Here is a 53,805-nt window from a genome sequence, read left to right as displayed (position 1 = left end):
AGGCCGCGCTGGACCGCAAGTATTCAGCAAGCCCCTATGAAGGCTTCTTTACCGGTGGTGGCATGCACACCTTCAACAACTTCCGCAAGGAAGACAACGGCCGCATCCCGCCTATTCGTGATGCGCTGCGGGAATCCATCAACCTGCCCTTCGTGCGCTTGATGCGGGACATCGTCCGCTACAGCCTCTACAAGGAGGGCAATCGTGCCCAGTTGCTGAAAGATGACAGGGATCCGCGCCGTACCGAGTACCTGGCCAAGTTTGCCGACAAAGAGGGCCAGACCTATCTGCTGAGGTTCTGGCGTAAATATCGTGGCAAAAGTGCAGAAGAGCAGCTCGATACCTTCCTCGATGGTCTCAAACCCAGCGCGGTGCGTCTCGCCGCGGTGCATCGCTATCTGATGCCGGAAGCCTCCCAGGCCGACTTTGCCGCTTTCCTGGCCAAGCGCCTGCCGCGGGAGAAATTGACCGAGAAGCGCATAGAGCAGCTCTATACCAATTACGGCCCCGGCAAATATTCTCTGCCGGATCAAGGTTATATCGCACGGGTGCATCCACTCGAGCTGTGGTTGCTTGCCTATCTCAAGGAGTTTGACAAGGCCACCTTTACCGAGGCGGTAACCGCCAGCCGTGACGAGCGTCAGGAGGTCTACAGCTGGCTGTTCAAGACCCGTCATCGCAGTGCCCGGGATAGCCGGATCCGCACCATGCTGGAGGTTGAGGCCTTCCTCGACATCCATCAGCGCTGGGCTCGCCTGGGTTACCCCTTCGATCACCTGGTTCCGTCCCTGGCGACCGCACTGGGCAGCTCGGGCGATCGTCCTGCTGCATTGGCCGAGCTGATGGGGATCATCCAGAACGGCGGCATTCGTGCACCGACCCTGCGCATCGAGCACCTCTCCTTTGCCAAGGGGACCCCCTTCGCCACCGTCTTTGAGCCGGCGAACACCCAGGGGGAACGGGTGATGCCTGCCGAGGTGGCCAACGCCTTGCGCAATGCACTCTCCAAGGTGGTGGAAGGGGGGACGGCGCGGCGCATCGCCGGGGCCTTCGCCTTGCAGGATGGTACTGTCCTGGCCCTGGGGGGCAAGACGGGGACCGGGGACAACCGGATCGAGACGGTGGGTCGCTACGGCAATGTGACCAGTTCACTGGCTCGCAACCGGACTGCGACTTTCGTCTTCTACATCGGGGATGATCACTTCGGCACGCTGACGGCCTATGTACCCGGCAGCCAGTCCGACAAGTTCCGCTTCACGTCGGCGCTGCCTGTACAGGTGCTCAAGGGGATGGCCCCCCTGCTGGTCCCCTATCTGCAACCCGCTACTCACACCCAGTGCATGGCGGGCAGCTGAGCGGAAATCGCATGAAAAAACGGGGCCATTTCGGCCCCGTTTGATTGTGTACTGCATGCCGCCATGAGGTGGACGTGAGTCATCACTTACAACAGATCTTCAATTTCACCGCGCAGGTACTGGTACATCTCGCGATAGGCTACCGGCGGCTTGTTCAGCTCCCGTTCCTTGTTGGCGGTGCGGATCAGCTGACGTAGCTTCTGGCGATCCAGCTCGTGGAACTGGGACATCAGCTCGTTAAGGGCGCTGTCGCCTTCGGTGATCAGCCGCTCGCGCCACTGTTCGAGGCGGTGCAGGCGGGCGTTCACGGTGGAGTGACGCATCTTGATGATGGAGAGGGCCTCTTCGATGGGGGCCACATCGCGGCTACGCATCAGACGGCCGATGAACTGGAGATGGCGACGGAAGGACTCATCCTTCTTCGGCTTGAGCTTGCGACCCAGCTCGACCGCTTCGGCGAGCTCTTCATCCAGGGGGATCTTCTCCAGCTCGCTGTGACTCAGGGAGACGATCTCTTCCCCCATCTTCTGCAAGGCCTCGGCATCACGCTTGAGCTGGCTCTTGCTGGGGCCCCAGTCTTCCCACTCGTTGTCGTCTTGATATTGACTCATCGGTCTCTGTATTCCTGTCATTCACGTTTGGCGGATATGTTACCAGCTTCTCCCGCTGGGCGCAGGGGTCTGATATGCTTAGCCCCTTCCCTTCATACAGATGTGAGTTATGGACCAGCAAGATCAAATCCGCCAGGATCAATCCCATCTCGAGGCCGTGGTCGCCGAGGCCCTTGAGATAGCGAAAGGGCTGGGCGCGGGGCTTGCCGAAGTCTCCATCAGCAAACAGACAGGCCTTTCGGTGAACACACGGGGCTGCGAGCTGGAAAGCATCGAATTCAACAAGGATGGCGCACTCGGCATCGCCGTCTATCGCGACGGTTGCAAGGGTTCCTCCTCCACCACGGATCTGACCAAGCCAGCCATTCGCGCCGCTGTGGAAGCGGCCATGGAGATCGCCCGCCACACCTCTCCCGATGACTGCGCCGGTCTTGCGGATGCGGATCTGCTGGCCTGGGATGCCCCGGACCTGCAACTGTGCCACCAAATCGAGCTGGATCCCCAGCGTGGCATCGCGCTGGCCATCGAGTGCGAGCGGCTGGCCCTGGGGCGGGATGCCCGCATCAAGCACTCTGACGGAGCCAGTTTCTCCAGCCACCTGGGCGTCAAGGTTTATGGCAACAGCCACGGCTTCGTCAAAGGCTATGCTGCATCGCGCAACTCCCTGAGCTGCGTACTGATCGGCGAGCAGGATGGCGACATGCAGCGCGACTACGGCTACTCCTCCAGCCGCTCCCTGGACGGGCTGTGGAGCCCCCAGCGCATCGCTGACGAGGCGGTGGAGCGCACTGTTTCCCGCCTGGGGGCTCGCAAGATCAGCACCCGCCATGCCCCTGTGCTGTTCCACCCCGATACCGCTGCCGGTCTGTGGGGCCATCTGGTGATGGCCATCAGTGGGGGGAACCTCTATCGCAAGTCGAGCTTCCTGCTGGACAAACTGGGCAAGCAGATCCTGCCCGAGTGGCTCACCATCCAGGAGTTCCCCCACTTGCCGGGAGGACTTGCCAGCACCCCGTTCGACGGGGAAGGGGTTCGCACCCGCGACATGGACATCATCCGCAACGGCGAGCTGATGAGCTGGCTGCTCACCTCCTACTCCGCCCGCAAACTGGGCCTGACCACCACGGGCCATGCCGGGGGTATCCATAACTGGCAGGTTTCCAATACCGACCAGGACTTCCAGGGCATGCTCAAGGAGATGGGCACCGGGCTGCTGGTGACCGAGCTGATGGGGCAGGGGGTCAACATCGTCAATGGTGATTACTCCCGCGGCGCAGCCGGTTTCTGGGTTGAAAATGGCGAGATCCTCTATCCTGTGGAGGAGATCACCATTGCAGGCAATCTGGCCGACATGTTCAGCCATATCGTGGCGGTGGGCAGTGATGAGGATGAGCGTTCCAGCCTCAAGACCGGCTCCGTACTGGTCGAGCAGATGAAACTGGCGGGGCACTGATCCCCTCCGTCCGATCTGGTACACGGCCATGAAAAAGGCCCCCTCGCTTTGCGAGGGGGCCTTTTTATCGTCGGCTCATGGTGAAGCCAACTTATTCCTTGATGCGCTCGATGCGACCACCCAGGCCTTGCAGCTTGTGCTCGATGTCTTCGTAGCCACGGTCGATGTGATAGATGCGATCGACGATGGTGGCCCCTTCGGCCACGAAGCCGGCCAGCACCAGGCTGGCGGAGGCGCGCAGATCGGTCGCCATCACCTGGGCACCCTTGAGCTGCTGGGTGTCGCGGCAGATGGCCACATTGCCCTGCAGTTCGATGTCGGCACCCATCCGTACCAGCTCGGGCACGTGCATGAAGCGGTTCTCGAAGATGGTCTCGGTGACCATGCCGGTGCCCTGGGCGACCGCGTTCAGCACGGTGAACTGTGCCTGCATGTCGGTCGGGAACGCCGGGTAGGGGGCGGTCTTGATGGTGACAGGTTTCAGGGTGCGACCTGTCATGTCGAGGGTGATCCAGTCGTTACCCTTTTCAATCAGGGCGCCAGCCTCTTCCAGTTTGACCAGTACGGCTTCCAGCAGGCTGGGGTCGGTGTTGCGGCAGGTGATCTTGCCACCGGTCACGGCGGCGCCCACCAGGAAGGTGCCGGTCTCGATGCGATCGGGCTGCACGCTGTAGCTGCCACCGTGCAGACGTTCTACGCCGTCGATGGTCAGGGTATCGGTGCCGGCGCCCTGGATCTTGGCGCCCAGCGCGTTGAGGAAGTTGGCCAGATCGACCACCTCCGGCTCACGGGCGGCGTTTTCGATCACGGTGCGACCGTCAGCCAGGGTGGCGGCCATCATCAGGTTCTCGGTACCGGTCACGGAAACCATGTCCATCAGGATGTGGGCACCTTTCAGGCGGCCGTCGACGCGGGCTTTGATGTAGCCCTCTTCGATGACGATCTTCGCGCCCATCAGCTCCAGGCCGTGGACATGCAGGTTGACCGGGCGGGCACCGATGGCACAGCCGCCGGGCAGGGAGACGTCTGCTGCACCGAAGCGGGCTGCCAGCGGGCCCAGGGCCAGGATGGAGGCACGCATGGTCTTCACCAGCTCGTAGGGGGCGACATGATTGTTTACCGCACCGGTCAGCACGGTCACGTTGCCGTTGACCTTGGTGGTGGCGCCCAGCATCTCCAGCAGCTTGAGGGTGGTACCCACGTCTTTCAGGCGCGGTACGTTGGAGAGTTGAACCTCTTCGTCACACAGCAGGGTGGCAAACAGGATGGGCAGGGCGGCATTCTTGGCGCCGGAGATGGTCACTTCACCGGAGAGGGTGCAGGGGCCGGTGATCTTGAATTTGTCCATGGTTTACTTCTTTACCAAATCAGGAGGGCAGCTGGAATTTACGCTCGCGTTTCCACTCGGCGTCGGTATAGGCCTTGATGGAGAGAGCGTGGATCTCGTTGGTGGCGATCTTGTCCATCAGCGGGGCATAGATGGCCTGTTGTTTCTTGACCCGGCTCATGCCGTCAAACATGTCGCCGACGGCGATCACCTGGTAGTGACTGCCGTCCCCTTTGACATGGACTTCGGACAATGGCAAAGCCTCGAGGAGTATCGCTTCAATTTCAGAGACTTGCATTATGAGTCCTCAGTTGTGAGCGGGGTTGAATGAAAGAGGCTGGCCACCCCGTAGAGGTTGGCCAGCGTATGGAAATCGTTGGAGGCACCCACCAGTGTCGGAGTGGCACCCCGTGCCAGTGCCGCCTTGGCCCACTTGACCAGCAGGGCAAGGCCGGCGGAATCCAGGGTAGTGACGGCATCGAGTTCGAGCCGGTCGTCCTGCCACCAGTCGGCGCGGCGTTGCCACAGATCGTTGACCTGCGGGGCCTGCAAGTCACCGCTCAGGATCATGACTTGATCACCAGCGGCTTGGCGTTGTGTTCACGCAGCTGGGCGATCACCGCATCGATACCGTTCTGGCGGATGAGGCCACCCAGCTCGTTCTGCTTGGCAGAGAGCAGGCTGATCCCTTCGGCAACCATGTCGAAGGCTTTCCACTCGCCGGTCTTGTTGTTCTTGCGCAGCTTGAACTCGAGGAAGATGTCCGGCTTGCCGGCCTCTTTCACGCTGACGTTGACGGCGGTGATGTTGCTCTCGGCGGCTTTGCCAGGCTGGACCTTGACGGTCTGCTTGTCGAAGTGTGCCAGGGCGTCCGCGTAGGAGCTCACCATGTACTCGGTGAAGACGTCGACAAAGGCGTCACGCTGGGCAGGGGTCGTCTGTTTGATCTGGTTGCCGAGCACCTTGTAGGCGGCGAAGCGGTTGTCCACGTAGGGCAGCAGCTCCTCGCGGATGATGACGCGCAGGTGATCGGGGTTGCTCTTCACCTGGGCCTGATCGGCCTTCAGGCGGGCAAAGGTCTGCTGGGCGGCCTGATCCACGAGGGCATAGGGGTCCGAAGCATTGACATCCGCACGGGCGACGAGGGAGAACAGCATGCTGGTCATCAGACCCAGCATCAGGGCGATCTTCTTGAACATGGTTACTCCTTGGTTGCGGGTGTGTTGGCTGGGGAGGACTGGCTGTAGAGGAACTTGCCAATCAGATCTTCCAGCACGATGGCGGACTTGGTGTCTTCGATCATGTCGCCATCCTTGAGCATGCTGGTGCCCATCTCCTCATCGCTGAACCCCGGTGCCAGACCGATGTACTGCTCACCGAGCAGGCCAGAAGTCAGGATGGAGAGGGTGCTGGTCTCGGAAAACTCGCCGGCACTCTTCTGCATCTGCAGGGAAACGATGGGGACCTGGCTCTTGGGATCCAGGGTGATGTCGCTGACACGACCGACGACGACGCCGCCGACCTTGACCGGCGAGCGCACTTTCAGGCCGCCGATATTATCGAAATGGGCGCGCAGGGTATAGGTTTCTCCTTCCGGTTTGAAACTCAATCCCGCCACTTGCAGTGCCAATGCCAGAATGGCCGCGATGCCAGCCAGCATGAAGGCGCCAACCAGAAATTCTACTTTGCTGAACTTCATCTTTCCCTTATCCAAACATGACTGCGGTGAGTATAAAATCCAGACCGAGCACGGCCAGGGATGAGTGAACCACGGTACGGGTGGTCGCCTGACTGATCCCGGCCGAGGTCGGTTTGGCATCATAGCCGTTGAAGAGCGCTATCCAGGTCACCACCAGGGCGAAGATCAGGCTCTTGATGGCGCCCTGCATGATGTCGTCCTGCCAGTCGACGGAGGCCTGCATGGCGGACCAGAAACTGCCTTCGTCCACCCCCAGCCAGTCGACACCAACCAGCTTGCCGCCAAAGATGCCGATGAGGCTGAACATGAAGGCCAGCAGCGGCATGCTGATGACCCCGGCCCAGAAGCGGGGCGCCACGACCCGACGCAGCGGATCGACCGCCATCATCTCCAGGCTGGAGAGCTGCTCGGTGGCCTTCATCAGGCCGATCTCGGCGGTGAGGGCGGAGCCCGCACGACCGGCGAACAGCAGGGCTGTGACCACAGGGCCCAGCTCACGGAGCAGGGAGAGGGAAACCAGAGGCCCCAGGCTCTGCTCTGCGCCGAAATCCTTCAATACGTTGTAACCCTGCAGGGAGAGCACCATGCCGATGAAGAGGCCGGACACCAGTATGATGGCGACGGATTGCACTCCCACCACATACAGTTGCTGCACCAGCAGCGGGAAGTGCTTGCGTGGCTGCGGCCGTCCTGCCAGTGCATGAAACAGCATGATGGTTGCCCGGCCGACGGCGTTGATGAAACGCACACCGCTGCGGCCCAGCTTGCTTATCTGACTTGTCAACATCACAGATCCTGTAGCAGGTCGCCTGCCGGAAAATGAAACGGAACAGGACCGTCGGGCAATCCCTTGAGGAACTGCTCGACTTCGGGATTGTGCTCCTCGCGCAGCTGCTCCGGTGTGCCGTGTGCCACTACCTTGCGGTTGGCGATGATGTAGGCGTAGTCGGCGATGCTCAGCACTTCCTTCACGTCGTGGGTGACGATGACGGAGGTGATGCCGAGTGCATCGTTGAGCTCCTTGATGAGCTTCACCAGCACCGCCATGGTGATTGGGTCCTGCCCCACGAAGGGCTCGTCATACATGATGAGATCCGGATCCAGCGCGATGGATCTCGCCAGGGCCGCGCGACGCGCCATGCCACCGGAGAGCTCGGACGGCATCAGCTTGGCCGCCCCGCGCAGACCGACAGCCTGCAGTTTCATCATGACGATGGTGCGGATCAGCTCTTCCGGCAGGCCGGAGTGCTCCCGCAGCGGGAAGGCCACGTTGTCGAAGACGGTCATGCCGGTGAACAATGCGCCACTCTGGAACAGCATGCTCATCCGTTTACGCACTTCATACAAGCGTGAACGGGAGAGCGTGGGAACGTCTTCCCCGTCAAACAGGATGTGACCGGACTCAGGCTTGAGCTGGCCCCCGATCAGGCGCAGCAAGGTGGTCTTGCCGATCCCGCTCGGACCCATGACGGCGGTGACCTTGCCACGGGGAATGGTCAGGTTGATCCTGTCGTACAGCAGCCGATCCCCGTGACTGAAGGTCAGGTCGGAGATGGTGATCAGGTCATCGTTCAAACAATTGTCCATCCGGTATAAATGAAGAGCGAATTTTATGGGCTAGTCTAGGTCTAAGCAACAGCGAGGAACAACTATTGAGCGGGTTTCCCCCCCAAGTACGCGACAGTTTTATGTAACAACCTGCGTCAATGACCGCCCATTCCGCATCCGATTCGCTTATCTCGGCAGACTTTTTTATAATCCCGCAGCAAATTTCGGCCCGGAGCTGTGCCTTTATGTCTGTAAAGCCTGAAAAAGTGTCTGAATTGTTCGATTTCCGTCGCAGCGCCCGAGCGGTGCTGGACATAGAAAAACAAGCCATTGATGGACTCTACAAGTACCTTGACGAGGCGTTCGAGCGCGCCTGCGAGATGGTGCTGCGCTGCGCCGGCAAGATAGTGGTCACCGGCATGGGCAAGTCGGGTCATGTCGGCAACAAGATAGCCGCGACCCTGGCCAGCACCGGGACGCCGGCCTTCTTCCTGCACCCTGGCGAGGCGAGCCACGGGGATCTCGGCATGATCTCCGGCGGCGATCTCATCATCGCCATCTCCAACTCCGGCGAGAGTGACGAGATCCTGGCCCTGCTGCCGGTGCTCAAGCGCCGCGGGATTCCGCTCATCTGCATGACCGGCAATCCGGCTTCCACCATGGCGAAAGAGGCCAACGTGCACCTGTGCATCAAGGTGGAGAAAGAGGCCTGCCCCCTCGGTCTGGCCCCGACATCCAGCACTACCGCCACACTGGTGATGGGGGACGCGCTGGCCGTGGCCCTGCTGGAGGCCCGTGGCTTCACCGCCGATGACTTTGCGCTGTCGCATCCGGGCGGGTCCCTCGGCAAGCGGTTGCTGTTGCGAGTGGGCGATCTGATGCACAGCGGCGAGCTGTTGCCCAAGGTGGGGATAGATGCCACCATCAGCCAGGCGCTGCTGGAAGTGAGCCGCAAGGGGCTCGGCATGACGGCGGTGGTGGACGATCAAGGGCTGCTTGCCGGTCTGTTCACCGATGGTGACCTGCGCCGCATTCTGGACCTGCAGGTGGACATCCATCACACCCCCATCAGCCGCGTCATGACGGTGAACTGTGTTACCGTAGGGCCTGAGATGATGGCGGCAGAGGCCGTCAAGCTGATGGAAACCAGGAAAATCAACGGGTTGTTGGTCGTGGATGGGGAGAGACACCCGCTGGGTGCCTTCAACATGCATGACCTGCTGAAAGCCGGAGTAATTTGATGCAAGACGTACCGACCCTCTATGGTCCGGTGACGCGCAGCCAGTACGAGAAGGCGGCGCAGATCCGCCTGCTGGTGTGCGATGTGGATGGGGTGCTCTCCAACGGCTTCATCTATATGGGCAATAACGGCGAAGAGCTGAAGACTTTCTGCACCCGTGACGGTGCCGGCATGCGTGCCCTGCTCAATGCGGGCATCGAGATTGCCATCATCACGGGGCGAAACTCCCGCATCGTCAGCGATCGCATGAAGAGTCTGGGAGTCCAGCACCTGGTGCAGGGGGCAGACAAAAAGCTGCCCCACTTCGAGGCCTTGCTGACCAAGCTCGGGCTGGATGCATCGCAAGCCGCCTATATGGGAGATGACACCATCGATCTGCCGGTGATGCAGGCTTGCGGCCTGGGTATCGCCGTTGCCGATGCCCATCCGCTTGTGCTGGCGAAGGCGGATCTGGTGACGCGGCTTGGCGGTGGCGTCGGGGCCGTGCGCGAGGTGTGCGACCTTATCTTACAGGCCCAGGGATTGGCTGACTATCAACCCGAGGCGTCGCGATGAACAAACAGACTGTGCTGTTCGGCCTGCTGTTTCTGGCTGCGCTGGCGGCCTGGCAGCTGGGGGAGATCGAGCTGGTCCCCGAGCCGACCACCAAGACGGAAAATTTTCAACCGGACTTCACCGCCAGAGAGTTGGTGACGACCCGTTTCAACGAGCAGGGCAAGCGCACCGAGCGGCTGGAATCCGAATATGCGGAGTACTACCAGGTGCTCGAGCAGGCCACTTTCACCAAGCCGGTGGTCTACATGTTCGATGACAAGGGCGCGGCCGAATGGAAGCTGACGGCCGAAACCGGGGTGCTCAACACCGATGACAATGTGATCCTCCGTGACAAGGTGCATCTGGACGGTCTGCTGCCCGCTTCCTTCATCTCCACGCTGGATACCTCCTATCTGGAGCTGGATCTGGTGACGCAGGGGATGAGAAGCAACCAGCACATCAGCATTGTGGGCCAGGAGTTCCAGACCGAGGGCGTTGGCCTCAAGGGTCACCTGGAACGTAAATATTTCGAGTTACTGGATAAAGGCCATGCCACTTATTTCAATGAAAAACGTTAATCTGGCCCTCACGGCCCTGTTGCTGTGCGGTTCCCTGAATGCCAAAGAGTCCGACTTTGCCGAGAAGGTCTATGTGGATGCGGTCAAGCAGGTGGCCGAGATGCAGGACAACCGCATTACCTTCAGCGAGGATGTCATCATCACCCAGGGCACCATCAAGATTAAGGCCGACAAGGTGGTGGTGATCCGCTCCGGCGACAAGGGCGCCGAGGTCATGACCGCGTATGGCAACCCAGCCACCTTCTTCCAGGTGCTGGACAACGGCAAACCGGTCAATGCCCATGGCAACAGCATCCGCTACGAGCTTAAGAACCGGCTGGTGACCATCACCGGCAATGGCCAGCTCAAGCAGGAAGACAGCCAGGTGACCGGCGATCTCATTCGCTACGACATCGTCAAGCAGAAGATGATTGCCGAGAGCAAGGGACCCACCCAGCGCGTCAAGACGGTGTTCCTGCCGGATCAGGTGGAGAACTTTGACAAACCCGCCGATCAGAAGAAGTAGGAAACAACAGCCATGGCAGTGTTAAAAGCAACGGGTCTGCAAAAGAGCTACAAGCGCCGCATGGTGGTCAGCGATGTGAGCCTGGAGGTGGGAACGGGCCAGATCGTGGGCCTGCTCGGCCCGAACGGCGCGGGCAAGACGACCTCCTTCTACATGATCGTGGGCCTGGTGCAGCGGGATGCCGGCCTCATCACCATCGACGAGCAGGACATCAGCCTGCAGCCCATGCATATCCGTGCCCGCAATGGCATCGGCTATCTGCCTCAGGAGGCCTCCATCTTCCGGCGCCTGTCGGTGTTCGACAACTTGATGGGGGTCATGCAGACCCGCAAGGGGTTGAGCCGCGAAGAGCGGGAGGATAAGGTCGAACAGTTGCTGGAAGAGTTCAATATCACCCATATCCGCGACAGCCTGGGCCAGAGCCTCTCGGGTGGGGAGCGTCGCCGGGTGGAAATCGCCCGGGCGCTGGCGGCAGAGCCGAGATTCATTCTGCTCGATGAGCCTTTCGCAGGTGTTGATCCTATTTCTGTCATCGATATCAAAAAGATCATCCAGCATCTGAAAGAACGCGGGTTGGGTGTGCTGATAACGGACCACAACGTCAGAGAGACGCTGGATGTGTGCGAGAAGGCCTACATCGTCAGCCACGGCAAGATGATTGCCGAGGGCGCGCCGGCCGATATCCTCGCCGATGAGCAGGTCAAGCGCGTCTATTTGGGCGATCAATTCAGTCTATAGTAAGGGGGCACCCCTCATTTTTGTTAGGTGACTGCCTCGCTGAACATAAGGATATCCCGACGTAGATGAAGCCGACATTACAGTTGCGTCTCGGTCAGTCCCTGACCATGACGCCACAATTACAACAAGCGATTCGTCTGCTCCAGCTCTCCACCCTGGAACTCCAGCAGGAAATTCAGCAAGCGCTCGACAACAACCCCTTGCTGGAGCAAGAGGAGAACGAGGCGCAGGAAACCAGTCAGACAGAGACACAGGACGCCAGTCAACTCGACTCCAGCGATGCCATGGCCCAGGAGAGCATGCCGGATGAACTGCCGGTGGACACCACCTGGGACGAGGTCTACTCGGCCGGTACGGCCCAGAGTGCAGGCCCCATCCATGACGGGGAAGACAGCGTCTATCAGGGGGAGACCACCGAGAACCTGCAGGACTACCTGCTGTGGCAGATGCGGCTCACCCCGTTCAGTGATGTGGATGCTGCCATCGCGCTTGCCATCATCGATGCCATCGACGAATCCGGGTATCTGACTGCCACCCTCGAGGATATTCAGGCTGCAGTCAGCAGCGAGGAGGTAGAAGTCGAACTGGATGAGATCGAAGCCGTGCTCAAGCGGGTGCAGCATTTCGATCCGGTCGGCATCGCCGCCCGTTCGGTGCAAGAGTGTCTGCTGATCCAGCTCGGCCAGTATTCGCCGGACCTGCCCTGGCTCGACGAAGCCAGAGAGGTGATCCGCGAACACATGGACCTGCTCGGCAATCGCGACTACCGCACCCTGGCTCGCAAGACCCGGCTCAAGGAGAGCGATCTCAAGGAGGTGCTGGATCTCATCCAGCAACTGGAGCCCAGACCCGGCAACGGCATCATCCAGAGTGAATCCCAGTACGTGATCCCGGATGTGTCCGTGGTCAAGAAGGGCAGCAAGTGGGTGGTTGAACTCAATCCGGATTCTGCTCCGCGCATCCGTGTCAACGAGGCCTATGCTGCCATGGCGCGCAATGCCCGCAGCAGCACGGATACCCAGTTCATCCGTTCTCATTTGCAGGAGGCCAAGTGGTTCATCAAGAGCCTGGAGAGTCGTAACGACACCCTGCTCAAGGTGGCCAGCTGCATCGTCGAGCAGCAGCAGGGCTTTTTCGAGTACGGCGAAGAGGCCATGAAACCCATGGTACTCAACGACATCGCGGAAGCGGTGGAGATGCATGAGTCGACCATTTCACGGGTCACGACCCAGAAGTACATGCATACGCCCCGCGGCATTTTTGAACTGAAGTTTTTTTTCTCCAGTCACGTCAATACGGAGGGAGGAGGAGAGTGCTCATCGACCGCTATTCGCGCCCTGATCAAGAAGCTGGTGACGGCGGAAAACCCCGCCAAGCCGCTTAGTGATAGCAAGATCGCGGATTTGCTGGCCGAACAGGGTATTATGGTGGCGAGACGCACGATCGCAAAGTACCGTGAATCCTTGTTGATCCCGCCATCCAATCAGCGCAAACGCCTGGTTTAGGCAAACAAAAGGAAGACGTTATGCAAATTAACCTGACCGGACACCATGTCGAGATTACCGAAGCTCTGCGTGATTATGTGAACAACAAATTTGCCAAACTCGAGCGTCACTTTGACCATATCAACAACGTACACGTGGTGTTGAGCGTCGAAAAACTGAACCAGATCGCCGAAGCCAAGCTGCATGTCAGCGGGGGAGAGGTGTTCGCCAATTCGCAGCATGCCGACATGTATGCGGCGATTGATACCCTGCTGGATAAACTGGATCGGCAGATCATCAAGCACAAAGATAAGTTAAATCAAAAATAACTATGCAACTTGAACACATACTGAGTCGGGACTGCACCAAGAGTGCGGTCCCTTGTACCAGCAAGAAACGCGCGCTCGAGATCATCAGTGAACTGGCCGCAGAGCGCCTTGGCGCTTCCCGCCAGGTCCTGTTTGAAAGCCTGCTGGCGCGAGAAAAGATGGGTAGTACCGGGATCGGAGCCGGTATCGCCATCCCCCACGGCCGGATTGACGACGCCTTCGCGCCGACCGCCGTGTTGATGACCTTCTCCGAGCCCATCCCTTTCGATTCTATCGACAATCAACCGGTTGACCTGCTCTTTGCATTGCTGGTGCCGGAAAGCGAGTGCAAGCAGCACCTCAAGACTCTTTCCCTGATGGCATCCAAACTGGGTGACAAGGCCGTCTGCCGCCAGCTGCGCCAGGCGACCAGCGACGAAGAACTCTATCAGATCATGACGTCGGCCTGAGGCCGGGTCTGACACAGCCACGTTGGCGTGAGGGGACAAGATGCAGTTAATAGTAGTAAGCGGTCGTTCGGGCTCCGGCAAGACGGTGGCCCTGAGGGTGCTCGAGGATCTCGGGTACTACTGCGTGGACAACCTGCCGGTCAACCTGCTGCCCCAGTTGATCGTGTCGGTGGAGAGCCAGTATGACAAGCTGGCGGTCAGCATCGACGTGCGCAACCTGCCTGCCCAGGCAGACAGGCTGGAGAACCTGCTGAGCCAGGTGCGCAACGAGGGGCGAGTCAAGTTTTCGAGCTTCTTCTTCGATGCGGACAACGCGACCCTGCTCAAACGCTACGGTGAGAGCCGCCGTCTGCACCCTCTGTCCCGCAACAAGCTTTCGCTGGACGAGGCGATCCGGGAAGAGACCCACCTGCTGGCACCGCTCTCCTCGACCGCCGACCTGCGCATCGACACCACCAACCTCAGCATTCACGATCTCAGCGAGCTCATCAAAACCCGGGTGCTCGGCAAGAAAGAGAACGAGCTGGTGCTGGTGTTCGAGTCATTCGGTTTCAAGTACGGCATTCCCAAGGATGCGGACTTCGTGTTCGACGCCCGTTTCCTGCCCAACCCGCACTGGATCCCGGAGCTCAAGCCCTTCACCGGCAAGGATGAGCCCGTAGCCAACTACCTCTCCAGCCAGCCGGATGTCATGCTGTTCATCCAGCAGATCGAGAATATGCTGGGGACCTGGTTGCCCCACCTGGAGCGCAACAATCGCAGCTATGTGACCGTCGGGATCGGCTGTACCGGCGGACAACACCGCTCGGTGTTCATCGCCGAGCGGCTGGCCAGCGCATTCCGGTTGCTTGGCAAGAACGTGCAGATCCGCCATCGCACGTTGGACAAGCGTTCAAACCCCGCCTGACAGATCCACAGGATGCTCAGATGACCGTTTCCGCCTCGGTAGAAGTCAAAAACAAGTTAGGCATTCATGCGCGACCGGCCATGATGCTGTTCGAGCTGGTGCAGGGGTTCGATGCCCACGTGTTGCTGCGCAACGAAGAGGGAGTCGAGGCCGACGCGGACAGCGTGATCGGCCTGCTGATGCTGGACTCCGCCCAGGGCAAACAGGTGGAGGTGCAGGTGGAGGGCCCCGAAGAGGTGGAGGCCCTGGCCGCCGTGGTGGCGCTGTTCACCTCGGGCTTCAATGAGGAGTAATACGCCTCGGCGTGCTCAAGGTGCGCTGCGAGCCAGCGCCTTGAAAGCGGCAAAATCCCGACAAGCCAGCAGACTTCTGCTGGCTTTTTCGTTCATCAGTGCCAGAAACAGATCATAAAGTCCCATGGCTTCCTCATAATCCGCCTTGGCGATGGCCAGCACGAAGATGAGGGTAGCGCTCTCGCCGTTACCCCAATCGATCCCCTGGGGGGCCAGCACGTTATAGACCAGGGTGCGGCGCGCCAGCAGGCCGAGGGAGTGGGGCAGAGCGATGCCGTCCCCCAGCATGGTTGAGACGATCCGCTCCCGCTCCTGCAAGGATCCCCGGAATCCGCTCTGCACCAGATCCTCCGCCTCAAGCTGGCTGCAGATGCGATCAAACAGCGCCCCCTGGCTGATGGGTTCATCAAGCACCATGAAGTGGTCGGCATCGAAATACTTGTCGAGCAGATAGGGACGGGTGCGATCGACGAGCACCAGCTTGCCGAGCTGCTCCAGCTGGTATTGGGTCGGGAAGGGGGAGACCTGCACCACGGGAGCATTCTTCTCGCTCACCTTGAGGGTGCTGATGACGAAATCCTGCTCGACTCGTACCAGTCCCTCATAGTCCCGCACCGACTCCAGCGTGGTCAGCTGCAGTTGGGGGTATTCCCGCCGGATGCGTGCTTCCAGCACCCGGAAGGTGGCGTTGCCCGCATCGCACAACAGCAGCGCCTGGGGGCGCCGGGTGTAACCGATGTCGTAGTGGCGCTCCAGGCCGACCCCGATGTGGATCACCAGGTAGCCGATCTCGTGGTGGGTCAACCGGTAGGGGGTCTGCCTGATCCACTCAGAGATGGCCGCCAGGGTGATGTCGTAGGCGAGGGGGTAATACTGCTTGATGTGGTCCGCCAGGGGATTGTGGCTGCCAATCTGGTATTTGACCCGCAGCAGCATGGCGCCGATATGGGTCTGCAGGTCGGCTCGCAATTGCGGGTCGCCGCGCAGGTCATAGGGGTAGTGGTGGTGGATGTAACCCAGCAGGTGCGCAGTCAGCTGCTCGCTCTCGGCCGCCATGGCCGGGCTGAGCAGGGGCGTCTCTGCAGTGAGGCGAGCCTGGATCTGGATGGCGAGACAGGCGATCTCTTCCTGCCCCGGTGAAGTCAGGGTCGGCAGCTCGGCATAGATGTCGCGGGCCACCACTGCCAGGGGCGGGGTGATGTCGTCGCTGGCAAACTGGCGCAACTCATGGCCAGACGCCTGGCGAAGCAGGGCGACGGCACAGTAGACGGTGACTTGCTGCAGGCTCTCGTCGGCCAGGCGCAGCTGATGGCGACCGAGTTGCTCGTGAATGTGGTTGCCCACTACCTCCAGCGTCTTGCTGGGGCAGAGGGTGGGCAACAGGCTCTGGAGCGGATGCTGGTGCAGCAGCTCCTGGCAGAGCAGTTGGGTGAGGCAGGCGCGGATCGCCATCTCGCTTCCCGCAATGCGCATCCCCACTCTGGGTTTGCTGTCGATGGTGAGCCCGAAGTGGGCGAGCCGCTCCCGCACCTCCGTCATGTCCCCTTGCAAAGCCGCCCGGCTCAGATACCAGGTGTCCGCCAGCTCGTCGAGCTTGATCCCCTGTTCCGCCGTCAGCAGCAAGACCTGGAGGTGCAGCACCCGCTCGCGGCTGGTGCGAGGCAGAGGGCTCTCCTGCCCCTGCGCGGCCAGCAGCGCATCGAACAGTCCCTGATTGTAGATCTTGAGCTGGTAACCGCTGCCCCGCTGATGGATCAGGTGGGCGCCCCGGGTGGCAATGAGCTCGTTCAGGGTTGCCACGTCGGTACGCACCGTGCGGGTGGAAACATTGAGACGGCGGGCCAGCTCCTCCTGTGGCAGAGGCTCGGCGTGAAGCAGGGCGAGCAGTTGCTGGAGTCTGGGGTGGGGCAGCTTGGTCATGAGGGGGTGAGGACTCCTGTCGCGCATGGTGGGTCGATGTTAACAAGGGGGTCATTAACAAGCCAGGCACCGCCCAGTGATCGGACCGGTGCCTGTGGGATTGTTATGCCAGCAGTGCCTTCACCATGGCGAGGAGGGTACGCACATCCTCGGGGCGGGTCTGGCCACTGACACTGTCGATGATGGAGCTGTAGACATGGGGGATCACCTTCTCGACTCCTGCCTCCAGCGCGATCCGCACTATCTCCTCGAAGTTCTCAAGATCGATGCCGCCGGTGGGCTCCAGCCAGAAGCCGTGGCGGGCACAGGCCTCGGCCACTGCCTGATATTCGGCGCGGCAGGCGAGTCCCCCCATGGGGAAGAACTTGACCGAGCTGCCGCCCATGTCCTTGAGCAGGGCAATGGCGGTGTCGATGGGGACGATGCCGTCAGCCTGCTGTGCGCTGAGGGGGCCGGTGGAGATCTTCACCATGCCGGGGATGCCGGTGGGGGAGACAAGGCCATTGACGAGGGTGTCAGCTTGACCGAGCAGCGCCCGGCTGGCCCCGACCCCGGTGAACACCTGATTGACATGCTGGGGCTGCAACTGGCGGGCCAGCTCGGCCACCATGGCGGACTGGCGCGGATCACCTGCTCCCAGCCCGATGGAGAGGGCGTTGTCGATAAGCTTGGCGTAGGCCTGCATGTCGGCGACGGCAGAGGGAATGTCCGGGTAGTTCTTGGAGAGCACACCGACCAGGACGTGGCCCTCGGCAGCCTCATAAATGTCGACGGCATTCTCTTTGGAACCTGCCAGCACGTTGAGGCAGACCCGATCGCGGTAGTAATTGGGGGTAAGAGACATCAGTTGTTCTCCTGAGCGAGGTGGGCAATGGCGGAGTGGATCTGGTCGAGCTGGGGCAGGGTGACGCTGCGCACGTCTATCTCGATATGCCCCTCGTTGGCCTTGTAGCCGCGGCAGTAGATGGCGGGGGTACCCTGTTGCAGACGGGAGACCACTTCCACCGTGGTCATGCCGATCTGCTGGTGGTCGAAGGCGATGTCGGTGCGGGCGATGTCGCGCCCCGCGCTGTCCCACACCACCTTGGCGCTGACGCCGGGCAGCTGGTTGAGGCGCTCGATGAAGGGGGTCATCTTGGCGACCATGGCGGTGCCGCTCTCCTTCTCTTTGGCCAAGTAGCGCTCGATGGCGTGGGTCAGGCCGAGGATCCCCTCCTTGCCCACCTTCATGGCACGGCCGATGCCGTTGGCCTGCTGCTTGACCCACTCAACATACTGACGCCTGCCGAGCACCAGGCCGCTGGTGGGCCCTTCGATGGCCTTGGCGCCGCTGTAGATGACCAGATCTGCACCCTGGTTGTAGTAGAGACGCAGATCCTCTTCGGCCGCTGCATCGACGATGAGCGGGATCCCGTGGGCCTTGGCCACCTCGGCCGCCTCGGCCACCGACAGAATGCTCTTCTGCACGCAGTGGTGGGACTTGATGTAGAGGATGGCGGCGGTATTGGCATGGATGGCGGCGGCCAGCTGGGCGGGTGAGCACTCGTTGGCGTAGCCTGCCTCCACCACCCTGCCGCCCCCCAGGTTGACCATGGTGCCGACGGGGGCACCAAAGTTCACGTTGTGGCCCTTGGGCAGCACGATGTCGCTCGGCACGTCGTGGGCATGAGCATGCAACTGCTCGAGGCGATAGGGGTCGCCGCGCACGATCACGGCGGCCACCGACTGGGCGATGCCGGCGCTGGCGCAGGAGACCACTACCGCATCTTCAACGCCCAGCAGATCGGCCAGGTAGGCGCCGGTCTTGTTGACCAGATCCTTCACCTCGAAGTAGTGGCCGAGGCCGAAGTTGACCGCGTCGACCACCTCCTGCTCGGGAGTGGATACGCCGAGGATGGTCATGCGCCCGGAGGCGTTGATCACCGGTTTGAGCCGGTATTTCTCATACACAGAAGGCATGGTGTGATTTCCCGTAGTGAGTCAGAACCAGTTCGCCGCCCACCAGGGCGGCGAGAGGGAGCAGTTGCCGGTCACCGTTGCGGGAGCCGGCCTCGGTATCGGTAAAGAGAGTGGGGCCGCAGCTCACCTCGAACAGGGTGATGTCTGCATCGGCGCCCACCTCGAGTCGCCCCTTGCCGGGTAGGCGCAGGGCATCGGCGGCCTGGTGAGTGACGCAGGCGAGCACCTGCTCCAGGGTCATGCCGATGGCGAAGAACTTCGACATCACGTGGGCAAGGCTGTAGACGGGCCCCTTGATGCGGTTCTTGCAGTAGATGTCTGAACTGATGGTGTGGGGCAGGATGCCCTGGGCAATGGCCAGCTCCGCCACTTCGAAGCTGAAGCTGGCGCCGCCGTGGCCGATGTCGAGCAAGAGTCCCCGCCGCATCGCCTCGCGCACCGCCTGGCGCAGTTCACCCGCAGGGGTCAGGATGCGGTTGGGCTTGCCGTTAAAGCAGTGGGTCAGCAAATCGCCCTCCCCCAGCAGGGCGACGATCTCGTCCAGATCCGGCGGCGTGTTGCCCACGTGCACCATCAGTGGCAAGTTGCCATTGGCCTGCTGGATCTGCTTGGCCATGCGCAGGGGTTGCAGACCGCTTTCACCCACCACGCTGCCGCTCATGCGCGCCTTGATGCCGACGATGAAGCCGGGATGGCGCCGGATGGCCGCCTGGGCGAGGGCGGGATCGATGTCTGTCGGATCCGCCAGCTCGTTCTGGCGCAGCAGGCCGATGCGGGAGATGTTGAGCAGGGCGTGCACCCGGGTCTTGCAGGTGGCGGCTATGCGCTGGAAGTCGTCCACATCATCGGCTCCGGTGCTGCCGGCGTCGATGACGGTGGTGACACCGGACGCCACCCCCACCTTGTCCGGCTCATCGTGATAGAGGGGGGAGGCGGGGTAGCAGTGTGTGTGGCCGTCGATCCAGCCGGCGCTCACATGGACCTGCCCGCCCAGAGTGAGGGTTTGCTTCGCCTCCGTGCTCTCTGGCAGCGAACCCAGCGCCGCTATCTTGCCATGCTTGATGGCGACGTCGACAAGCTGCCCGTTTCCCAGGCGTCCCGCCCTGATGATCATGTCGTACATGCTGATATCCCTCTTGGAACCTGCTTGTGCTCTTACTGCGAGGGCGCTTCCAAGGCTCATGTGCTGCTCGCGTAGTTGTAACCAGGAGTTCTCACGTCTCCGGCCCCTGCACTGCTCTTCACCTTGCTGACGACCTTTCGCGACAGAGCGCAAACAGGTTCTTGAATGCCGCCGAAGAGACGGCCTTGGATTAAGCCAGGGCGATGGGGAAGAAGGTCCCGAACAGCATGGCCCCCAGAATGGCGCCACCCGTGATGGGCTTCTCCCAGATGTAAAACAGCAGGGCACCCAGCAGGGAGCCTATCCCGATGGGGATGGAGGCGCCCATGGCGGAGAGGATGATGAGGGGACCGAGGAAGCGGCCGGAGCTGTTGCCAGCCCCCATCATGACGTCCGCCCCGTAGGTGGAGTTGCTCTGGTTGATGGTGAACTTGCGCGCCAGGATAATCACGTAGCCGATGGCCATCCCAATCCCCATGCCGGTGATCAGGGAAGCGGTGAAGTTTTCCACCGGATAGATGATGCCGGCCCCCAGCAGCAGGGCGGGCACTCCGAGGCCGACTCCGGTCTGGATGGCGCCGCCGATGTCGAGGATGCCCACCAGGGAGCCCTCGATGATGCGGGCGAACAGGAAGCTGGCACCGAAGGCGGCGACTGCACCATAGGCCCCCGTGTCCATGCCGGCCTTGAGCATGGCAACGAAGGCCACCTCGTTGAATGCGCCGACCCCGTAGAGGTAGAACATGTGGGTACCGGCGAAGACGCCGGAAGAGAGCAGACCGACAAAGATGGGGAAGGACCAGTCGGCATACCAGAAGTTGTTTCTCAGTTTCTCATCCATGGTGTGCTTCCTTATTTGCCGCTCATGAGGTTGTGGACGTTTTCCAGCCACAGGGGAACGCCCATGTGGAAGGATTCAATGAGTTTCATGTCAAAGCCGCGGAAGAAGCCGCTCAGCACGAACAGCAGGACGATGGCACTCATCATCACCTTGGTGACGTGGTTCCAGCCGCTCTCTTCCACCCCCTTGCCGATCAGGATGCCAAGCACCAGGCCTGGTACCGCGTTGCCCATGATGAGCTGGGCCAGACCGCCGAAGATGGTGGCCCAGAAGCCGGACTTCTTGCCTGCCTCGATGGCGGCCAGCCAGAAGATCACCGGCATGACGGTGTTGACCAGCAGGTTGGCGGCGGGCACCAACACCTTGACCGCGGTCACCTGCAGGGCGGCAGGTACGGCGGCGGCGGTGCTGTTGAGGAAGGCGACCACGATGGCACCAATGATGCCGCAGGCGATGGCCATCTTTTTGGGATCATGGAGGGTGGTGGCGAGATCCCGGTTCTTGACCATCAGGGCCGCTGCACCCCAGTTCGGCAGGATGCGGTGATCCACGTCCTGAGTGAAGGCGCCGGCCGCGACCGTGGAGGCCCAGGCGTTGAAGAAGAAGCCCAGACCGAACGAGAAGTGGGATGCGGGGTCCCCTTCGCAGGAGTTGAGCTCGCCCAGGGTACGGAACGCGCCCATCCCCTGCACGGTCGGGGCGTGGAACATCCGCGCCGCGCCAGCCCCCACCCCGACGCCTACCAGGCCGCCGATGATGAGTGACTTCATCAAAATGATTAGAAACATCCAACTTGTCCTTTTGGTTGTGGGGTCAGGCCCGGGTGAAATCCACCTTGTCGACATCCAGGCTGGTGACCTTGACGGTGATTGCCAGCCGGACCCGGAACTCGTGGCGCTGGCGTGGCAGGAGGAAGAACAGGAACTTCTCCACCCGTACCGACTCCTCGGCCTCGAGCACCTCGACCTCGAGGGGGTCGATGCGCAGCATCACCTTGGGGCTCTCCTTGAGCAGGCTGGGTTGCACCTGGCTGAGGGCTGCTGCGAACGCCTGCTGGCGAGTCGCCCCCTTGCCGTTGACCGTGATCCGGGTGGTGAAGTGTTCTTTCATCAGGTGCGCCCGTGTTTCTTGGCGAAGGCTTCGATCAGCTTCTGGCCCAGCTCTTCCTTGTCCATGAAGCCGAAGCCCAGTACCACGCACCCCTCGTTGATGGCGGTGACACCCTCCTCGATGGATCGCATGCCGTAGCGGCACTTGTAGCCGTACTTGGTCTGGGCCGTGATGGCGCCCGCGCCACCGCTGCCGCAGAAGGAGATGCCAAGGTCGGCCTGCTCCTTGTTCATCACATCACCGAGCTTCATGTCGGCGGCCATGCCGGGGATGACGGTCACGGTGGCGCCGGCGGCTTCTGCGCCCGCCCCCACTTTCTGACCCTTGCCGAGACGATCTCCAATCACGAGTTTGATGGCAGTCATTTAGCGTTCTCCTTTTACTGAGCTGAGTTCGTTTTCTTTGGCCACTTCAAAATGGACGGACAAGAGGTGTGCCTCCTCGTAGGCGAGGCGGTCGAGCCAGGCAACGACCTGCTCTGCCAGGCGCAGGGAGAGGGGGGAGATCTCCTCGAACAGGCTGAGGTCGACCTCCGGCAGGGATTCCCCGCTGTAGGAGCGCCACACCATGGCTTTGACGTGGGAGGCCAGCATCTGTTGCTGCACGTCGTTGGGGCATATGCCCTGATCCGCCAGCAGGTTGTGAATGCGGGCCAGGGTCAGGTCGGTCTTGCGCAGCAGTGCCGGGCTGTCCGGGGTCAGGGGGGCGTCATGGGTGTCGGTATTCAAGGTCTGCTCTCCAGGCTGGCAGAAAGGATGGGATCACCATAAAGCGGAGGAGAGTGCGGGAGGAGGCAGGTTTTTTCCGATTCGAAGTGGAAATCCGGAGGGAAAGGCATCAAAAGAAGCCCTTTTGGTGATCAAGAAGAGGAAAGGAGCGGACTGGCGGCAAGGGAGTGTGATCGGTGGCGGGTTTTGACTGCGCCTTCGCCCGATCGTTTATTGGCGCAATGTGTGAGCTGTCTCACGCACAGGTGGGCGCCGGAGGAAAGCGGGCACAAAAAAGGGCCCTGTCGGGCCCTGCGAGGATCCGCCTCTCAGGTGGCGGGTGCCGCACTGCTGGTCGGCAGGGTCTGATTCTGGTAGCGCAGGTCCTCTTCGATGATGACATCGACGTCCAGCGGCTTGCCGTTGCGGATCACCGAGATGGTGAGCTTGGTGCCGGGGCGGCTCTCTACGATCTTGTCCATGACGGGACGCACGCCGGTGATGGCCTCTCCGTTGATCTTGAGCAGCACATCCCCACGTTTGAGACCGGCCTTGGTGGCTGGGCCATTGGGATCCAGGCTCTCCACCACCAACCCCTGCAAGTCCCCCAGGTTCAGCATGCGCGCGACGATGGGATTGATCTCGACGCTGGAGATGCCGAGGTAGCCGCGGATGACCCGACCGTTGGCGATCAGCTCGTCCATGATGCGCTTGGCCAGCTTGTAGGGGATGGCAAAACTGATGCCATAGCTCTCCTGATTGCCGTTGAGGTGGTAGGCGGCGGTATTGATGCCCACCAGATCGCCACGGCCATTGACCAGGGCGCCTCCGGAGTTGCCCTCGTTGATGGCGGCATCGGTTTGCAGCAGATCCTGTCTGCCATTGCTGTCCGGCCCCATGCTGGAGAGGCCGATACGCCCGGTGGCGCTGATGATGCCCTGGGTGATGGTCTGGCCGACGTTGTAGGGGTTGCCGATGGCGAGCACCACGTCTCCCACGTCCGGCAGACGATCCGGGTCCTGAGGGATCACCGGCAGGTTGTCCGATTCGATGTAGAGCACCGCCAGATCGGTCAGTTTGTCGGTGCCGACCAGCTCTGCACTGAACACCCGACCATCTTGCAGGGCGACGATGATCTGGTCCGCATCGGCGATGACGTGATAGTTGGTGAGCACGTGACCGCGCTGGTTCATGATGACGCCGGACCCCAGCCCCTGGGGTCTGAGTTCGGCTTTTTCACCGCGATTGCCGGCGAAGCTGCGGGTGTAGATGTTGACGACGGCAGGGCCGGCGCGATGGGCCGCGTAGGAGAAGCTCAGCTCGCGGGCGTTGGTGATGAGGCCCGGCAGGGGAGCGCCGCCGCGAAAATTGGGAAACACCAGCAACAAAAGCGCAGCCATGGCGAGGCCAAAGCCGACGGACTTGCCCAAGTAGCTGATCAGAGGTGGGATTTTCATGTCTTTCTCGTCCGTACAGGCTGCGGGCAGAGAATAACATTATCGATGGATAAAAATCACCCGCGGCGGTTGCCGCGGGTGTGAGGGGCTTAACGGATCACCAAATAGAGCGAGGAGTCGCCGCGCTGAATGTTCAGCGCCAGGACTTCCGGCTTGTTTTTCAACACCTTGGTCAGTTCACCCATGGAGTTGATGCGCTGGCGGTTGACTCCGATGATGATGTCACCCTTCTGCAGGCCGGAGGCGGCTGCCGGTGAGCGGGGATCGATGTCGGAGACGGCCACGCCGGTCACGGGGTCCGTGATGGTGCTCAGCTTGGCCCCTTCCAGGGCCGGATGCAGGGCGCTGGCCAGGATCTCGCTGTCATCCGCCTTCTTCAGGGTGACCTTGACGGTCTGCTCCTTGCCGTCACGAATGAGGCCGAGCGAGACCTGCTTGTCGGCCCCCATGGTGGCGATTTTGGCACGCAGCTCGCCGAAGGAGCGGATGGGCTTGCCATCGATGCTGATGATGATGTCGCCTGCCTTGATGCCTGCCTTGGCGGCAGCGGAGTCAGGCATGACCTGGTTGACGAAGGCACCGTCCTTCTTGTTGTAGCCGAAGGTCTTGGCGATTTCGCTGGTGAGCTCGGTGCCGGTAATCCCCAGCTGGCCACGGCGCACTTCGCCGTATTTCACGATCTGCTCGGAGAGATCGCGCACCATGTTGGACGGGATGGCAAAGCCGATGCCGATGTTGCCGCCGTTGGGGCCCAGGATGGCGGTGTTGATGCCGATCAGCTCCCCGCGCAGGTTGAGCAGGGCGCCGCCCGAGTTGCCGGAGTTGATGGCCGCATCGGTCTGGATGAAGTTCTCCAGATTTTCGATGTTGAGGCCGCTGCGACCCAGGGCGCTGACAATGCCGGAGGTGACGGTCTGGCCCAGGCCGAACGGGTTGCCGATGGCCAGCGCGTAGTCACCGACTCTCAGCTCGTCGGAGTCGGCGAACTTGATCTGCACCAGATCCTCGGCCTTGATTTGCAGCAGGGCGATATCCGACTGTTTGTCTTCCCCTATTTTCTTGGCTGCATACTCACGGCCATCCTTCAGGTTGACCTTGATCTCGTCCGCCTCGTGGACCACGTGGGCGTTGGTGATCACGTAGCCTTTCTTGGCATCGATGATGACGCCGGAACCAAGCGCCTGGAAGGGCTGCTCGCTCACCTGCTCGTCAGGCATGTTGGGGCCGAAGAAGAAGCGGAATTGTTCCGGCAGGCGCTGGCGGGTGATCTTCTTGCCAGAGACGGAGATGTTGACCACGGCAGGGGTCACCTGCTCGAGGACGGGGGCCAGGCTCGGCATCTCCTGGTTGTTCGCCATCAGGGGCAGTGCGGCCTGCGCCGGTGCTGAGGACATGGCGATACCGACACTGAGGGCTAAGACACTGAATACAGAAAGAGATTTACGCATATGAGAAACAGCTCCCAGAAAAAGTTGCAGTGCAATCGTCAAGGTCTGACCACGATAAAGCGTAATTAGTTCAACCGACGATCAGCCCGGCTGTTTGAGCAGGCCGGACGCACCGGCGTAATCGCGGGGAGGAAGGCCCGGCTCCTCGCTGTTGGCGGCATCGCCTGTTTCTTCCACTTCGGGTTCGCGGAACAGTGGTTCCTGTACCTTGGCCAGGAACTTGCTCTGTTCCGCCATGTGGCGATAAAGGGTTTGGTACTGTTCGGCCAGTTGCTCCATCAGGGCGGCGCTGTCGGCGAAGTGGGTGGTGATCTGCCCCTGGTAGCTTTCCAGCTCCTTGTGGGCTTTTTTCAGCTCCTGTTCCAGGCGTCCGGCATCCCGGCTACGGACAGAGAAGCGGCCGATCAGCACGCCGATGATCAGGGCGGCGATCGCCAGCAGGATCCCGTTAAACAGAGTCATAGAAGCTCCTTGTTACAGCTAACACGATGAATTTGAAGCGGTCGGATGGACCGCAACGCCTCGTTGGCACTATACCGTGCCCCCCGAGAGCGTGATACCATTTTGTCCCTCATTCAGGGACTTGGAGGCGGTTTACAGGATGACCCCGCAGCAAAAATATCAGCAGGATTTGCAGCGCCCCGGCTTTGTGGCCGATCCGGCCCAGGCCATGGCAGTCGCCCGCCTGGAGCGACTCTATCAGGATCTGTGCGCAAGCCCGACTCCGACCAGATCCCGTGGCCTGCTGGGTTGGCTGCAAAAGCCGAAAACCCGTGACCCCGTCCAGGGGTTATATATGTGGGGCGGTGTGGGCAGAGGCAAGACCTGGCTGATGGATACTTTTTTTGAGAGCCTGCCGGGGGAGCGCAAACTGCGCATCCACTTCCACCGTTTCATGCACCGGGTGCACGATGAGCTCAGAGGGCTGACCGGTCAGTCCGATCCGCTCAAGCTGATCGCCCGCAAGCTGGCCGACGAGACCGACGTCATCTGCTTCGACGAGTTTTTCGTCTCGGATATCACGGATGCCATGCTGCTCGGCACTCTGTTCCAGGAACTCTTTGGCCATGGCGTGGTGCTGGTGGCCACATCCAACATCCCCCCTCAGGATCTCTACCGCAACGGGTTGCAGCGTGCTCGCTTCCTGCCTGCCATCGCGCTTATCGAGCGCCACTGCGAGGTGATCAATGTCGATGGCGGTGTCGATTACCGGCTGCGAACCCTGGAACAGGCAGAGATCTATCACTTCCCGCTGGATGATCAGGCCAGGAGCAACCTGGATCGTTATTTCAGCCAGTTGACCGGGATTGGGCAGGTGACTGCCGCCGCACTGGAAATCAACCATCGCCAACTGGGTGCACTGGGCGTGGGGGAAGGGGTGCTTTATATGGAGTTTGAACAGCTGTGCTGTACTCCACGCTCCCAGGGCGACTACATCGAATTGGCCCGTGAGTTCCACACCGTCCTGCTGGCCAATGTGCAACCCATGGGCAGCGGCACGGATGACGCGGCCCGCCGCTTCATCGCCATGGTGGATGAGTTTTATGAACGGCACGTCAAGCTCATCATATCGGCGGCGGTCCCCATGACCGGGCTCTATGGCGAAGGCTTGCTGAATTTCGAATTCAAGCGTTGCCTTTCACGGCTTCAGGAGATGCAATCGCACGAATACCTTGCCAGAGTGCACCTTCCTTAGTCACAATACCGCGCCTGCCAGTCGGATGGGCATCTGCGGCAGGTAGGGTCGGGCGACATTTGCTAGCTTCATGGCAGTGAAATTAGCAGGTGATATTTAAGGCAACTTCACTTATAATCGCCCGGCCCACGTTACAGCTGTCGATAAGACAGCAACACTTTAAGCTTTACTTGTATTCGAAGGGGTACAGGTAGGCCATCGTTTGTTGTTTGTGGGAGAGCCCCCATAAGCAATTGGGTCTGTAACAGGTAATTGGGTTTAACTTAATGAAAACTTTCGTTGCCAAGCCAGAAACCGTAAAACGTGACTGGTACATTGTGGACGCAGAAGGTAAAACTCTGGGTCGTATCGCAACCGAGATCGCTGCTCGTCTGCGTGGTAAGCACAAAGCCGAGTACACTCCGCACGTTGACACCGGTGACTACATCATCGTTGTAAACGCTGAGAAGGTACACGTAACCGGTAAGAAATTTACCGACAAAATGTACCACGCTCACTCCGGTTTCCCGGGTGGTATCAAGTCCATCAGCTTCGACAAGCTGATTCAGCGTAAGCCGGAAATGGTAATCGAAGCTGCCGTCAAGGGCATGCTGCCGAAGGGTCCGCTGGGCCGTGCCATGTTCCGTAAGCTGAAAGTTTACGCAGGCGCAGAGCACGCTCATGCTGCTCAGCAACCTCAAGTACTGGATATCTAACGGGAACTGGCAACATGGCAGAAAATCAATACTACGGTACCGGCCGTCGCAAAAGCTCCACTGCTCGCGTATTCATCAAAGCGGGTAGCGGTAAAATCGTAATCAACCAGCGCTCCCTGGAGCAATACTTCGGCCGTCCGACTGCCCGCATGGTAGTTCGTCAGCCGCTGGAACTGGTCGAGATGACCGAGAAACTGGATCTGTACATCACCGTTAACGGTGGTGGCATCTCCGGTCAAGCTGGTGCGATCCGCCACGGTATCACTCGTGCTCTGATGCAGTACGACGAGACCCTGCGTTCCGAACTGCGTAAAGCTGGCTTTGTTACTCGTGATGCCCGTAAGGTTGAGCGTAAGAAAGTCGGTCTGCACAAAGCGCGTAAGCGTCCGCAGTACTCCAAGCGTTAATTCGCTTTTGGTACGCACTCTCAGGAGTGTCAAAAAAGCCTGGCAATTTGCCAGGCTTTTTTTATTGGTAATGTTACATGTGACAATGCTAAGCATACGTCACAAAAGACAAAAAATTGTGTATTTATTGTTTTTGCCCATCGACTCCCTTTCTTGTCAAATTGTTATCTTTTCTTTAAAATTTCCATGGTCTTTCTGTGTCAATTGCCACTCCGCTTCCATTGCAGTTGTCAGAGGGAGAGGAGAAGTAAACAGGGACACTATAAGAATGAGCGGAGTCCACATGGGAGAGTTTTTGGATGAGCAATGCGCCAGTTGATACCGGTCGCCGCAGATTTCTTACCTGGTCAACGGTTGCCGTTGGCGGTGTAGGAGCTGCTTTTACCGCAGTGCCGTTTATTAAGTCATGGAATCCGAGTGCCAAAGCCAAGGCGGCAGGCGCCCCGGTTGAAGTGGATATCAGCAAGCTGGAGCCGGGTCAGCTAATCCGCGTCGAGTGGCGCGGTAAACCGGTCTGGGTGGTGAAGCGCACCAAGCAGACGCTGGATGCTCTGGCTGCACACGATGACAAGCTGCGGGATCCTGCGTCAGACGAGCCACAGCAACCGGACTATGCCCACAATGGCTACAGATCCATCAAACCGGAAATCTTCGTGGCCGTTGGCATCTGCACTCATCTGGGATGCTCCCCTTCCTATTTGCCCGACAGCTTCGGCGAGCAGGTTCAAGGGGTAACTTCCGGCTTCTTCTGCCCCTGCCATGGCTCCAAATTCGACATGGCTGGTCGAGTGTTCCAGGGCGTCCCCGCACCGCTGAACCTGGTCATTCCGCCATACCAATTTCTTAGCGACACCACCATTCTGGTTGGTGCCGATGGCAAGGAGGCCTGACCATGTTTGCCAAACTCATGGGCTGGATCGATGATCGTTTCCCGCTCACGGCCATGTACAACGACCATATGGCCAAGTATCCGGCGCCCAAGAACCTGAACTTCTGGTACTTCTTCGGCTCGCTTGCCATGTTGGTGCTGGTCAACCAGATCATCACCGGCATCTGGCTGACCATGAACTACAACCCTTCGGCGGAAGGTGCCTTCGCTTCCGTGGAATACATCATGCGGGATGTGGATTATGGCTGGCTGCTGCGTTATATGCACTCCACCGGGGCATCCGCCTTCTTCATCGTGGTTTACCTGCACATGTTCCGCGGCATGATCTACGGCTCTTACCAGAAGCCACGGGAACTGCTGTGGATCTTCGGCATGCTGATCTTCCTGGTGCTGATGGCCGAGGCCTTCATGGGTTACCTGCTGCCCTGGGGGCAGATGTCGTTCTGGGGGGCCCAGGTCATCATCTCGCTGTTCGGTGCCATCCCCGTTATCGGTGACGATCTGACCCTGTGGATCCGGGGGGACTATGTCATCTCGGGTGCGACCCTGAACCGCTTCTTTGCGCTGCACGTCATCGCCCTGCCGCTGGTACTGGTGATGCTGGTGGCCATGCATATCCTGGCGCTGCACGAAGTGGGCTCCAACAACCCCGATGGCATCGACATCAAGAAGCACAAGGACGAGAACGGCTGGCCACTGGATGCGGTCGCGTTCCACCCCTATTTCACCGTGAAGGACATGATCGGGGTAGCCGGTTTCCTGTTCTTCTTCTGTGCCATCATCTTCTTCAAGCCGGATATGTGGGGCTATTTCCTCGAGAAACCGAACTTTGAGGTGGCCAACGGCCTGAAGACACCGGCGCATATCGCCCCGGTCTGGTACTTCACCCCCTTCTACGCCATCCTGCGTGCGGTGCCGGACAAGCTGCTGGGGGTCATCATGATGGGCCTCTCCATCGTGGTGCTGTTCCTGTTGCCCTGGCTGGATCGTTGCAAGGTGCGCTCGGTGCGTTACCGCAGCACCCTGCACAAGCTGAACATCGCCCAGTTCGTGGTCTGCTTCATTATCCTGGGGGTGCTGGGCGTGCTGCCATCAACCCCGACCCTGACGCTGATTGCACAGCTCTGTACTCTGGGTTATTTCGGATTCTTCGTCCTGTTGTTCTTCTACAGCAAGAATGAGAACACCAAGCCGCTGCCGGAGAGGGTGACATTCAAATGAAAAGAATAATTTTTGCAGTGCTGGCCCTGCTGCCTGGTCTGGTGTTGGCCTCTGGCGGTGGCTTCCCCCTCGACAAGGCGGAGTACGATCTGAGTGACAAGGCATCCCTGCAACGGGGGGCCGCCACCTTCATGAACTACTGTGCAGGCTGTCACTCCACCCAGTACCAGCGTTATAACCGGGTGGCGGCCGACATCGGTATTCCGGACGATCTGATGAAGGAAAACCTGGTCTTCACCGGCGCCAAGATCGGCGATCTGATGAAGAGCGCCATGTCCGAGAAGGATGCTGCTCGCTGGTTCGGTGCGCCACCTCCCGACCTGACTCTGGTTGCCCGGGTGCGTGGTGCAGACTGGATCTACACCTATCTGCGTTCCTTCTACGTGGACGAGACCCGTCCATTCGGGGTGAACAACGCCGTCTTCCCGTCCGTGGGTATGCCCCATGTGCTGGAGCCGTTGCAGGGGACGCCCCGCGCCGAGTTCGAGACGCACACCCTGGATGGCGTGGAGATGCAGCAAGTCGTCAGCATCAAATCTGACGGCAACGGTGAAATGAACAACGAAGAATATGATCAGACGGTACTGGATCTGGTAAACTTCTTGGTCTACTCGGCTGAGCCGGTGCAGCAGAAGCGCGAACGCATGGGCTTCTGGGTACTCGGATTCATCGCTATCTTCTTCATCTTCACTGTGCTGTTGAAGAAGGAATTCTGGCGCGACGTTCACTAAGCGACCAGATCGGAGTAATATGACGCACGGCAATGAAGACAGACATGCTTCATTGCCGTTTCTGCTTTTTAATGACGGGAGGGTTCAATGGCTGTAGCTGCCAATAAGCGTTCGGTAATGACGCTGTTTTCCGGTGCCAACGATATGTTCAGCCATCAGGTGCGTATTGTCCTGGCGGAGAAGGGTGTTAGCGTGGATATCTGCCAGGTTGATCCTGCCAACCTGCCGGATGAGCTGGCCGAGCTGAACCCGTACAACACTGTACCGACTCTGGTGGATCGCGAGCTGGCGTTGTACACCTCGCGCATCATCATGGAGTATCTGGACGAGCGTTTCCCGCATCCGCCCCTGATGCCGGTTTATCCGGTCGCGCGCGGCAACAGCCGTCTGATGATGCACCGCATCGAGCTGGACTGGTACTCTCTGGCCGACAAGATCATGGCGGGCACCGATACCGAAGCCGCCCGTGCCGAGTTGCGCGACAACCTGCTGGCCATCGCCCCCATCTTCGGTGAGATGCCCTACTTCATGAGCGAAGAGTTCGGTCTGGTCGACTGCTACATGGCGCCGTTGCTGTGGCGTCTGCCGAGCCTGGGTATCGACTTTACCGGTCGTGGCGCCAAAGAGCTGAAGGCTTACATGGTTCGCCTGTTCGAGCGTGAATCCTTCCAGGCTTCCCTGACCGAGGCCGAGCGCGAGATCCGTGCCGGCGTATGAGCATGGAACCGACAATGACACCCAGTCGCCCGTATCTGCTGCGGGCGTTTTTTGACTGGTTGCTGGATAACGATCTGACTCCCCATCTTGTGGTCAATGCCAACATTCCCCATGTGATGGTACCGATGCAGTTCGTGCAGGATGGCCAGATTGTTCTGAACATCGCCCCCCGGGCCGTGGGCCAGTTCCACATGGACAATGACGCTGTCAGCTTCAGCGCCCGTTTCGGTGGCGTATCGCAGCAGGTCTATATCCCCATGGCGGCCGTACTGGCCATCCATGCCAGGGAGAACGGAGTGGGCACCCTGTTCCCGCCGGAGCCCGGGTATGACCTCTGGCTGGAACAGGCACAGACACCCACGCCGGTTGAGCCCGAGCCGGAACCACCGCGCCCGAGCGGTCGCCCGACCCTGAAAGTCATCAAATAAAAAACGCAGCCTGAAGGCTGCGTTTTTTCATCCTGCCAGATGGTCAATTCTGGGCAAACTCGAAGGCTTTGATCACCTGCTTAACGCCACTGACGTGGCGGGCGATTTCTACGGCCTGATCCCCTTCCTGGCGGGTGACCAGCCCAATGAGGAATACCTCGCCATTCTCGGTGACAACCTTCACCTTGGCGCTGTCGAAGTTCTTGGTGCCCAGCATGTCGGCCCGCACCTTGGAGGTGATCCAGGTGTCATTGCTGCGCACGCCGATACTGACTGGTTTGCCAAGGCGCAGCTCGTTGTAGACATGGCGAACCCCTTCAATCCGGCTCACGATTCTGCCCGCTTCCTGTTTGTAAGCGTCAGAGGGTGTCTGACCCACCAGCAGCACACGGCCGTTGTTGCTGTAGACACTGATCTTGCTGGCGGCGCTCAGGGGCTTGTTGTCGGCCAACAGGTTGGCGGCTTTCAGCTCTATGGTCTGATCGTCCCACTGGGCACCCAGGGTGCGGCGATCGCCGCTCGCTTTGGCGGTGCCAGCCGCGCCACCGACCACCACGGCAGCACAGCCTTGCAGCAGCAGGACGCCGGTCAGCAGGGCAAGAGCGAGAATAGGCTTCTTCATGGTTTCAGTCTTCCTGTTGCGGGAAAAGTGTCTGGTCGATGAGATCACAGAGACAGTGCAGGGTCAACAGGTTCACTTCCAGAATACGAGGACGGCGAGCGGAAGGAACGCGGATCTCCACGTCATTGGGGCCCAGCAGACCGGCGATCTCTCCCCCGTCTCCGCCACCGAGAACAATGATGGTCATGTCGCGGGAGAGGGCGGCCTCCGCAGCCTTGATCAGGCTGCGGCTGTTGCCTGTCGTGGTGATGACCACCAGAATGTCGCCTGGTTGTCCCAGAGCTCGGATCTGCTTGGCATAGACCTCCTCGAAACCGTGATCCGTGGCGATGGCGCTGATGGTCGCCATGTCGGGCGTCAGGGCGAGACCGGGCAGGGAGGGGCGAGGAGTTTCATAGCAGTTCACCAGTTCAGAAATGAATAGCTGTGCCAATGCCGAGGAAGGACCATTGCCACATGCCATCACCTTGTGGCCATTGAGCAGGCAGATGGTCAGCATCTGGGCTGCCGTATGGATGGCATCCGGCAGTGCTTCGGCGGCAGCTATCTTGGTCTGGATGCTCTCGGTGTAATTCTCTTTGATGGGATCAGTCATGGGGTCCTCTTAAAACGCGTTCTGGATCCAGTCCGGCTGGTCGCCCTCGAACGCGATCACATCGAATCGACAGGCCTGGTTGGCCTCATTGATGGCATGTTGCTTGAAATAGTGGCGCGCGGCCAGCACGATCTTGTGCTGCTTGCGCCGGGTGACCGAGCTGGCTGCACCGCCATGAGTGGCGTTGGCGCGATATCTCACTTCAACGAACACCAGGGTCTCTCCCTGGCGCATGATGAGATCGATCTCGCCGCCACGGCAGCGGTAGTTGCGGGTCACGGGTTGCAGGCCTCGTGCCTGCAACCAGCGTTCCGCTATTTGCTCAAAGTGTTGTCCCTTGCTCGTCGCTGCCGACGGCAACAGGTTCAACCACTGCTGGTGAAGTTGTGTCAGTAGCCTCTTCATGAGTCGCATCCTCCAGCTGGGGGGCGGCGCTGTCGCTGACCAGCTTGCCATTCTGGTAGGTGGCCCAGTCCAGCATGCGCACTATGTTGCCCTGGGGATCCACGCTCAGCTGGCCGCTCATGCCGGGTTGCTGCATGGCATTGACCTTGCGCATTTGCGGCAGGTTGCCTGCCAGGCTGACGGCATCGTAGCCGAGGGCGAACAGGCGCAGCAGGTCGCCCTGGGTCTGGGGCCAGAGCAGGGCTATCTGTTCACGCTGCGTCTCGAAGCCACCCAGCAGCAGCGGCATGTCGGAGATATGCATGCCGTTGAGCTCGGATGCCACCTCGGTCGTCCCGCCGTCGTAGCCCCGCGAGCTGCTGTAGATGGGCAGGCTGCCCATGGGATTGACCGAGATGTCCACATAGGGCTTGATCATCCGGGTCTCCAGGCTGTTGGCCACCACATAGACGGCGTCGATGCTGCGCGGCGCGGCATCGGACAACTGGACAATCTCCCCGGCTCGAGCGGTGGAACGGCCGCTCAGAGCGTTCTTGACCATGCCCTGCACTTCGTTGCGTGCCCCGAAGGTGGCAACTACGGGCTTCTCCTGGCTGACGCCGGCCCAGGCCTGTTCAAACGCCTTGATACTGCTGTAGCCAATCCGGCCTTGTGCCGCGATCAGCAGCGGCTTGCGGTAGCCCTGACCATAGAGGTACTGGGCCGCCTGGCTCGCATCGGCAGCGGCGGAGAGCGAGAAATAGAAGGTGTTGTCGTTGACGATCGGCTTGTCCAGCTCGTTGAGCGCCAGCACCGGCACGGTCGGACTCGACTTGAGCAGCTCCTCCACCTGATCCTTGAGCAGGGGGCCGATGATCATGTTGGCCCCTTCCTGAATGGCCTGCTTGTAGAGGTCCCCCATCGCCTTGCCCTGGGTATCATAGAAGTTCAGGGTGAACTGGCTCTGATTTTCTTTGTAGGACATCAACATGCCGTTGCGGATGGCGGCGCCCTGGGCCTCCAGGTTGCCGGAGAGCGGCAGGAAGACGGCGATCTGCTGCAGCGAACCGTTGTCCGTAGTAGCGAGATCCCCAAGGCCGGCCGGCATGTCGCTCTGGGCAGGGTGGTTAGGGAAGCTCTGCTTCCAGCCGGCAAGCTGGCGGGCCAGCTGGCTCGGCTGTGCCCCGAATTCGTTCACCAGCGCCGCAAGACGCAGCCAGCCGGTGGTCACATCGGGAGCTGGCTCCTCTTCGAGCGCCTGCAGGGTGGAGGGGGTCATGCTTTTCAGCAGCGACCAGATCTGCTGGTGATTGGTGGCCAGCTCATTCTTGGCCAGATAAGGTTCCAGCAGGATCAGCGACTTGGCCGCACCAAACTTGTTGTTGATGTCGAGCTGCAGCACCACGCGCTGGCGGTACCAGTCCTTCTGGGTATCGGCATCCAGCACCACATCCGGCTTGCCTTCCAGCAGGATCAGCGCCTGGTTGGCGTTGCCCTGGGCGAGCAGCAGGTGTGCCTGCAGCAGTTGCAACTGCGCCTGCTGCACCGGGCTCTTCGCCTGCTTCTGCAACTGCTGATACAGAGCGGCAGCCGGTTTGGCCTGGCCGAGCGCCAGATAGCTGCGCGCCGCCATCATCTGCCACACGAAGGCCTCTGCCGGTTTGGCGGGATCCACCTGCTCCAGATACCACTGGGCATTCTTGGTCAGATCCGAGAAGGCTGACGGCATGCCGGGTTGTCCGGAAGATTGATTGGGCTCCGACGCACAGGCGGCGAGCAGGACTGCCGCGAGTAGGATGCCGAAGAGTCGTGATACACTTAGCTGCTTTATAACCCGGTTCAAGTTCATTCCCCGACCAGTGTTGAAATTCTCCATAGTGTAAACGGGCCAATATGGCGACACAATTGTCGGGACACTCGGAGCTCCCATGAGTGACATCCCAACCCTGTATATAGTCCCCACTCCGATCGGCAATCTGGCCGACATCACCCAGCGAGCACTGGACGTGCTGCGCAGCGTCGATCTGGTGGCCGCCGAGGATACCCGGCATACCGGGATCCTGCTCAACCACTACCAGATCTCGGTACCGACCTTTGCCCTGCACGATCACAACGAGCAGCAAAAAGCGGATGTGCTGATCGCCCGCATCAAGGAGGGCAAGAGCGTGGCCCTGGTCTCCGATGCGGGGACGCCGCTCATCAGCGACCCCGGTTATCACCTGGTCACCCGTTGTCGCGAAGCCGGGGTCAAGGTGGTGCCGCTGCCCGGTCCCTGCGCTGCCATCACGGCGCTGTCCGCCGCCGGGCTGCCCACCGACCGCTTCGCCTTCGAGGGTTTCCTGCCGGCCAAGGCCAAGGGGCGGGATGATCGCCTGCAAGCCGTCATCGAAGACACCCGCTCTCTGGTGTTCTACGAATCGCCGCGCCGGGTGCAGGAGACGGTGGAAGCCATTGCTCGCATCCTTGGCGAGCGCCAGGTGGTGGTGTGCCGCGAGCTGACCAAGACCTTCGAGTCCATCCACGGTCTGCCCGCCTCCGAGATGCTGGCCTGGCTCGGAGAGGACGATAACCGTTGCCGCGGGGAGATAGTGCTGGTGGTCGCCGGTGCCAGCAAGGTGGATGACGAGTTGCCTGCGGAGGCGATCCGCACCCTGGGCCTGCTGGTCGGCGAGCTGCCCCTCAAGAAGGCTGCGGCCCTCACCGCCGAGATCCACGGGGTGAAGAAGAACGCCCTCTACAAATACGGTCTCGAGCACTATTAATTGCCGTAAACCGGAATTGACGGTTTACCCCGTCTGTCTCGCGAGGCTATAATCCGCGCCTCGGAGTTGGCTGGGCAATCGCTGCTTCGTCGTTGTGTCCCTCGGGACAGACGGGCGGAGGGGAGGAAAGTCCGGGCTTCACAGGGCAGGGTGCCAGGTAACGCCTGGGGGGCGCGAGCCTACGACCAGTGCAACAGAGAGCAGACCGCCGATGGCCCGCAAGGGATCAGGTAAGGGTGAAAGGGTGCGGTAAGAGCGCACCGCGCGACTGGCAACAGTTCGTGGCACGGTAAACTCCACCCGAAGCAAGACCAAATAGGCCCCTATTGGCGCGGCCCGCGTTGGGGGCGGGTAGGTTGCTTGAGCCAGCGAGCGATTGCTGGCCTAGAGGAATGATTGCTACCCGGGGCAACCCGGTACAGAACCCGGCTTACAGGCCGACTCCGACCTCTTTCTGGTAAGTGATTACCTCGAAATCCCGGCACCTTTTGGTGCCGGGATTTTTATTTTCGGCTGGTCACGCGGTCGCGTGGCGCCTTTTGGGGTTTTGTAATAAAGTTCTCGCCCCTTTCGGTCGCTCTGTGTCGTCTGGGCTATCGGTATCGATCATGGAGCCGGCATGTCTCCATGCAGCAGGACGAGATGAAAATGGCAAAGGTGGATTTGTAATGTCATCAAGCGGCGTAATGCACACCCCTTCCCGGTTGATCTGTGCCGAGCGGGGCAGAGCCCTGCCTCAATATGACTTGCTGGGGGTCGAGAGGGCCAACCAGGCCCGTCTCAGGCAACTCAACACCCAACTGAGCGTCTTTTCCCAGCAGGCGTCGGGCTGCATGGCCCAGTTGTTCAATGCGGCGGAATGCGATCTGGGTTACCAGGACTTTTCTTCTGCGTTGCCGCAAGAGGAGGATGATCATCAGGTCTGGGTCGAAGCCCGTACTCCTCTGGATGCCCAGCGTGTCGCCTTTTTCTCCATCTCTCCTGCGGTCATCTATCGGCTTGCCGTGCTGTTTTTCGGCGGCACTCTGCAACACAAGGGGGCCACGGCACCCCATGGCAGGGGATTGACCGACACTGAACAGCAACTGCTGCTGCGGCTGTGCCAGTATCAGGTGGAAATCTGGTCGACCTGTCAGGGGCAGGGAGACCTCTCCTGGCAGCTGAATCTGATCTCCCGGGAGGCCCTGCCCGCAGGCCCGCTCTGGAAGGCGCAGGCCAGTATGCTGGCCGGTGGCAGCCAGCACGATTGGCAGTTCTGGCTGGCGCCCCCCGAAGAGGCGCCCGGTATCGCTGAAGGTCAGCGTGTGCAGGTGGCGCAACTGGAAGAGGCGCTGATCCAGGTGCCGGTGCGGCTGCGGGTAGTCATGGGGCAGATGTCCATGACGCTGGCGGATCTCGAATGCCTCAAGGTGGGAGATGTGCTCTCGCTGGATTTACCCGAGGTGGTGCCGGCCCTGATCGGCCAGCGCCCCTGTTTCAATGGACGCATTGCCGAACATAAAGGCAGCCTGGTGTACCAGGTCGCAACAGTGGTAGAGGAGTAGTCGAATCGTGAACGAGCACAACATGAATGACCCGCTGGATCTGGATGGCCTGGATCAGCTGTTTGGGGACGACATCAGCATGCCGAGTGCGGCCGACTACATGGCGCCGACCAGCAGTACCAAGCAGCGGGATCTCTCCTTCTTTCACCACATTCCGGTCAAGGTGACGCTGGAAGTGGCCAGCACCGAGGTGGCGCTGGGCGAGCTGATGAAGGTGGAAGAGGGGGCCGTCATCGAGCTGGACAAGCTGGCGGGCGAGCCGCTGGATGTCCGCGTCAACGGGCGCCTGCTGGCCAGGGGCGAGGTGGTGGTGGTCAACGGCAAATACGGGCTGCGGCTGGTGGACGTCGTGGACACCAAATTGCTGGGCGGCATGAACGACTGATGCGTTATCTGCTGGTTGCCCTGCTCCTGCTGGCGTTGCCGAGCTGGGGCGCGGACATGACGCTGTTCTCGGTATCGCCGAGCGAAGCAGGGGGAGAGGACTACAGCGTCAAGCTGCAGATCCTCTTCTTCATGACCCTGCTGGGTCTGCTGCCGACCCTGCTGCTGATGATGACCAGTTTTACCCGGATCATCATAGTGCTGGCCATCCTGCGTCAGGCCCTGGGATTGCAGCAGAGCCCACCCAACCGGGTGCTGATCGGCATCAGCCTGATCCTGACCCTGGTGATCATGAGGCCGGTCTGGACCGAGATGTACCAGAACGCCTTCGTGCCATACGACCAGAACGAGATCACCCTGACGGAGGGGCTGGCCCGCGCCGAAAAACCGCTGCGCCAATTCATGCTGGCCCAGACCCGGGAGCCGGATCTCGAGCAGATGCTGCGCATCTCCGGAGAGCCGACCACCCTCGCCAAGAGCGAGGTGCCGTTCGGCGTGCTGTTGCCGGCCTTCGTGCTGAGCGAGCTGAACACCGCCTTCCAGATAGGTTTCATGCTGTTCATCCCCTTTCTGGTCATCGATCTGGTGGTCGCCAGCGTGTTGATGGCCATGGGGATGATGATGCTCTCCCCTCTCATCATCTCGCTGCCATTCAAGTTGATGGTCTTCGTGCTGGTGGATGGCTGGTCCATGACGGTCGGTACCCTGGCGGCCAGTTTCGGCGGGGGAGGCTGACGTGACCCCCGAGCAGAGTGTGGCCCTGGTGGGCGGGGCCGTGAACCTGGTGGTCATCATGGTCTCGGTGCTGATCGTGCCCGGTCTCATCGTCGGGCTGGTGGTCAGCATCTTCCAGGCGGCGACCCAGATCCAGGAACAGACACTGAGCTTCCTGCCCCGTTTCATCGTGACCCTGCTGACCCTCATCTTCACGGGAAACTGGCTGCTGTCGCAGATCACCACCCTGTTCGCCGACCTGTTCCAGAAGATCCCCGGGCTTATCGGATGAACTCCCTGCTGTCGTTCAGTGCGGCCGAGCTGACCGCCTGGCTGGGACAGTGGTGGTGGCCCTTCATTCGCATTGCGGCCGCCTTCTGGGTGATGCCGGTATTCGGCGACGGCCGGGTGCCTGCACAGGTTCGCATCCTGCTGGCCTTCGTCATCAGTCTGCTGATCGCCCCCATGATGAAAGGCATGCCGGCGCTGGATCCCCTCAGTGCCGGCATGATGGTGCTGACCCTGGAGCAGTTGCTGTTCGGTCTGCTGTTCGGGCTCTGCATACAGATGCTGTTCATGGTGATGACCATGGCGGGGCAGATCCTCTCCATGCAGATGGGGTTGGGGATGGCGGTGATGAACGATCCTTCCAACGGAGACACGGCGCCCATCGTCAGCCAGGTCATGCTGGTCTTCTGCTCCCTGTTGTTCCTCGGTCTGAACGGCCATCTGGTGACTTTGGATGTCCTGGTGCAGAGCCTGCGCACCTGGCCGCCGGGAACCTCGCTCTACGTCCTCGATCTGAAGGGGGTCATCGGCCTGTTTGGCTGGAGCATCGGAGCCGCCCTCATCCTGACCCTGCCTGCCGTGGTGGCCATGCTGATGGTGAACCTCACCTTCGGGGTGCTCAATCGCACGGCCCCTTCCCTGAACATCTTCTCTCTGGGCTTCCCCATGACGTTGCTGCTGGGGCTGCTCACCATGGCCATCTCCATCAGCGGCGTCCCGGCCCGCTACCTGGATCTGGTCGGTTATGTGCTGACCCAGCTCAGGGCATTGACGCCGACATGAGCCAGCACAGCGCCCAGGACAAAACCGAAGAGGCCTCCTCCCAGAAACGGCGCAAGGCGCGGGAAGAGGGCCAGATTGCACGCTCCAGGGAGTTGAGCTCGGCCGGCCTGCTGCTCGTCGGCGGTCTGGTCATGCAGTGGATGGTGCCGAGTTTCGGGCTCTTCTTTGCCGAGCTGATGAAGCAGCCCCAGCGTTTCAACTGGCAGGGGGCACGGGATCCCCAGATGATGATCCAGTGGACCGCGGACGCCCTGATCGGGATGCTGTGGGTGCTGCTGCCTCTGTTTGGCGTGCTGGCCCTGCTGCTGGTGCTGCTCAGTAGCGTGCCTGGCGGCATGGTGCTGGTCTGGAAGAAGCTGATGCCAAGCGGGGAGAAGCTCAATCCGCTCAAGGGGCTCAAGCGGATGTTCTCCACTCACAGCCTGATGGAACTCCTGAAATCCCTGCTCAAGGTGCTGCTGATCGGCGGCACCCTGGCCATGATGCTCCAGCACCAGTGGCCCACCCTGATGATGATGAACCGCATGCCTCCCCAGGCGGCCATGGAGCAGGCGCTGCGGATCCTCTCCCAGGCATTCATCTTGCTAGGCAGTGTGCAGATGCTCATCGCGGTGCTGGATGTGCCCTACCAGCGCTGGTCCTTGAACAAGCAGTTGAAGATGACCAAGCAGGAGGTCAAGGACGAGCACAAGAACAGCGAGGGGCGTCCGGAAATCAAGGCGAGGATCCGCCAGGTGCAGGGGATGCTGGCCAGGGCCCGCATCGAACAGCGTGTGCCCCAGGCCGATGTCATCATAGTGAACCCGACCCATTATGCGGTGGCCATCAAGTACGATCCCGAGCGGGCCAACGCCCCCTATGTGATTGCCAAAGGGGTGGACGGCATGGCGGAGCGGATCCGCGAGGTGGCCAAAGCCCATGACAAGCGGGTGATGAGCCTGCCCGAGCTGACCCGGGCCATCTACTACTCCACCCGGGTGGATCAGGAAGTGCCGGCGGGTCTGTACACCGCGGTCGCCTATGTATTGAACCATGTATTGCAGCTACGGGCCTATGAGGCTGGCAAGGGCAGGAAACCCAATCCCCTTGCCCCCCTGCACGTACCGCCCGAATTACGTCAACCTGAGAGGTAAGTTGTGAACTGGCGTGTCTTTACCCAATCCTATACAGCCATCCCCATGATGCTGCTGGCCATCCTGGCGATGATGATACTGCCTCTGCCAGGCTGGCTGCTGGATGCCCTGTTCACCTTCAACATCGTGCTGGCGGTGCTGGTGCTGCTGGTCTCCGTCTCGGCCCGCCGGCCCCTCGACTTCTCCGTCTTCCCGACCGTGCTGCTGGTGGCCACCCTGATGCGCCTCTCCCTCAACGTCGCCTCCACCCGGGTGGTGCTGCTGCACGGCCATGAGGGCAACGAAGCGGCCGGCAAGGTGATCCAGGCCTTCGGCGAAGTGGTCATCGGTGGCAACTACGTGGTGGGTCTGGTGGTCTTCGTCATTCTGATGATCATCAACTTCGTGGTGATCACCAAGGGGGGCGAGCGGATCTCGGAAGTGTCCGCCCGCTTCACCCTGGACGCCATGCCGGGCAAGCAGATGGCCATCGACGCCGACCTCAATGCAGGGACCCTGGATCAGCACCAGGCCCGGGCAAGACGGGAGGAGATCGCCAGGGAAGCAGACTTCTACGGGGCCATGGACGGGGCCTCCAAGTTCGTACGTGGTGATGCCATCGCCGGTCTGCTGGTGCTCATCATCAACCTGGTAGGGGGCCTGGCCATCGGCATCTTCCAGCACTCGCTGCCGGTTTCCGATGCCTTCCGCATCTATGCCCTACTCACCATAGGTGACGGTCTGGTCGCCCAGATCCCCTCCCTGCTGATGTCCACGGCGGCAGCCATCATCGTCACCCGCGTGAGTGACGAAGGGGAGATGTCGGATCAGGTTGGCCAGCAGATCCTGGCCTCTCCTCGGGTGATCTACACGGCGGCTACCGTCATGCTGATCCTGGGGCTGGTTCCCGGCATGCCCATGCTGGCCTTCCTCAGCTTTGCGGCCGTGCTGGCCTGGACCGGCTGGAGCGTCAGCAAGCGCCGGGTGCAGGATCCCGCGCTGGATGCGGCCGAGGCGCTGACGCGCCAGATGGTGCAGCCGGAGCCCCAGGGACTGGAGTGGCAGGATCTGCCCCCGGTGGACGCGGTCGCCATCGAACTGGGTTATCGCCTGGTACCGCTGGCGGAGGCGGACAAGGGGGCCGAGCTGCTGGCCCGGGTGCGCGGTATTCGCAAGACACTCTCCGAGCAGTACGGCTTCCTGCTGCCCGAGATCCGGGTGAGGGACAACCTGCAATTGCAGCCGGATCAGTACCGCATCAAGCTCTCCGGCATCCCTTTGGCCTCGGGCAATGTGGATTGCCAGCGGTTGATGGCCATCAGCAGCGGTGAGACCTATGGCGCCCTGGATGGCGAGCTGACACAGGATCCTGCCTATGGCATGAGTGCGGTCTGGATTTCGCCGGACAACAAGGCCAAGGCCCTCAATCTGGGCTACTCGGTGGTGGATTCCGCCACCGTCATCGCGACTCACGCCAGCAAGCTGCTCAGGGAGCAGCTCGACGGCCTGTTTGGTCATGACGAGGTGGGCAAGCTGGGTCAGCATCTGGCGACCCAGTCCCCCCGTCTTGCGGAAGAGCTCAATCTGGCCCTGACCCAGATGCAGCAACTGCGGGTCTTCCGCCAGTTGCTCAAGGAGCAGATCAGCCTCACCGACATCCGCACCATCGCCACCACCTTGCTGGATGCGAGCGAGCTGACCAAGGATCCCGTCCTGCTGGCGTCCGATGTGCGCTGCGCACTGAAGCGCCAGATCGTCAGACAGGCGATAGGGTCCCGCGACGTGCTGGCGGCCTTCACCCTGGATGACCGGCTGGAGCAGACCCTGCTGACGGCCATGAGCCAGTCACAGCAGCAGGGCAAAATCCAGCTGGACAGCTTCCCGGTGGATCCCCAGTTGCTGGCGCAGTTGCAGCAGAATATGCCGCTGGTGAAGGAGCAACTGCAGCAACAGGGATATGCGCCCGTGCTGGTGGTGATGCCCCAGCTCAGACCGCTGATAGCCCGTTATGCCCGTTCTTTCTCGAAAGGCCTCAAGGTGCTCTCCTATAACGAGATACCGGAAGATTTGCGAGTCGAAGTCATCGGGACTCTGGGCTGAAGTGGAATTGCCTTGGCGTCACAGGGACAGGAAGCGCCTATTCCGCATATCTGCTTGAATTGTCATATAAAGCCGCTATCATGTGACGACTTTTGACGCGATACATACTGACAGCAAAGAAAAAATAGAAATAGTCGGATGTATCACATGGCTTCAGGGACAACGTAGCCATGCCATCCAAATACGGGTCGTCGCATGATAAAGGCAAACTGAACTGAAAAGTCAGGACGCAAAGCCTCCGGTCTAACAGCATTGATGCTAATGATAGCGGGGTTACCAAGGCCATGATTTCCCGCCTTGTTTTTATACCGATACAGACCATTCACTCAATAACGGGTGCTGTCTCTATTTGTGTGTCTTTATTTTTCACGCATCAGTTCTGTTGATTGATTCATGTGCAATCACAGGTTCGGGATATATGTTTTCTGATTTATCTAGCAAGGAAAATTCAATACCGTTCGGTATTGAAACGCATGCTCATTTATTATTAGTTTCCGCTTCGTTATCAAATGGAAACGATGTTCGCGAATTCAACTTCGAAGTGCGACACTCGCCTATGCCGCCTGACGGTACTCTTCGAATACCTTGACAGGCTGCCTGAATCCGAGACATTTCCGAGGTCGTAGGTTGAGCCACTGCTCCGCTCTCCTGACATCCTCGTCCGTGACCTCTCTCAGGTCTGTTCCCTTTGGGATAAACTGCCTCAACAGCCCATTGCTGTTCTCGTTCAGACCGCGCTCCCACGAAGAGTAAGGGTGCGCAAAGTAAGTCTCGGCACCCAGCGCTTCCTCTATCGCCTTGTGTTCGGCAAACTCGCCGCCGTTGTCAAAGGTGATGGTATGCACCTGCTCGATGTAGGGCGTTAACATCTCGATTATCGCATCCCGCACCACCCCAGCCTGTTTGCTCGCGACCCGCTTGACCAGATAGAGCCGGCTCTTGCGCTCCACCAGGGTGACCAGTGCACCTGTGCCTTGCTTGCCCAGCACCGTGTCCGCTTCCCAATCACCGAGCCGCTCCCGGCTATCGACGATAGCCGGCCGTTCATCAATAGAGCGGGCTTCCTTGATGGGAGAACGCAGGCTGCTCGCCCCCTTGCGGTAGCGCTTGTGGCCCTGGCGCAGATGGCGGTACAACTGGCCACCCCGGGCTTTGTCGGCGGCCACATGGCGGTATATCCACTCGTGACTCACCATGAGGCCTATCTGCTTGCCCACCGCGCTTATCTGCTCCGGGCTCCACCACCAGGCGAGTGTCAGCTCGACAAACTGGATGACATCGGCAGATAGCCGAGATTTGGCCGCACTGGCCCGTCGGTGGGTGGCGTGCTGATGCGCATTGTCTGGCTGGTAGCCCTGCGGCCCGGCGTTACGACGCAGCTCCCGGTAGAGGGTGGAGCGATGAACGCCAATGGCGCGTGCGGTGGCAAGGATGGACATCCCCTGTGCGCGAAGCACCGATAACTGGTATCGTTGCCCCTCGGTCAACTGCTGATAGCTCATGGTGATACTGCTTTTACTTTGGCGAGCAGAAGGGTACCACCAATCAGCAGTTGGCCACCTCTCGCCATTCATCCATGAGTGTCGCACTTATTATCTGAATTCCCGGTTGATCGTATATTGCTCAGTGCCGGTTATCGTGTTTCCTGTGTCGATTCCGTGTCGCTGGCCAAGCAATTTCTCTCGAACCATGCGGTCGATCTCATTCTGCTCGACATGGCGGTCATGACCGAGGCCGGGCCCGCCATGGTGCAGACGCTGGCAGGGACCGACTGCGTCATTCTGGTCAACGAGCATCAGGCCTACCTGGCGGCGGAAGCCATGCGGGCCGGCGCCATCGACTACATCATCAAGCCCTTCAGCCAGCGCCAGATCCTCGATGTGGTGAGAGGGGCCCTGCGCCTGCGCCAGGCCATTCCCAATCTGATCGCCACGTCTCCCCAGAGCCTGCAGGTGTTGCAGCTTGCCCGGCGGGCAGCCAAGACATCGGCCACCATCCTCATCGGTGGCGAATCCGGAACAGGCAAGGAGCGACTGGCTCGCTACATCCACGAGATGTCCAGCCGGGCCGGCAAGCCTTTCGTGGCCATCAACTGTGCGGCCATCCCGGAAGCCATGCTCGAATCCATCCTGTTCGGACACAGCAAGGGGGCCTTCACCGGGGCAACCGCCAACCAGCAGGGAAAATTCGAGCTGGCCCAGGGCGGCACTCTGCTGCTCGACGAGATCTCCGAACTGCCGCTGGCGCTGCAGGCCAAGTTGCTGCGGGTGCTGCAGGAGAAAGAGGTGGAACGCCTCGGCAGTCATCAGGTGATCGCGCTGGATGTGCGGATCATCGCCGCCAGCAACCGGGACCTGAGGGAGCTGGTGCTGCAGGGCGCGTTTCGCGAGGACCTTTTCTACCGGCTCGACGTGCTTCCCATGAGCTGGCCGGCACTGCGGGAGAGGCGGGATGACATCCTGCCTCTGGCGGAATACTTCATCGAACGCTACGCCGCACAGCAGGGGTATCGCCTCGGCGAGAGTGCCCGTCAGCAACTGCTCTCCTATGACTGGCCTGGCAATGTGCGCGAGCTGGACAACGTGATTCAGCGAGCGCTAATTATGGCTCGCGGCTTGCATATTCAGGCCGTCGATCTGATGTTGCCCCATTACGCCGCCGAAGCCGACACCCCGCAACCGCAGGCGCTTGCGGCCCCCGAGGGGCTCAGCGAGACCAAGCGGCATGCTGAATTTCAATTCGTCCTTGAGACGTTGCGCCGTTTCCGTGGTCACCGGACACGCACGGCCGAAGCCCTCGGAATGACGACCCGGGCACTTAGATACAAGCTGGCTGCCATGCGCGAGCAGGGCATCGATGTCGAGCAGCAGATACAAAACTAAGGGATAACCGAGTGAAGATTGAGATCATGTCATCACAGGTGACGCTCCTGCAGCAGATGCAGGAAATGCAGCGAGTCGCCAGTCAACCCCCTTCCATCGAACCGAACGAGGCGTCAGGCGTCTCGTTCAGCGACGCCATGCGCGACGTCGTCGGCCGCGTCAACGAGCAGCAGAACATCGCCTCCCGATTGATGACCGCCGTCGATGCGGGTCAGAGCGACGATCTGGTGGGGGCCATGGTGGCCAGCCAGAAGGCCGGTCTCAGTTTTTCCGCCCTGATGCAGGTGCGCAACAAACTGATGACGGGCTTTGATGACATCATGCGCATGCCGCTCTGAGGTTGATCATGACTGAACTGGTATCCTCCGCACCGGGGGCGTCGGGCTCCCTGCTGGCCCGGGTGCAGGACGGGGTGCGCAACTGGCGTACCCTGTCTCGCGACAACAAATCCATTCTGACCATCGCGCTGCTGGCCGCCGTGGTTGCCGCCACCATAGTGGTCATCCTCTGGACCTCCAGCAAGAATTACGTGCCCCTCTACGGCAAGCAGGAGCTTTACGACACCGCCAACATCATGGAGATGCTGGAGAAGGAGCAGGTACCCTTCCGGCTGGAGAAAAGCTCCGGCCAGATCCTGGTACCTGAAAGCCAGTTGGCCCACATCCGCATGGCGCTGGCCGCGCGGGGCGTGAGGGCGGCCATGCCGTCCGGCCTGGAGGGGCTCGACAATGTCACCGGCCTTGGCACCAGCGAGTTCATGGAAGGGGCGCGCTACCGCCATGCCCTGGAAGGGGAGCTGGCCAGAACCATCATCTCCCTGGATGCGGTGCGCAGTGCCCGGGTGCATCTGGCCATTCCGAAGCGGACCCTGTTCGTGGGGCGCGACGAGGAAAAACCCAGCGCGTCCGTGATGCTGGATCTGCAACCGGGCCAGACCATGGAGCCGGGCCAGGTCGAGGCGATTGCCAACCTGGTGGCGGGCAGTATCTCCGGCATGAAGCCCGGGGCCGTCACCGTGGTGGATCAAAGCGGCCAGCTGCTGAGTGCCGAGCTCGGCGACAAGGCCGGTTTCGGCAAGCAGAGCGTCCAGCAGATGGAATATGTGCGCAAGCTGGAGCAGTACATTCGCCAGCGTGCCAGCGACATGCTCTCCCCCATGCTGGGCACGGGCAACTTCCGGGTGCAGATCGCCGCGGACGTCAATTTCAATGCGGTGGAAGAGACCCAGCAACAGCTCGATCCCAATGCCGTGGTGACCAGGGAGTCCAACAAATCGGACAAGACCATCGATGCCCTGGCCCTCGGTATCCCCGGTGCGCTCTCCAATCGACCGCCCGAAACCGCTCCCAAGACCGATCAGGCCGCCACCGAGGGGAATGCTGCCCAGGAGCCTGCCAAGAACGATACCCGCACCGAGCGGCAGGAAGTCAGCAGGCAGTATGAAAGCAGCCGCACCATAGTGCATACCCGATATCAGCAGGGACGACTGGAGAAAATGAACGTCTCCATCCTGCTCAATCAGCAGAGCGCCCCCAAGGAGGGGTGGAGCCCGGAACAGCTCGAGCAGATCCGCCAGATGGTGGAGCGTTCGGTGGGCTTTGACGGCTCCCGTGGCGACCAGATCAGCCTGCAGGTCTTCGATTTCACCGGTGCGGTGCCGGTGGAGCCGCCAGCGTCGAGCTGGCTGGAAACCCCTTACTGGCAAGACTCCCTGCGTTACCTGGTGGGTGGTTTGCTGGGGCTGACCCTGGTGTTCTTCGGCATCCGTCCTCTGGTGAAGCACCTGGTGCGTACCCAGCAATATCCCGACACTGATGCCGCACAGGAGCCGGACGAGGAGCAGGAGCCGACCATGGGCCTCTCCATGCGCCGGGAAGGGGATGGGGAACTGGAAGAGTCTGCGACGGGCAAGAGCCTGTCCCAGTCTCAGTCCGAGTTCCGGCTCGAGCCCCAGTTCTCCTCCCTGGATCTGGAGGCGCTGCCCGAACCGGGTTCCGAGCTGGAAGTCCAGCTCAAACACCTGCAACTGCTGGTAGACAAGGACACGGCCCGGGTGGCGGAAGTGGTCAGACAATGGGTGAGTGGCAATGAGCAACGTTAATCTGAATCAGAACGCGGTCGACATCGACATCGACAATCTGGAAAAAGCCGCGATCCTGCTGCTGAGCATGGGCACCGAGGCGGCGGCCAAGGTGATGCAGAAGTTGTCCCGCGACGAAGTGCAGCGCCTCATCTCCAAGATGGCCAGCCTCTCCGGCGTGAGTTCGATAGAAGCCAAGTGGACGCTGCAGCAGTTCTTCAACCAGTATCGCGAGCAGAGCGGCATCGGCAGCGCCTCCCGGGAATATCTGGAACAGACCCTGGATCTGGCGCTGGGCCAGCGGCTTTCCCGCAGCCTGCTCGACAGCCTCTATGGCGATGCGATGAGCCAGGACATCCAGCGCCTGCAATGGGTGCCGGCGGATGTGCTGGCCCGCTTCTTCCGCAATGAGCATCCCCAGATGCAGGCTGTCTTGCTCGCCTTCCTGCCCCCCCAGACCGCCTCTGCCGTGCTCGATGCCCTGCCGGGGTCGGTGCACGACGATCTGCTGGTGCGGGTCGCGAGCCTCAGCTCGGTCAGCGAACACGTGCTGGGTGAGCTGCGGCTCACCCTGGATCGCTGCCTCGCCTATGTGGCCGATCAGTCCGGCGCCAAGGTCAACGGGGTGCGCCAGGTGGCCGATATCCTCAATCGCTATCAGGGGAACAAGGAGCAGATGCTCACCCTGCTGCGGGAGCACGATGGTGAGCTGGCCCTCGAAATCGAGAAGAACATGTTCGACTTCATGGCCCTGCGTCGCCAGAGCGACGATACCCTGCAACGTCTGGTGCAGGAGCTGCCGGCGGATCTGCTGGCCCTGGCCCTGAAGAACACCGATGCCGGTTTCCGCAAGGTGGTGCTTGGCGCCATGCCCAAACGGATGGCACAGGCACTGGAGGCCCAGATCCAGGATCAGGGCAGCGTCTCCCTGCGCAAGGTGGAGCAGGCCCGGGAAGAGGCCATGAAGCTGGTGCGCGAGCTGGTGGAGCAGGGCGAGATCGAGTTCCAGCTGTTCGAAGAGCCCACCGTCAGTTAACAGGAGACAGGCATGAGTCAGCATGTGCGCAAACTGGCGGCAGGTGCCACCCGTCTCTACCGCTTCCCGGCGCTGGGCCAGAGCGGGGAAGAGGCCAGAAGCCAGCAGGAAGAGTTCGAATACGGCTACCAGCAGGGGCTGGAGCAGGGGCAGGCGGAAGGGTATCAGGCCGGCTACCAGCAGGGGCTGGCCAGTGGCCTGTTCGAGGGGGAGGCCAAGGGGCTGCAACAGGGACAGGTGCGTGGTCTGGCCCAGGGGCTGGCCGAGGGACGTGCCGCCTTCGATGAGGCCATGGTGCCCTTTGCAACGTTGCAGCAGCAGTGGGAATCCCTGACCCGGGCCCGGATGCTGGAACAGAAGGCCCTGGTCGCCCAGCTGGTGGCCCAGGTGGCCAAGCGCGTGATCCAGGCCGAGTTCACCCTCAATCCCCAGCAGGTGCTCCAGCAGGTGGAGCAGGCCATGGCCAGCCTGCCGAGCGAGTCGGAAGAGCTGGTGATCTACCTTAACGAAGGAGACCGGCAGCGCCTGGCCGAGCAGGGGGTGACCCGCTGCGAGAAGTGGCCGTTGCAGGTGGACCCGGCACTGGCCGTGGGGGACGCCCGCATCGAGACACGGGCCGCGGTGGTCGAGATCAACACGGGGGAGCGCCTCGGCCGCTGCATAGAACAACTCAACCAGACCCTGGAACTCTCTTCGGATGCATGATGCGCTGCAACAGGCGCTGACCTGTGCCCTCGATAGCCTGGAGGAGGTGCCCGGCTATCGTCGTTATGGCAGGTTGGTGCGCGTGACCGGCCTGACTCTGGAAGTCGTGGGGTGCCAGCTCATAATGGGGCAGCGCTGCGAGGTGGAGACCGCCACCGGCGCCGCCCTGCTGGCGGAAGTGGTCGGCTTCAACCGGGATATTTCCTACCTGATGCCGCTCCAGCCCATGAGCGGTCTCTATGCCGGCGCCCGGGTGCTGCCCGTCGACGGAGAGGAGACCATCCGGGTCGGCGAGCATCTGCTTGGCAGGGTCGTGGATGGCCTGCTGCAACCGCTGGACGGCCGTCCCCTGAAAGAGGAAGGGGAACGGGTTCCCCTGTTTTCCTCCCCTCCCAATCCCCTGTTGCGCACTCCGGTGCGCGAGCCGCTCGACGTGGGCATCCGGGCCATCAATGGCCTGCTGACGGTGGGCAAGGGCCAGCGTCTGGGACTGTTTGCCGGTTCCGGTGTGGGCAAGAGCATGCTGCTCGGCATGATGACCCGCAATACCAGCGCCCGCATCGTGGTGGTGGGGCTCATCGGCGAGCGTGGCCGGGAGGTGAGGGAGTTCATCGAACACAGCCTGGGCAGCGAGGGGCTTGCCCGTGCCGTGGTGATCGCGGCACCGGCGGATCAGTCCCCCCTGATGCGGCTGCGCGCCGCCCAGCTGTGCCACCGCATCGCCGAATATTTCCGCGAACAGGGTCAGGATGTGTTGCTGCTGATGGACTCCCTGACCCGCTACGCCCAGGCCCAGCGGGAAATCGCGCTGGCCATCGGCGAACCCCCTGCGACCCGCGGCTATCCGCCCTCGGTGTTCAGCCTGCTTACCCAGCTGGTGGAGCGGGCGGGCAACGGCACGCACCCCGAGGGCAGCCTGAGCGCCTTCTATACCGTGCTGGCGGAAGGGGATGACCAGCAGGATCCCGTGGTGGATTCCGCCAGGGCCATTCTCGATGGTCACATCGTGCTGACCCGCCGCCTGGCGGAGGAGGGGCACTATCCCGCCATCGACATCGGTGCCTCGGTGAGCCGGGTGATGCCTCAGGTGGTCTCTCCCGAATGGCAGGGGCTGGCTGTGAATCTGCGCCAGCTCTGGGGCCGTTACCAGCATGTGCGTGAGTTGCTGCCCCTGGGGGGTTATCAGCCCGGGGCGGATCCCCAGATGGACGAGGCGGTCCAGCGCTATCCTGCGATCGCCAGTTTCCTGCAGCAGGGCATTCAGGAAGAGACGCCCATCACCCAGGTGCTGGGCGGTCTCAAGCATGTGCTCGGCAGGGCGTAAGGAGGCGGCATGCTGAAATCCTATCTCGGTCTGCAGCAGGATGCCCTGGAGGCCATGGGCAAGGAGCGGCAGCGTCTGCGCGAGGTGGCGATGAAGGAGGAGCACCGAGCCCTCAGGCTGCAGGAGGTCATCGAGACGATGCATCCGGGCTCGTCGAGCTTTCATCCCCTGCTGTGGCAGAACAAGCAGCAGATGCAGGGGCAGCTTCGCCACCTGCTGACCCACCAGTTGCAGCAGTGTGCGCTCGCCAGCCAGGATCTGGCTCATCACGAGGGGCAGCTCGTCAGGCAGTTCGGTCGGGTCAAGGGGCTGGAGCTGTTGCTGGACAAGCGGGCCCTGGCGGCCCGTCAGCGTCAGGAGTCAGGTGAGCAGCGGCAGCTCGACGAACTCGCCGCACTGGGTCATCGTGCCCGGCAGGGAACGTAAAGGGTCAGTCGGGGAAGTGCTCCTGCCTGCCATAGGATGACTCCTGGCCCAGCAGGGTGTGGATGGTCTCTATCTGGCTTGCCAGCAGGCGGCCGTTCTGCTCGTTCTGGCGGCGGCACTGTAGCAGCAACTGCTCCAGCCGCTGCCACTGCTCGTCCACTTGCTGGCGCAGCGGGGAGGGGAGCTTGCCGATGAGGATGGCCATGCCCCGTTCGTCAGGTTTGAGCCCCAGTGCCTGGAGATGTTCGCAGCGCAGCCTGACCTGGTGCTGGATCTCGCCCATGAGCCGGGTCTGTTGCCGGTTGTGTTCCGTCAGCCCGGCCACGTCGTGGCTTGCCAGCAGACGGTACTGATTGAGCAGCAACTGCAGCAGGTCGGCGTAGCGGCCACAATCCTGCCGGATGCCGATGATCAACTGCTGGATCCGTTGTTTGGGAGGCAGACTCATCGGCGATGCATGTCCAGAATGGCCTGGCTCAGGGCATCCATGTCCAGTTCGAGCCGACCCTCGCTGATGGCCTGGCGGATCTGGTTGACCTTCTCCATGTCCACATCAGAGGTGGAGGCCAGCTCGACCCTCGCCTGATTGATGGTCTGGGCGGTGGCGCTGATCCTGGCTTCCCCCTGGCTGGCCTGGGGCTGGGGTGCCGGTGTGGCTCCCGCCTTGCGCTGAGACTGGGGTTGAACGTAGACAGGGTCGGTGCGTGTGATTTTCATAACGTGAATTCCTGGTGGTCTCTCTTGTGACAGGCGACCCTGAGGTGGCCGAACTTGAATCAAACTCGCCATTTCTGCGCTAAAAGCGGGTTTCGACTTCCCCCTTGTCAACCACCCAGGCCTGGATCTCTTTGCCGGAACCGATATTCCTGACCCTCACCCCTTCACCGATGGCGCCGTTTGACAAGGCCGTTCCACGGGTCGTGGCGGAAAAGCCCGGTTGCCCGGCCCGGATCAGCACCCCTTCCCCTGCCCGGACGGCCCAGGCCTGTTGCAGATCGAGTTCACCGACCAGTTGCCCCATCCTCAGATGGCGAAGGCTCTTGCTGCCTGCCAGGGGCTGCGAGCTGTGGGTGAAGCCCCGCTGCAACCGGCTGGCATCGAGGGATTTCTCCAGCAGATCCTCCGGGGCGATGACATGTCCCTTGGGGATGTCCCGTGCCGCCACCCAGACCGGCAACATCAGGGTGACCTCCACCCGGGCCCGCAACTGCCAGGCGGGCTCGGTACATTCCACCAGATAGGGGCGCCGCCCCCAGGGCTGGCGATACTGCCCGCCAGCCTGGAAGCGAACCGCCTGACGACATGCCGGCAGGTGGGCCACGGCGGGGGAGAGCCAGACCTGATAGTCGGCCCGGGTCTCTGGCCAGGCTTGCTGGCGCAGATACTCCCCCAGTGCCGTTTCGGCATCTGCCCTCAGACCGTCGGTCAACTGCTGCGACAGCGACGAAGTGGCCGCCCACGAGGGGAGCGCCAGGAGCAGCAGGGCAAGGAGACCTGCTCGCTTCCCTATGGGAAACAATGCTTCCCCTTTTGTCACTCTTGTCAGCCAGGGGTGATGGCCTGACCAGCGGAAACAACGGTTTTTCATGATTGGCATGAGTCTTGATAAAGGATGCACCGGTCTGACTGGTTCACAAGAAGGATGAAGCATGAGTATCTCATTTG

64 protein-coding genes, 1 other RNA gene and 1 riboswitch (2 of these 66 only partly in view) are annotated in these 53,805 nt (G+C 61.0%); of the genes, 37 read left to right on the top strand and 28 right to left on the bottom strand.

The window, feature by feature from the left end; translation table 11 throughout:
- A protein-coding gene (locus ACPW74_RS17840; RefSeq protein ID WP_279982032.1) for a transglycosylase domain-containing protein crosses the window boundary here: on the top strand, nt 1–1,355 show its end. 1,729 nt of this gene lie to the left of the window's left edge; 1,355 of the gene's 3,084 nt are visible here — the last part of the coding sequence; its start codon lies beyond the left edge, outside the window; it ends in the stop codon at nt 1,353–1,355.
- An 86-nt stretch (nt 1,356–1,441) separates the two neighbouring features.
- Here ACPW74_RS17840 and yjgA read toward each other — a convergent pair whose 3' ends face one another.
- Nucleotides 1,442–1,966, bottom strand: a complete 525-nt coding sequence (gene yjgA, locus ACPW74_RS17835; RefSeq protein WP_010672689.1) for a ribosome biogenesis factor YjgA — start codon at nt 1,964–1,966, stop codon at nt 1,442–1,444.
- Between the two features lie 109 nt (nt 1,967–2,075).
- On the opposite strand from yjgA, the gene pmbA reads away from it, so the two are divergent.
- Nucleotides 2,076–3,419, top strand: coding sequence for a metalloprotease PmbA (gene pmbA / locus ACPW74_RS17830; protein ID WP_279982030.1), 1,344 nt, complete (start codon nt 2,076–2,078; stop codon nt 3,417–3,419).
- Nucleotides 3,420–3,510: 91 nt separating this feature from the next.
- Here pmbA and murA read toward each other — a convergent pair whose 3' ends face one another.
- The 7 genes from murA to mlaF are packed head-to-tail and all read right to left on the bottom strand — an operon-like array spanning nt 3,511 to nt 8,032.
- A complete protein-coding gene (gene murA, locus ACPW74_RS17825) occupies nt 3,511–4,767 on the bottom strand; it encodes a UDP-N-acetylglucosamine 1-carboxyvinyltransferase (protein WP_182955646.1) in 1,257 nt (418 codons plus the stop codon).
- 19 nt (nt 4,768–4,786) lie between these two features.
- On the bottom strand, nt 4,787–5,044 hold the full coding sequence (gene ibaG / locus ACPW74_RS17820) for a BolA family iron metabolism protein IbaG (protein WP_010675882.1): 258 nt from the start codon (nt 5,042–5,044) through the stop codon (nt 4,787–4,789).
- Complete coding sequence (locus ACPW74_RS17815) at nt 5,044–5,316, bottom strand: STAS domain-containing protein (protein WP_042015861.1); 273 nt, start codon at nt 5,314–5,316, stop codon at nt 5,044–5,046. Before ACPW74_RS17815 ends, ibaG begins: the two co-directional genes overlap by 1 nt.
- Complete coding sequence (mlaC, locus tag ACPW74_RS17810; protein WP_279982026.1) at nt 5,313–5,945, bottom strand: phospholipid-binding protein MlaC; 633 nt, start codon at nt 5,943–5,945, stop codon at nt 5,313–5,315. Before mlaC ends, ACPW74_RS17815 begins: the two co-directional genes overlap by 4 nt.
- A gap of 2 nt (nt 5,946–5,947) precedes the next feature.
- Nucleotides 5,948–6,445 (bottom strand): outer membrane lipid asymmetry maintenance protein MlaD, encoded by a 498-nt coding sequence (mlaD, locus tag ACPW74_RS17805; RefSeq protein ID WP_010675879.1) that lies wholly within the window; start codon nt 6,443–6,445, stop codon nt 5,948–5,950.
- Between the two features lie 7 nt (nt 6,446–6,452).
- Nucleotides 6,453–7,232: a lipid asymmetry maintenance ABC transporter permease subunit MlaE gene (gene mlaE / locus ACPW74_RS17800; RefSeq protein ID WP_010675878.1), complete on the bottom strand. Its 780-nt coding sequence runs from the start codon at nt 7,230–7,232 to the stop codon at nt 6,453–6,455.
- Nucleotides 7,232–8,032, bottom strand: coding sequence for a phospholipid ABC transporter ATP-binding protein MlaF (gene mlaF, locus ACPW74_RS17795; RefSeq protein ID WP_029314846.1), 801 nt, complete (start codon nt 8,030–8,032; stop codon nt 7,232–7,234). The genes mlaE and mlaF overlap by 1 nt, the downstream gene beginning before the upstream one ends.
- A gap of 206 nt (nt 8,033–8,238) precedes the next feature.
- On the opposite strand from mlaF, the gene ACPW74_RS17790 reads away from it, so the two are divergent.
- From ACPW74_RS17790 to npr, 10 genes are all read left to right on the top strand, one after another.
- Nucleotides 8,239–9,234 (top strand): KpsF/GutQ family sugar-phosphate isomerase, encoded by a 996-nt coding sequence (locus tag ACPW74_RS17790; protein WP_279982024.1) that lies wholly within the window; start codon nt 8,239–8,241, stop codon nt 9,232–9,234.
- Complete coding sequence (gene kdsC, locus ACPW74_RS17785) at nt 9,234–9,788, top strand: 3-deoxy-manno-octulosonate-8-phosphatase KdsC (RefSeq protein WP_042864828.1); 555 nt, start codon at nt 9,234–9,236, stop codon at nt 9,786–9,788. The genes ACPW74_RS17790 and kdsC overlap by 1 nt, the downstream gene beginning before the upstream one ends.
- Nucleotides 9,785–10,345, top strand: coding sequence for an LPS export ABC transporter periplasmic protein LptC (gene lptC, locus ACPW74_RS17780; RefSeq protein ID WP_039040473.1), 561 nt, complete (start codon nt 9,785–9,787; stop codon nt 10,343–10,345). Before kdsC ends, lptC begins: the two co-directional genes overlap by 4 nt.
- Complete coding sequence (lptA, locus tag ACPW74_RS17775; protein ID WP_010675873.1) at nt 10,332–10,850, top strand: lipopolysaccharide transport periplasmic protein LptA; 519 nt, start codon at nt 10,332–10,334, stop codon at nt 10,848–10,850. The genes lptC and lptA overlap by 14 nt, the downstream gene beginning before the upstream one ends.
- 12 nt (nt 10,851–10,862) lie before the next feature.
- Nucleotides 10,863–11,588 (top strand): LPS export ABC transporter ATP-binding protein, encoded by a 726-nt coding sequence (gene lptB / locus ACPW74_RS17770; protein WP_010675872.1) that lies wholly within the window; start codon nt 10,863–10,865, stop codon nt 11,586–11,588.
- 65 nt (nt 11,589–11,653) lie between these two features.
- Complete coding sequence (locus ACPW74_RS17765; protein WP_039040474.1) at nt 11,654–13,093, top strand: RNA polymerase factor sigma-54; 1,440 nt, start codon at nt 11,654–11,656, stop codon at nt 13,091–13,093.
- 20 nt (nt 13,094–13,113) lie between these two features.
- The gene (gene hpf / locus ACPW74_RS17760) at nt 13,114–13,401 is read left to right on the top strand and encodes a ribosome hibernation promoting factor (RefSeq protein WP_005305957.1); all 288 of its coding nucleotides are present in this window, start codon (nt 13,114–13,116) and stop codon (nt 13,399–13,401) included.
- A gap of 2 nt (nt 13,402–13,403) precedes the next feature.
- The gene (ptsN, locus tag ACPW74_RS17755) at nt 13,404–13,850 is read left to right on the top strand and encodes a PTS IIA-like nitrogen regulatory protein PtsN (RefSeq protein ID WP_010675870.1); all 447 of its coding nucleotides are present in this window, start codon (nt 13,404–13,406) and stop codon (nt 13,848–13,850) included.
- 40 nt (nt 13,851–13,890) lie between these two features.
- The gene (gene rapZ / locus ACPW74_RS17750) at nt 13,891–14,757 is read left to right on the top strand and encodes an RNase adapter RapZ (RefSeq protein ID WP_010675869.1); all 867 of its coding nucleotides are present in this window, start codon (nt 13,891–13,893) and stop codon (nt 14,755–14,757) included.
- Between the two features lie 20 nt (nt 14,758–14,777).
- A complete protein-coding gene (gene npr, locus ACPW74_RS17745) occupies nt 14,778–15,050 on the top strand; it encodes a PTS phosphocarrier protein NPr (RefSeq protein WP_010675868.1) in 273 nt (90 codons plus the stop codon).
- Nucleotides 15,051–15,065: 15 nt separating this feature from the next.
- Here the strand turns inward: npr and ACPW74_RS17740 are convergent, their stop codons facing one another.
- From ACPW74_RS17740 to ACPW74_RS17685, 12 genes are all read right to left on the bottom strand, one after another.
- A complete protein-coding gene (locus ACPW74_RS17740) occupies nt 15,066–16,970 on the bottom strand; it encodes a BglG family transcription antiterminator (RefSeq protein ID WP_425858416.1) in 1,905 nt (634 codons plus the stop codon).
- A gap of 103 nt (nt 16,971–17,073) precedes the next feature.
- On the bottom strand, nt 17,074–17,814 hold the full coding sequence (gene dagF / locus ACPW74_RS17735; RefSeq protein WP_045522210.1) for a 2-dehydro-3-deoxy-phosphogluconate aldolase: 741 nt from the start codon (nt 17,812–17,814) through the stop codon (nt 17,074–17,076).
- Nucleotides 17,814–18,929 (bottom strand): DgaE family pyridoxal phosphate-dependent ammonia lyase, encoded by a 1,116-nt coding sequence (locus ACPW74_RS17730; RefSeq protein WP_279982022.1) that lies wholly within the window; start codon nt 18,927–18,929, stop codon nt 17,814–17,816. The genes dagF and ACPW74_RS17730 overlap by 1 nt, the downstream gene beginning before the upstream one ends.
- Nucleotides 18,913–20,052 (bottom strand): amidohydrolase/deacetylase family metallohydrolase, encoded by a 1,140-nt coding sequence (locus ACPW74_RS17725; protein ID WP_279982021.1) that lies wholly within the window; start codon nt 20,050–20,052, stop codon nt 18,913–18,915. The genes ACPW74_RS17730 and ACPW74_RS17725 overlap by 17 nt, the downstream gene beginning before the upstream one ends.
- A 190-nt stretch (nt 20,053–20,242) precedes the next feature.
- On the bottom strand, nt 20,243–20,893 hold the full coding sequence (locus ACPW74_RS17720; protein WP_041214029.1) for a DUF4310 family protein: 651 nt from the start codon (nt 20,891–20,893) through the stop codon (nt 20,243–20,245).
- 11 nt (nt 20,894–20,904) lie between these two features.
- The gene (locus ACPW74_RS17715) at nt 20,905–21,681 is read right to left on the bottom strand and encodes a DUF4311 domain-containing protein (RefSeq protein ID WP_279982019.1); all 777 of its coding nucleotides are present in this window, start codon (nt 21,679–21,681) and stop codon (nt 20,905–20,907) included.
- Nucleotides 21,682–21,706: 25 nt separating this feature from the next.
- Nucleotides 21,707–22,003, bottom strand: a complete 297-nt coding sequence (locus tag ACPW74_RS17710; protein WP_279982017.1) for a DUF4312 family protein — start codon at nt 22,001–22,003, stop codon at nt 21,707–21,709.
- Nucleotides 22,003–22,368 carry an SFCGS family glycine-rich protein gene (locus ACPW74_RS17705; protein WP_049637185.1) on the bottom strand — a complete coding sequence of 122 codons (366 nt, stop codon included), beginning with the start codon at nt 22,366–22,368 and terminating at the stop codon, nt 22,003–22,005. Before ACPW74_RS17705 ends, ACPW74_RS17710 begins: the two co-directional genes overlap by 1 nt.
- The gene (locus ACPW74_RS17700) at nt 22,369–22,731 is read right to left on the bottom strand and encodes a transcriptional regulator (protein ID WP_103259449.1); all 363 of its coding nucleotides are present in this window, start codon (nt 22,729–22,731) and stop codon (nt 22,369–22,371) included.
- A 308-nt stretch (nt 22,732–23,039) separates the two neighbouring features.
- Nucleotides 23,040–24,167, bottom strand: coding sequence for an outer membrane-stress sensor serine endopeptidase DegS (degS, locus tag ACPW74_RS17695; RefSeq protein WP_010675858.1), 1,128 nt, complete (start codon nt 24,165–24,167; stop codon nt 23,040–23,042).
- Nucleotides 24,168–24,256: 89 nt separating this feature from the next.
- Nucleotides 24,257–25,615, bottom strand: coding sequence for a Do family serine endopeptidase (locus ACPW74_RS17690; protein ID WP_029314844.1), 1,359 nt, complete (start codon nt 25,613–25,615; stop codon nt 24,257–24,259).
- 81 nt (nt 25,616–25,696) lie between these two features.
- Nucleotides 25,697–26,077, bottom strand: a complete 381-nt coding sequence (locus tag ACPW74_RS17685; RefSeq protein ID WP_010675856.1) for a YhcB family protein — start codon at nt 26,075–26,077, stop codon at nt 25,697–25,699.
- 139 nt (nt 26,078–26,216) lie between these two features.
- Here ACPW74_RS17685 and zapE point away from each other — a divergent pair, with 139 nt between their 5' ends.
- From zapE to ACPW74_RS17645, 8 genes are all read left to right on the top strand, one after another.
- A complete protein-coding gene (zapE, locus tag ACPW74_RS17680) occupies nt 26,217–27,311 on the top strand; it encodes a cell division protein ZapE (RefSeq protein ID WP_279982015.1) in 1,095 nt (364 codons plus the stop codon).
- Nucleotides 27,312–27,577: 266 nt separating this feature from the next.
- Nucleotides 27,578–28,006 (top strand): 50S ribosomal protein L13, encoded by a 429-nt coding sequence (gene rplM, locus ACPW74_RS17675; protein WP_005336289.1) that lies wholly within the window; start codon nt 27,578–27,580, stop codon nt 28,004–28,006.
- 14 nt (nt 28,007–28,020) lie between these two features.
- On the top strand, nt 28,021–28,413 hold the full coding sequence (rpsI, locus tag ACPW74_RS17670; RefSeq protein ID WP_005336286.1) for a 30S ribosomal protein S9: 393 nt from the start codon (nt 28,021–28,023) through the stop codon (nt 28,411–28,413).
- A 299-nt stretch (nt 28,414–28,712) separates the two neighbouring features.
- On the top strand, nt 28,713–29,303 hold the full coding sequence (gene petA, locus ACPW74_RS17665) for a ubiquinol-cytochrome c reductase iron-sulfur subunit (protein ID WP_010675854.1): 591 nt from the start codon (nt 28,713–28,715) through the stop codon (nt 29,301–29,303).
- Nucleotides 29,304–29,305: 2 nt separating this feature from the next.
- Entirely contained in the window at nt 29,306–30,523 is a 1,218-nt protein-coding gene (locus ACPW74_RS17660; protein WP_010675853.1) for a cytochrome b, read from the top strand.
- Nucleotides 30,520–31,254, top strand: coding sequence for a cytochrome c1 (locus ACPW74_RS17655; RefSeq protein WP_279982014.1), 735 nt, complete (start codon nt 30,520–30,522; stop codon nt 31,252–31,254). The genes ACPW74_RS17660 and ACPW74_RS17655 overlap by 4 nt, the downstream gene beginning before the upstream one ends.
- Before the next feature lie 87 nt (nt 31,255–31,341).
- Nucleotides 31,342–31,971, top strand: a complete 630-nt coding sequence (gene sspA / locus ACPW74_RS17650; protein ID WP_039040485.1) for a stringent starvation protein SspA — start codon at nt 31,342–31,344, stop codon at nt 31,969–31,971.
- Complete coding sequence (locus ACPW74_RS17645; RefSeq protein WP_039040486.1) at nt 31,968–32,399, top strand: ClpXP protease specificity-enhancing factor; 432 nt, start codon at nt 31,968–31,970, stop codon at nt 32,397–32,399. The genes sspA and ACPW74_RS17645 overlap by 4 nt, the downstream gene beginning before the upstream one ends.
- Nucleotides 32,400–32,442: 43 nt before the next feature.
- Here the strand turns inward: ACPW74_RS17645 and dolP are convergent, their stop codons facing one another.
- Genes dolP through ACPW74_RS17625 form a run of 4 tightly spaced genes read right to left on the bottom strand, consistent with a single transcriptional unit; the run spans nt 32,443 to nt 35,729 of the window.
- Complete coding sequence (dolP, locus tag ACPW74_RS17640) at nt 32,443–33,021, bottom strand: division/outer membrane stress-associated lipid-binding lipoprotein (RefSeq protein ID WP_010675849.1); 579 nt, start codon at nt 33,019–33,021, stop codon at nt 32,443–32,445.
- Between the two features lie 4 nt (nt 33,022–33,025).
- Nucleotides 33,026–33,616, bottom strand: a complete 591-nt coding sequence (locus ACPW74_RS17635) for a D-sedoheptulose-7-phosphate isomerase (RefSeq protein ID WP_010675848.1) — start codon at nt 33,614–33,616, stop codon at nt 33,026–33,028.
- A gap of 9 nt (nt 33,617–33,625) precedes the next feature.
- Nucleotides 33,626–34,021 (bottom strand): YraN family protein, encoded by a 396-nt coding sequence (locus ACPW74_RS17630; RefSeq protein WP_080770042.1) that lies wholly within the window; start codon nt 34,019–34,021, stop codon nt 33,626–33,628.
- Nucleotides 33,939–35,729: a penicillin-binding protein activator gene (locus tag ACPW74_RS17625; RefSeq protein WP_233466711.1), complete on the bottom strand. Its 1,791-nt coding sequence runs from the start codon at nt 35,727–35,729 to the stop codon at nt 33,939–33,941. Before ACPW74_RS17625 ends, ACPW74_RS17630 begins: the two co-directional genes overlap by 83 nt.
- A 199-nt stretch (nt 35,730–35,928) precedes the next feature.
- On the opposite strand from ACPW74_RS17625, the gene rsmI reads away from it, so the two are divergent.
- The 9 genes from rsmI to lfhA all read left to right on the top strand — a co-directional run bounded on the left by rsmI (nt 35,929) and on the right by lfhA (nt 43,687).
- Nucleotides 35,929–36,762, top strand: a complete 834-nt coding sequence (gene rsmI, locus ACPW74_RS17620) for a 16S rRNA (cytidine(1402)-2'-O)-methyltransferase (RefSeq protein WP_201888087.1) — start codon at nt 35,929–35,931, stop codon at nt 36,760–36,762.
- Between the two features lie 62 nt (nt 36,763–36,824).
- Nucleotides 36,825–37,211, top strand: an RNA gene (gene rnpB / locus ACPW74_RS17615) — RNase P RNA component class A.
- A 219-nt stretch (nt 37,212–37,430) separates the two neighbouring features.
- Nucleotides 37,431–38,306, top strand: coding sequence for a lateral flagellar motor switch protein LfiM (gene lfiM, locus ACPW74_RS17610; protein WP_425858415.1), 876 nt, complete (start codon nt 37,431–37,433; stop codon nt 38,304–38,306).
- Nucleotides 38,307–38,313: 7 nt separating this feature from the next.
- Nucleotides 38,314–38,691 (top strand): lateral flagellar motor switch protein LfiN, encoded by a 378-nt coding sequence (lfiN, locus tag ACPW74_RS17605; protein WP_041211834.1) that lies wholly within the window; start codon nt 38,314–38,316, stop codon nt 38,689–38,691.
- The gene (gene fliP, locus ACPW74_RS17600; protein WP_041211833.1) at nt 38,691–39,425 is read left to right on the top strand and encodes a flagellar type III secretion system pore protein FliP; all 735 of its coding nucleotides are present in this window, start codon (nt 38,691–38,693) and stop codon (nt 39,423–39,425) included. The genes lfiN and fliP overlap by 1 nt, the downstream gene beginning before the upstream one ends.
- Nucleotide 39,426: 1 nt before the next feature.
- Complete coding sequence (gene fliQ, locus ACPW74_RS17595) at nt 39,427–39,696, top strand: flagellar biosynthesis protein FliQ (protein WP_041211832.1); 270 nt, start codon at nt 39,427–39,429, stop codon at nt 39,694–39,696.
- Complete coding sequence (gene lfiR / locus ACPW74_RS17590; RefSeq protein WP_279982010.1) at nt 39,693–40,475, top strand: lateral flagellar biosynthetic protein LfiR; 783 nt, start codon at nt 39,693–39,695, stop codon at nt 40,473–40,475. Before fliQ ends, lfiR begins: the two co-directional genes overlap by 4 nt.
- Entirely contained in the window at nt 40,472–41,608 is a 1,137-nt protein-coding gene (gene flhB / locus ACPW74_RS17585) for a flagellar biosynthesis protein FlhB (RefSeq protein ID WP_041214022.1), read from the top strand. Before lfiR ends, flhB begins: the two co-directional genes overlap by 4 nt.
- Nucleotides 41,609–41,611: 3 nt before the next feature.
- Nucleotides 41,612–43,687, top strand: coding sequence for a lateral flagellar biosynthesis protein LfhA (gene lfhA, locus ACPW74_RS17580; protein ID WP_041211829.1), 2,076 nt, complete (start codon nt 41,612–41,614; stop codon nt 43,685–43,687).
- A 193-nt stretch (nt 43,688–43,880) separates the two neighbouring features.
- Nucleotides 43,881–43,968, top strand: a riboswitch (cyclic di-GMP riboswitch).
- 273 nt (nt 43,969–44,241) lie between these two features.
- Here lfhA and ACPW74_RS17575 read toward each other — a convergent pair.
- Nucleotides 44,242–45,189: an IS30-like element ISAs2 family transposase gene (locus ACPW74_RS17575; RefSeq protein WP_019706001.1), complete on the bottom strand. Its 948-nt coding sequence runs from the start codon at nt 45,187–45,189 to the stop codon at nt 44,242–44,244.
- 117 nt (nt 45,190–45,306) lie between these two features.
- On the opposite strand from ACPW74_RS17575, the gene lafK reads away from it, so the two are divergent.
- From lafK to lfiJ, 7 genes are read left to right on the top strand one after another with little or no spacing between them, the layout of a single operon-like run.
- Nucleotides 45,307–46,569, top strand: a complete 1,263-nt coding sequence (gene lafK, locus ACPW74_RS17570) for a lateral flagellar response regulator transcription factor LafK (RefSeq protein WP_269475233.1) — start codon at nt 45,307–45,309, stop codon at nt 46,567–46,569.
- Nucleotides 46,570–46,580: 11 nt separating this feature from the next.
- On the top strand, nt 46,581–46,907 hold the full coding sequence (gene lfiE / locus ACPW74_RS17565) for a lateral flagellar hook-basal body complex protein LfiE (protein ID WP_080767903.1): 327 nt from the start codon (nt 46,581–46,583) through the stop codon (nt 46,905–46,907).
- Between the two features lie 17 nt (nt 46,908–46,924).
- Nucleotides 46,925–48,670: a lateral flagellar M-ring protein FliFL gene (fliFL, locus tag ACPW74_RS17560; protein ID WP_371175428.1), complete on the top strand. Its 1,746-nt coding sequence runs from the start codon at nt 46,925–46,927 to the stop codon at nt 48,668–48,670.
- The gene (fliGL, locus tag ACPW74_RS17555; protein ID WP_041211827.1) at nt 48,657–49,685 is read left to right on the top strand and encodes a lateral flagellar motor switch protein FliGL; all 1,029 of its coding nucleotides are present in this window, start codon (nt 48,657–48,659) and stop codon (nt 49,683–49,685) included. The genes fliFL and fliGL overlap by 14 nt, the downstream gene beginning before the upstream one ends.
- Nucleotides 49,686–49,697: 12 nt before the next feature.
- Entirely contained in the window at nt 49,698–50,390 is a 693-nt protein-coding gene (gene lfiH / locus ACPW74_RS17550) for a lateral flagellar assembly protein FliH (protein ID WP_041211826.1), read from the top strand.
- Nucleotides 50,383–51,714 carry a lateral flagellar FliI-like assembly ATPase LfiI gene (lfiI, locus tag ACPW74_RS17545; RefSeq protein WP_425858414.1) on the top strand — a complete coding sequence of 444 codons (1,332 nt, stop codon included), beginning with the start codon at nt 50,383–50,385 and terminating at the stop codon, nt 51,712–51,714. Before lfiH ends, lfiI begins: the two co-directional genes overlap by 8 nt.
- A gap of 9 nt (nt 51,715–51,723) precedes the next feature.
- The gene (gene lfiJ, locus ACPW74_RS17540; protein ID WP_041211824.1) at nt 51,724–52,140 is read left to right on the top strand and encodes a lateral flagellar protein LfiJ; all 417 of its coding nucleotides are present in this window, start codon (nt 51,724–51,726) and stop codon (nt 52,138–52,140) included.
- Nucleotides 52,141–52,144: 4 nt separating this feature from the next.
- Here the strand turns inward: lfiJ and flgN are convergent, their stop codons facing one another.
- The 3 genes from flgN to lfgA form a co-directional block, all read right to left on the bottom strand.
- Complete coding sequence (gene flgN / locus ACPW74_RS17535; protein WP_041214018.1) at nt 52,145–52,588, bottom strand: flagellar protein FlgN; 444 nt, start codon at nt 52,586–52,588, stop codon at nt 52,145–52,147.
- A complete protein-coding gene (gene flgM, locus ACPW74_RS17530) occupies nt 52,585–52,857 on the bottom strand; it encodes a flagellar biosynthesis anti-sigma factor FlgM (protein ID WP_041211822.1) in 273 nt (90 codons plus the stop codon). The genes flgN and flgM overlap by 4 nt, the downstream gene beginning before the upstream one ends.
- 79 nt (nt 52,858–52,936) lie before the next feature.
- On the bottom strand, nt 52,937–53,728 hold the full coding sequence (gene lfgA, locus ACPW74_RS17525; RefSeq protein WP_041214017.1) for a lateral flagellar basal body P-ring formation protein LfgA: 792 nt from the start codon (nt 53,726–53,728) through the stop codon (nt 52,937–52,939).
- Nucleotides 53,729–53,789: 61 nt separating this feature from the next.
- On the opposite strand from lfgA, the gene lfgB reads away from it, so the two are divergent.
- Nucleotides 53,790–53,805, top strand: partial view of a lateral flagellar basal body rod protein LfgB gene (gene lfgB, locus ACPW74_RS17520; protein ID WP_266139729.1) — the 5' end (the start) only. It continues 374 nt past the right edge of the window; the window shows 16 of its 390 coding nt (coding positions 1–16); it begins with the start codon at nt 53,790–53,792; its stop codon lies off the right edge, out of view.

It is taken from the genome of Aeromonas sp. INTO2, from assembly GCF_049860605.1.
GTDB lineage: Bacteria > Pseudomonadota > Gammaproteobacteria > Enterobacterales > Aeromonadaceae > Aeromonas > Aeromonas caviae.
Note: the sequence above shows the minus strand (reverse complement) of the source record. Positions and strands in the feature narration are given on the sequence as shown.

Bases quoted from the DNA above. Each gene is read 5' to 3' on its own strand.
- ACPW74_RS17655 (WP_279982014.1), top strand. From the start codon at position 30,520: ATGAAAAGAATAATTTTTGCAGTGCTGGCCCTGCTGCCTGGTCTGGTG.
- lptB (WP_010675872.1), top strand. From the start codon at position 10,863: ATGGCAGTGTTAAAAGCAACGGGTCTGCAAAAGAGCTACAAGCGCCGC.
- ptsN (WP_010675870.1), top strand. From the start codon at position 13,404: ATGCAACTTGAACACATACTGAGTCGGGACTGCACCAAGAGTGCGGTC.
- fliP (WP_041211833.1), top strand. From the start codon at position 38,691: ATGCGTTATCTGCTGGTTGCCCTGCTCCTGCTGGCGTTGCCGAGCTGG.
- lfiM (WP_425858415.1), top strand. From the start codon at position 37,431: ATGTCATCAAGCGGCGTAATGCACACCCCTTCCCGGTTGATCTGTGCC.
- ACPW74_RS17730 (WP_279982022.1), bottom strand. From the start codon at position 18,929: ATGCCTTCTGTGTATGAGAAATACCGGCTCAAACCGGTGATCAACGCC.
- sspA (WP_039040485.1), top strand. From the start codon at position 31,342: ATGGCTGTAGCTGCCAATAAGCGTTCGGTAATGACGCTGTTTTCCGGT.
- ACPW74_RS17815 (WP_042015861.1), bottom strand. From the start codon at position 5,316: ATGATCCTGAGCGGTGACTTGCAGGCCCCGCAGGTCAACGATCTGTGG.
- murA (WP_182955646.1), bottom strand. From the start codon at position 4,767: ATGGACAAATTCAAGATCACCGGCCCCTGCACCCTCTCCGGTGAAGTG.
- kdsC (WP_042864828.1), top strand. From the start codon at position 9,234: ATGCAAGACGTACCGACCCTCTATGGTCCGGTGACGCGCAGCCAGTAC.
- ACPW74_RS17740 (WP_425858416.1), bottom strand. From the start codon at position 16,970: ATGACCAAGCTGCCCCACCCCAGACTCCAGCAACTGCTCGCCCTGCTT.
- mlaE (WP_010675878.1), bottom strand. From the start codon at position 7,232: ATGTTGACAAGTCAGATAAGCAAGCTGGGCCGCAGCGGTGTGCGTTTC.
- rsmI (WP_201888087.1), top strand. From the start codon at position 35,929: ATGAGTGACATCCCAACCCTGTATATAGTCCCCACTCCGATCGGCAAT.
- lptA (WP_010675873.1), top strand. From the start codon at position 10,332: ATGAAAAACGTTAATCTGGCCCTCACGGCCCTGTTGCTGTGCGGTTCC.
- ACPW74_RS17660 (WP_010675853.1), top strand. From the start codon at position 29,306: ATGTTTGCCAAACTCATGGGCTGGATCGATGATCGTTTCCCGCTCACG.
- ACPW74_RS17645 (WP_039040486.1), top strand. From the start codon at position 31,968: ATGAGCATGGAACCGACAATGACACCCAGTCGCCCGTATCTGCTGCGG.
- ACPW74_RS17720 (WP_041214029.1), bottom strand. From the start codon at position 20,893: ATGGATGAGAAACTGAGAAACAACTTCTGGTATGCCGACTGGTCCTTC.
- fliGL (WP_041211827.1), top strand. From the start codon at position 48,657: ATGAGCAACGTTAATCTGAATCAGAACGCGGTCGACATCGACATCGAC.
- mlaD (WP_010675879.1), bottom strand. From the start codon at position 6,445: ATGAAGTTCAGCAAAGTAGAATTTCTGGTTGGCGCCTTCATGCTGGCT.
- degS (WP_010675858.1), bottom strand. From the start codon at position 24,167: ATGAAAATCCCACCTCTGATCAGCTACTTGGGCAAGTCCGTCGGCTTT.
- pmbA (WP_279982030.1), top strand. From the start codon at position 2,076: ATGGACCAGCAAGATCAAATCCGCCAGGATCAATCCCATCTCGAGGCC.
- dolP (WP_010675849.1), bottom strand. From the start codon at position 33,021: ATGAAGAAGCCTATTCTCGCTCTTGCCCTGCTGACCGGCGTCCTGCTG.
- ACPW74_RS17705 (WP_049637185.1), bottom strand. From the start codon at position 22,368: ATGACTGCCATCAAACTCGTGATTGGAGATCGTCTCGGCAAGGGTCAG.
- yjgA (WP_010672689.1), bottom strand. From the start codon at position 1,966: ATGAGTCAATATCAAGACGACAACGAGTGGGAAGACTGGGGCCCCAGC.
- npr (WP_010675868.1), top strand. From the start codon at position 14,778: ATGACCGTTTCCGCCTCGGTAGAAGTCAAAAACAAGTTAGGCATTCAT.
- lfiJ (WP_041211824.1), top strand. From the start codon at position 51,724: ATGCTGAAATCCTATCTCGGTCTGCAGCAGGATGCCCTGGAGGCCATG.
- lfiI (WP_425858414.1), top strand. From the start codon at position 50,383: ATGCATGATGCGCTGCAACAGGCGCTGACCTGTGCCCTCGATAGCCTG.
- ACPW74_RS17765 (WP_039040474.1), top strand. From the start codon at position 11,654: ATGAAGCCGACATTACAGTTGCGTCTCGGTCAGTCCCTGACCATGACG.
- hpf (WP_005305957.1), top strand. From the start codon at position 13,114: ATGCAAATTAACCTGACCGGACACCATGTCGAGATTACCGAAGCTCTG.
- ibaG (WP_010675882.1), bottom strand. From the start codon at position 5,044: ATGCAAGTCTCTGAAATTGAAGCGATACTCCTCGAGGCTTTGCCATTG.
- flhB (WP_041214022.1), top strand. From the start codon at position 40,472: ATGAGCCAGCACAGCGCCCAGGACAAAACCGAAGAGGCCTCCTCCCAG.
- rplM (WP_005336289.1), top strand. From the start codon at position 27,578: ATGAAAACTTTCGTTGCCAAGCCAGAAACCGTAAAACGTGACTGGTAC.
- zapE (WP_279982015.1), top strand. From the start codon at position 26,217: ATGACCCCGCAGCAAAAATATCAGCAGGATTTGCAGCGCCCCGGCTTT.
- petA (WP_010675854.1), top strand. From the start codon at position 28,713: ATGAGCAATGCGCCAGTTGATACCGGTCGCCGCAGATTTCTTACCTGG.
- ACPW74_RS17630 (WP_080770042.1), bottom strand. From the start codon at position 34,021: ATGAAGAGGCTACTGACACAACTTCACCAGCAGTGGTTGAACCTGTTG.
- lfiR (WP_279982010.1), top strand. From the start codon at position 39,693: ATGAACTCCCTGCTGTCGTTCAGTGCGGCCGAGCTGACCGCCTGGCTG.
- flgM (WP_041211822.1), bottom strand. From the start codon at position 52,857: ATGAAAATCACACGCACCGACCCTGTCTACGTTCAACCCCAGTCTCAG.
- lfiH (WP_041211826.1), top strand. From the start codon at position 49,698: ATGAGTCAGCATGTGCGCAAACTGGCGGCAGGTGCCACCCGTCTCTAC.
- mlaC (WP_279982026.1), bottom strand. From the start codon at position 5,945: ATGTTCAAGAAGATCGCCCTGATGCTGGGTCTGATGACCAGCATGCTG.
- ACPW74_RS17725 (WP_279982021.1), bottom strand. From the start codon at position 20,052: ATGTACGACATGATCATCAGGGCGGGACGCCTGGGAAACGGGCAGCTT.
- ACPW74_RS17635 (WP_010675848.1), bottom strand. From the start codon at position 33,616: ATGACTGATCCCATCAAAGAGAATTACACCGAGAGCATCCAGACCAAG.
- lptC (WP_039040473.1), top strand. From the start codon at position 9,785: ATGAACAAACAGACTGTGCTGTTCGGCCTGCTGTTTCTGGCTGCGCTG.
- ACPW74_RS17625 (WP_233466711.1), bottom strand. From the start codon at position 35,729: ATGCCGTCAGCCTTCTCGGATCTGACCAAGAATGCCCAGTGGTATCTG.
- mlaF (WP_029314846.1), bottom strand. From the start codon at position 8,032: ATGGACAATTGTTTGAACGATGACCTGATCACCATCTCCGACCTGACC.
- ACPW74_RS17715 (WP_279982019.1), bottom strand. From the start codon at position 21,681: ATGTTTCTAATCATTTTGATGAAGTCACTCATCATCGGCGGCCTGGTA.
- dagF (WP_045522210.1), bottom strand. From the start codon at position 17,814: ATGTCTCTTACCCCCAATTACTACCGCGATCGGGTCTGCCTCAACGTG.
- lfgA (WP_041214017.1), bottom strand. From the start codon at position 53,728: ATGAAAAACCGTTGTTTCCGCTGGTCAGGCCATCACCCCTGGCTGACA.
- rapZ (WP_010675869.1), top strand. From the start codon at position 13,891: ATGCAGTTAATAGTAGTAAGCGGTCGTTCGGGCTCCGGCAAGACGGTG.
- ACPW74_RS17575 (WP_019706001.1), bottom strand. From the start codon at position 45,189: ATGAGCTATCAGCAGTTGACCGAGGGGCAACGATACCAGTTATCGGTG.
- ACPW74_RS17690 (WP_029314844.1), bottom strand. From the start codon at position 25,615: ATGCGTAAATCTCTTTCTGTATTCAGTGTCTTAGCCCTCAGTGTCGGT.
- rpsI (WP_005336286.1), top strand. From the start codon at position 28,021: ATGGCAGAAAATCAATACTACGGTACCGGCCGTCGCAAAAGCTCCACT.
- ACPW74_RS17790 (WP_279982024.1), top strand. From the start codon at position 8,239: ATGTCTGTAAAGCCTGAAAAAGTGTCTGAATTGTTCGATTTCCGTCGC.
- flgN (WP_041214018.1), bottom strand. From the start codon at position 52,588: ATGAGTCTGCCTCCCAAACAACGGATCCAGCAGTTGATCATCGGCATC.
- ACPW74_RS17710 (WP_279982017.1), bottom strand. From the start codon at position 22,003: ATGAAAGAACACTTCACCACCCGGATCACGGTCAACGGCAAGGGGGCG.
- ACPW74_RS17685 (WP_010675856.1), bottom strand. From the start codon at position 26,077: ATGACTCTGTTTAACGGGATCCTGCTGGCGATCGCCGCCCTGATCATC.